40 protein-coding genes (1 of these 40 cut by a window edge) are annotated in these 50,221 nt (G+C 72.8%); 10 read left to right on the top strand and 30 right to left on the bottom strand.

Annotated features, from left to right (window positions below; translation table 11 throughout):
- From ACFW01_RS07870 to rimP, 8 genes are all read right to left on the bottom strand, one after another.
- Positions 1-1,806: trypsin-like peptidase domain-containing protein (locus tag ACFW01_RS07870; protein ID WP_384502629.1), on the bottom strand; the 1,806-nt coding region annotated here is incomplete at its 3' end.
- 254 nt (positions 1,807-2,060) lie between these two features.
- Positions 2,061-2,966 (bottom strand): tRNA pseudouridine(55) synthase TruB, encoded by a 906-nt coding sequence (truB, locus tag ACFW01_RS07865; protein ID WP_234961468.1) that lies wholly within the window; start codon positions 2,964-2,966, stop codon positions 2,061-2,063.
- Positions 2,963-3,448, bottom strand: a complete 486-nt coding sequence (gene rbfA, locus ACFW01_RS07860; RefSeq protein WP_234961469.1) for a 30S ribosome-binding factor RbfA — start codon at positions 3,446-3,448, stop codon at positions 2,963-2,965. The genes truB and rbfA overlap by 4 nt, the downstream gene beginning before the upstream one ends.
- Positions 3,449-3,521: 73 nt before the next feature.
- Positions 3,522-3,815, bottom strand: coding sequence for a DUF503 domain-containing protein (locus ACFW01_RS07855; RefSeq protein WP_064730112.1), 294 nt, complete (start codon positions 3,813-3,815; stop codon positions 3,522-3,524).
- Positions 3,816-3,969: 154 nt separating this feature from the next.
- Positions 3,970-6,978, bottom strand: a complete 3,009-nt coding sequence (infB, locus tag ACFW01_RS07850) for a translation initiation factor IF-2 (protein ID WP_384502628.1) — start codon at positions 6,976-6,978, stop codon at positions 3,970-3,972.
- A 176-nt stretch (positions 6,979-7,154) separates the two neighbouring features.
- Positions 7,155-7,436, bottom strand: a complete 282-nt coding sequence (locus tag ACFW01_RS07845; protein ID WP_125493785.1) for a YlxR family protein — start codon at positions 7,434-7,436, stop codon at positions 7,155-7,157.
- A gap of 102 nt (positions 7,437-7,538) precedes the next feature.
- Positions 7,539-8,561: a transcription termination factor NusA gene (gene nusA, locus ACFW01_RS07840; RefSeq protein WP_234961742.1), complete on the bottom strand. Its 1,023-nt coding sequence runs from the start codon at positions 8,559-8,561 to the stop codon at positions 7,539-7,541.
- Between the two features lie 2 nt (positions 8,562-8,563).
- Positions 8,564-9,094 carry a ribosome maturation factor RimP gene (gene rimP / locus ACFW01_RS07835; protein ID WP_234961743.1) on the bottom strand — a complete coding sequence of 177 codons (531 nt, stop codon included), beginning with the start codon at positions 9,092-9,094 and terminating at the stop codon, positions 8,564-8,566.
- A 253-nt stretch (positions 9,095-9,347) separates the two neighbouring features.
- Between rimP and ACFW01_RS07830 the strand changes: the two genes are divergently transcribed.
- The 3 genes from ACFW01_RS07830 to ACFW01_RS07820 are packed head-to-tail and all read left to right on the top strand — an operon-like array spanning position 9,348 to position 11,350.
- On the top strand, positions 9,348-9,905 hold the full coding sequence (locus ACFW01_RS07830; RefSeq protein WP_384502627.1) for a hypothetical protein: 558 nt from the start codon (positions 9,348-9,350) through the stop codon (positions 9,903-9,905).
- 2 nt (positions 9,906-9,907) lie between these two features.
- A complete protein-coding gene (locus ACFW01_RS07825) occupies positions 9,908-10,399 on the top strand; it encodes a ferritin-like domain-containing protein (RefSeq protein ID WP_384502626.1) in 492 nt (163 codons plus the stop codon).
- 39 nt (positions 10,400-10,438) lie between these two features.
- A complete protein-coding gene (locus ACFW01_RS07820; RefSeq protein WP_234961746.1) occupies positions 10,439-11,350 on the top strand; it encodes an aminoglycoside phosphotransferase family protein in 912 nt (303 codons plus the stop codon).
- Between the two features lie 377 nt (positions 11,351-11,727).
- Here the strand turns inward: ACFW01_RS07820 and ACFW01_RS07815 are convergent, their stop codons facing one another.
- The 7 genes from ACFW01_RS07815 to ACFW01_RS07785 form a co-directional block, all read right to left on the bottom strand.
- Positions 11,728-13,431, bottom strand: a complete 1,704-nt coding sequence (locus ACFW01_RS07815) for a proline--tRNA ligase (RefSeq protein WP_384502625.1) — start codon at positions 13,429-13,431, stop codon at positions 11,728-11,730.
- 105 nt (positions 13,432-13,536) lie between these two features.
- Entirely contained in the window at positions 13,537-14,073 is a 537-nt protein-coding gene (locus tag ACFW01_RS07810) for a GNAT family N-acetyltransferase (protein ID WP_234961748.1), read from the bottom strand.
- Positions 14,074-14,103: 30 nt separating this feature from the next.
- Positions 14,104-14,952 carry a GNAT family N-acetyltransferase gene (locus ACFW01_RS07805; protein WP_234961749.1) on the bottom strand — a complete coding sequence of 283 codons (849 nt, stop codon included), beginning with the start codon at positions 14,950-14,952 and terminating at the stop codon, positions 14,104-14,106.
- Positions 14,953-15,050: 98 nt separating this feature from the next.
- Positions 15,051-16,208 (bottom strand): flavodoxin-dependent (E)-4-hydroxy-3-methylbut-2-enyl-diphosphate synthase, encoded by a 1,158-nt coding sequence (ispG, locus tag ACFW01_RS07800; RefSeq protein ID WP_125495191.1) that lies wholly within the window; start codon positions 16,206-16,208, stop codon positions 15,051-15,053.
- A gap of 217 nt (positions 16,209-16,425) precedes the next feature.
- Positions 16,426-17,718 carry a site-2 protease family protein gene (locus ACFW01_RS07795; protein ID WP_234960239.1) on the bottom strand — a complete coding sequence of 431 codons (1,293 nt, stop codon included), beginning with the start codon at positions 17,716-17,718 and terminating at the stop codon, positions 16,426-16,428.
- An 8-nt stretch (positions 17,719-17,726) separates the two neighbouring features.
- Entirely contained in the window at positions 17,727-18,983 is a 1,257-nt protein-coding gene (gene dxr, locus ACFW01_RS07790) for a 1-deoxy-D-xylulose-5-phosphate reductoisomerase (protein WP_384502624.1), read from the bottom strand.
- Positions 18,984-19,102: 119 nt separating this feature from the next.
- Positions 19,103-21,049, bottom strand: coding sequence for an acyl-CoA dehydrogenase family protein (locus tag ACFW01_RS07785; RefSeq protein ID WP_384502623.1), 1,947 nt, complete (start codon positions 21,047-21,049; stop codon positions 19,103-19,105).
- Between the two features lie 289 nt (positions 21,050-21,338).
- Between ACFW01_RS07785 and ACFW01_RS07780 the strand changes: the two genes are divergently transcribed.
- Complete coding sequence (locus ACFW01_RS07780; protein WP_234960115.1) at positions 21,339-22,352, top strand: LacI family DNA-binding transcriptional regulator; 1,014 nt, start codon at positions 21,339-21,341, stop codon at positions 22,350-22,352.
- Positions 22,353-22,391: 39 nt separating this feature from the next.
- Here the strand turns inward: ACFW01_RS07780 and ACFW01_RS07775 are convergent, their stop codons facing one another.
- The 5 genes from ACFW01_RS07775 to ACFW01_RS07755 are packed head-to-tail and all read right to left on the bottom strand — an operon-like array spanning position 22,392 to position 28,815.
- On the bottom strand, positions 22,392-23,105 hold the full coding sequence (locus tag ACFW01_RS07775; RefSeq protein ID WP_234960116.1) for a hypothetical protein: 714 nt from the start codon (positions 23,103-23,105) through the stop codon (positions 22,392-22,394).
- Between the two features lie 43 nt (positions 23,106-23,148).
- The gene (locus ACFW01_RS07770) at positions 23,149-25,125 is read right to left on the bottom strand and encodes a beta-galactosidase (protein WP_384502622.1); all 1,977 of its coding nucleotides are present in this window, start codon (positions 25,123-25,125) and stop codon (positions 23,149-23,151) included.
- On the bottom strand, positions 25,125-26,072 hold the full coding sequence (locus tag ACFW01_RS07765) for a carbohydrate ABC transporter permease (RefSeq protein ID WP_234960118.1): 948 nt from the start codon (positions 26,070-26,072) through the stop codon (positions 25,125-25,127). The genes ACFW01_RS07770 and ACFW01_RS07765 overlap by 1 nt, the downstream gene beginning before the upstream one ends.
- Positions 26,069-27,103 (bottom strand): ABC transporter permease subunit, encoded by a 1,035-nt coding sequence (locus tag ACFW01_RS07760; RefSeq protein WP_234960119.1) that lies wholly within the window; start codon positions 27,101-27,103, stop codon positions 26,069-26,071. The genes ACFW01_RS07765 and ACFW01_RS07760 overlap by 4 nt, the downstream gene beginning before the upstream one ends.
- A gap of 26 nt (positions 27,104-27,129) precedes the next feature.
- Complete coding sequence (locus ACFW01_RS07755) at positions 27,130-28,815, bottom strand: extracellular solute-binding protein (protein ID WP_234960120.1); 1,686 nt, start codon at positions 28,813-28,815, stop codon at positions 27,130-27,132.
- 311 nt (positions 28,816-29,126) lie between these two features.
- Between ACFW01_RS07755 and ACFW01_RS07750 the strand changes: the two genes are divergently transcribed.
- Entirely contained in the window at positions 29,127-31,985 is a 2,859-nt protein-coding gene (locus ACFW01_RS07750) for a glycoside hydrolase family 3 C-terminal domain-containing protein (protein WP_384502621.1), read from the top strand.
- On the opposite strand, the gene ACFW01_RS07745 is transcribed toward ACFW01_RS07750, so the two are convergent.
- Both ACFW01_RS07745 and ACFW01_RS07740 read right to left on the bottom strand, forming a co-directional pair.
- A complete protein-coding gene (locus ACFW01_RS07745) occupies positions 31,950-32,645 on the bottom strand; it encodes a response regulator (protein ID WP_384502620.1) in 696 nt (231 codons plus the stop codon). The two genes, ACFW01_RS07750 and ACFW01_RS07745, sit on opposite strands and share 36 nt — an antisense overlap.
- A 44-nt stretch (positions 32,646-32,689) precedes the next feature.
- Positions 32,690-33,907, bottom strand: a complete 1,218-nt coding sequence (locus ACFW01_RS07740; RefSeq protein ID WP_384502619.1) for a sensor histidine kinase — start codon at positions 33,905-33,907, stop codon at positions 32,690-32,692.
- Positions 33,908-34,050: 143 nt separating this feature from the next.
- Between ACFW01_RS07740 and ACFW01_RS07735 the strand changes: the two genes are divergently transcribed.
- The 3 genes from ACFW01_RS07735 (at position 34,051) to ACFW01_RS07725 (ending at position 36,897) form a co-directional block, all read left to right on the top strand.
- On the top strand, positions 34,051-35,193 hold the full coding sequence (locus ACFW01_RS07735; RefSeq protein WP_234960124.1) for a hypothetical protein: 1,143 nt from the start codon (positions 34,051-34,053) through the stop codon (positions 35,191-35,193).
- Positions 35,190-36,377, top strand: coding sequence for a glycosyltransferase family 4 protein (locus ACFW01_RS07730; protein ID WP_384502618.1), 1,188 nt, complete (start codon positions 35,190-35,192; stop codon positions 36,375-36,377). The genes ACFW01_RS07735 and ACFW01_RS07730 overlap by 4 nt, the downstream gene beginning before the upstream one ends.
- A 106-nt stretch (positions 36,378-36,483) precedes the next feature.
- A complete protein-coding gene (locus ACFW01_RS07725; protein WP_234960126.1) occupies positions 36,484-36,897 on the top strand; it encodes a cytidine deaminase in 414 nt (137 codons plus the stop codon).
- Between the two features lie 73 nt (positions 36,898-36,970).
- On the opposite strand, the gene ACFW01_RS07720 is transcribed toward ACFW01_RS07725, so the two are convergent.
- From ACFW01_RS07720 to ACFW01_RS07710, 3 genes are all read right to left on the bottom strand, one after another.
- Entirely contained in the window at positions 36,971-38,416 is a 1,446-nt protein-coding gene (locus ACFW01_RS07720) for an aldehyde dehydrogenase family protein (RefSeq protein WP_384502617.1), read from the bottom strand.
- A 258-nt stretch (positions 38,417-38,674) separates the two neighbouring features.
- The gene (locus ACFW01_RS07715) at positions 38,675-40,309 is read right to left on the bottom strand and encodes a PucR family transcriptional regulator (protein ID WP_384502616.1); all 1,635 of its coding nucleotides are present in this window, start codon (positions 40,307-40,309) and stop codon (positions 38,675-38,677) included.
- Positions 40,310-40,433: 124 nt separating this feature from the next.
- Positions 40,434-42,572 (bottom strand): ATP-binding protein, encoded by a 2,139-nt coding sequence (locus tag ACFW01_RS07710; protein WP_384502615.1) that lies wholly within the window; start codon positions 42,570-42,572, stop codon positions 40,434-40,436.
- Positions 42,573-42,840: 268 nt separating this feature from the next.
- On the opposite strand from ACFW01_RS07710, the gene gabT reads away from it, so the two are divergent.
- Both gabT and ACFW01_RS07700 read left to right on the top strand, forming a co-directional pair.
- Positions 42,841-44,175: a 4-aminobutyrate--2-oxoglutarate transaminase gene (gabT, locus tag ACFW01_RS07705; RefSeq protein ID WP_234960130.1), complete on the top strand. Its 1,335-nt coding sequence runs from the start codon at positions 42,841-42,843 to the stop codon at positions 44,173-44,175.
- A 428-nt stretch (positions 44,176-44,603) separates the two neighbouring features.
- Complete coding sequence (locus ACFW01_RS07700) at positions 44,604-45,236, top strand: phosphatase PAP2 family protein (RefSeq protein WP_384502614.1); 633 nt, start codon at positions 44,604-44,606, stop codon at positions 45,234-45,236.
- Here the strand turns inward: ACFW01_RS07700 and ACFW01_RS07695 are convergent.
- From ACFW01_RS07695 to ACFW01_RS07675, 5 genes are all read right to left on the bottom strand, one after another.
- The gene (locus ACFW01_RS07695) at positions 45,224-47,074 is read right to left on the bottom strand and encodes a chitinase (protein WP_384502613.1); all 1,851 of its coding nucleotides are present in this window, start codon (positions 47,072-47,074) and stop codon (positions 45,224-45,226) included. The two genes, ACFW01_RS07700 and ACFW01_RS07695, sit on opposite strands and share 13 nt — an antisense overlap.
- Before the next feature lie 87 nt (positions 47,075-47,161).
- On the bottom strand, positions 47,162-47,617 hold the full coding sequence (locus tag ACFW01_RS07690; RefSeq protein WP_384502612.1) for a hypothetical protein: 456 nt from the start codon (positions 47,615-47,617) through the stop codon (positions 47,162-47,164).
- Between the two features lie 124 nt (positions 47,618-47,741).
- Positions 47,742-49,169 carry an NAD(P)/FAD-dependent oxidoreductase gene (locus ACFW01_RS07685; protein ID WP_384502611.1) on the bottom strand — a complete coding sequence of 476 codons (1,428 nt, stop codon included), beginning with the start codon at positions 49,167-49,169 and terminating at the stop codon, positions 47,742-47,744.
- A gap of 35 nt (positions 49,170-49,204) precedes the next feature.
- Positions 49,205-50,005 (bottom strand): ABC transporter permease, encoded by an 801-nt coding sequence (locus ACFW01_RS07680; RefSeq protein ID WP_234960135.1) that lies wholly within the window; start codon positions 50,003-50,005, stop codon positions 49,205-49,207.
- A protein-coding gene (locus ACFW01_RS07675; protein ID WP_384502610.1) for an ABC transporter permease crosses the window boundary here: on the bottom strand, positions 50,006-50,221 show its end. Its footprint extends 717 nt past the window's final position; only the last 216 of its 933 coding nucleotides appear in the window; its start codon lies off the right edge, out of view; it ends in the stop codon at positions 50,006-50,008. It abuts the gene before it with no gap.

The raw sequence follows: 50,221 nt of genomic DNA, 5'->3' as shown, positions 1-50,221 counted from the left end.
CGGCGACCAGGGTGCCGCGGCCGTCGGGACCGGCGGGCACGGCCCGGGTCCGGCACCCAGCGCCCCGGCCGACGACACGGCACCGGCCGCCCCTCGTGCCCCGGCGACCGCCCAGGACGGCACAGGTGCGGCGGCCCCGCCCCGGGCGACCGCCGTCCCGGCTCCGGGATGCCCCACGGGCGGCGCCGGCGACCAGGGTGCCGCGGCCGTCGGGACCGGCGGGCACGGCCCGGGTCCGGCACCCAGCGCCCCGGCCGACGACACGGCACCGGCCGCCCCTCGCTCCCCGGCAACCACCCAGGACGGCACAGGTGCGGCGGCCCCGCCCCGGCGTGCCGTCCCCGGCGCCGCCCACGGCGTCCTCCCGGCGCCGTCCGCCGCGGCCGGCGTGGCGGCACGCTCCTCGGGCACCGGGCCGTACAGCAGGTCCCGGGGGAACTCCGCCCCCGCGTGTTCCCAGTACTCCGCCCGGCAGGCGACGACCAGCCGGATGCCCGTCTCCCCCAGCCAGGCCGCGGTGCCCTCGGTCCACTCCGGGAGGCGGTGGGCGAGGACGGGCGGCATCTCCTCGGGGCCGTCCAGCACCAGGAGGAGGGGCCTTCCGGCGGCGCGGGCCAGGCGGGCGAGGCGTTCGGGCGCGATGTCTCCGAGGTCGTCGGGGCGGGCGCGGTCCGAGGCGGCGAGGATGCGGGCGGCGCGGTCCAGCGTCCGGCGCACGGCGTCCGCCAGCGACATGTCCTCGTCGCACAGGTCGGCGCCGCGCAGCCACAGCGTGGGTGCCGGTGCGGGGCCCCGGGAGCGGCGGGCGGCGAGGGCCGTCAGCTCGGTCGTACGGCCGCTGCCCGGCGCGCCGACCAGGCCCAGTACGCCGGCGCGGCCGGCGGCGAAGGCGGTGAACGCGCGGGTCACCGCGGGCCGTTCGACCGGCTTCACCACCGCCTTCACCGAGGGTGCGGCGCCGGACGGCCCGGAGCCCTCGACCGCACGGGCGTCCCCGCACTCCCCCGACGCGCCCCGCGGACCGTCCTGCCCGACCGAGGTCGCCGTGAGGGCGAGGACACCCGCGAGGTTGAGATCGGCTCCGTAGGCCGGGACCGTCGCGGCGTTCTCGGCGAGGAGGGCGGCGAGCGGGCCCGTGTCCGTGCGACGCAGCGGTACGGCGAAGCCGACGTCGCTGTGCCCGGAGCTGAGCGCGGTGCCGAGGACCCCGAGGACGGCACCGGTCTCGATGTCGAGGACGGGACCGCCGGCCGCCCCGCCGCCGAGCCGCAGCGCGTCCCGCCCGGAGGTGCCGCAGGCCAGTTCCAGCGCGTCGCCGAGGAGGTGGAAGCGGTCGGTGGCCGTGTAGGTCACGCCGGTGGTGCCCAGGACGCGGGCCTCGCGCCAGCCGCCGGCGGCGATGCGCACGTAGGTGCCGGCCTCGACTCGGTCGCGCGTGGTGACGGGCAGCGGGCGGACGCCCAGGCCCTCGGTGCGGACCAGCGCCAGGCCGAGGGCGGGCAGCGGGGTCACGTCGGCGGCGGCGACCACGCGGCGCCGGTCCCCGGCGGTGCGCAGGACCAGCCGGGAGAGGCCGTCGACCGCTTCGTGGCTGGTGAGCAGGGTGCCGTGGTGGTCGGCGACGAATCCCGTGCCGCGGGGGCGTCCGGCGAGGTCGTGCACCTGGACCAGGGCGCCGTCGGGCGCGTGCCGGGCCGGATCGGCCACCCGGGCCGGGGGCCCGCCGCGCGCGTCCCGGGCTCCGTCCCGCGGCCCCGGTCCCGCCCTGCCGCCCGCCGCCTCCCGGGACCGGTTCCTCGACGCCATCGCCGAACCTCCCCGCCGTACACCCGTGCTGTGTGTCCGACGGTAGGCGCGTGATGATCAGCGGGACAGATCCCCCGGCAAAAGCGCCCCCTTCCACTCCCCCGGTTCACTCCGAGCGCCTGCCCGGACGGGTGAACAGGAGGGGTCGGTTGGATACACCCTAGGAGGCGGGGGAACCGAGGGGGACCGTGGAGCGGCGACAGTGAAGTCCCCGTGATCGCCGCTCCACGGACGGACGCCGACGGCGCGTCGGCTCAGCCGAAGACGGCCAGGCTCTTCGCCTTGCCCTTGTGCTCCTCGACGAGCGCGAGCAGTCCGCCCTCGGGCCCGTAGACCGCGACGGCGCCGGCGCCCGCGTAGACCTCGGGCATGTCCAGGCGGACCCCGTTGAGGAGCAGCTTGGCCCGCCTGGTGTCGACGTCCCAGCGCGGGAAGGCGGCGCCGGCCGCGTCCGCGACGGGCATGACGGTCAGCTCCTGCTGGAGCTGGTCCAGGGTCTTCGCGGTGTCCAGCTTGTAGGGCCCGACCCGGGTGCGGCGCAGCGCCGTGAGGTGGCCGCCGACACCGAGACCGGCGCCCAGGTCGCGCGCCAGGGCCCGGATGTAGGTACCGGAGGAGCAGACCACGGAGACGACCAGGTCAAGCACCGGGGTGCCGTCCTCGGCGACGGCGTCGCGGACGTCGTACACGGAGAACGAGGAGACGGTGACGGGCCGCGCGGGGATCTCGAACTCCTCGCCCTCGCGCGCCCGCTTGTAGGAGCGCACGCCCTTGATCTTGATGGCGCTGACCTTGGACGGCACCTGCATGATCTCGCCGGTCAGTTCGGCGATCCCGGCGTCGATCGCCTCCCGGGTGACCTTCGAGGCGTCGGCGCACCCCGTGATCTCGCCCTCGGCGTCGTCGGTCAGGGTGGTCTGCCCGAGCCGGATGGTGCCCAGGTACTCCTTCTCGGTGAGGGCGAGGTGCCCGAGGAGCTTGGTCGCCCGCTCCACGCCGAGGACCAGGACGCCCGTCGCCATCGGGTCGAGCGTGCCGGCGTGCCCGACCCGCCGCGTCCGGGCGATGCCCCGCATCTTGGCGACGACGTCGTGCGAAGTGAAGCCCGACGGCTTGTCGACGATGACAAGGCCGTCGGGCGTGGTGTGCTTCTCGGTCATTTAGCGGTGTCGTCCGTCTCGTCGCCCTCGGCGGCCTCGGCGGCCTCGGCGGCTTCGTCCTCTTCCGGCTTGCGGTAGGGGTCTGCCTCACCGGCGTACGCGGCGCCCGCGGAGGCCTCGCGCACCTTGGCGTCGGACTGGCGCGCCTTGTCGAGGAGGTCCTCGATGTTGCGGGCGGTGTCCGGGAGGGCGTCCATGACGAAGGCCAGGGTCGGTGTGAACTTCACGCCCGCCGCCTTGCCGACCTCGGAGCGCAGGATGCCCTTGGCGCTCTCCAGGCCGGCCGCGGCGGCGTTGCGCTCCTCGTCGTCCCCGTACACCGTGTAGAAGACGGTCGCCTCCCGCAGGTCACCCGTGACCCGGGTGTCCGTGATGGTGACGTGCGAGCCGAGCCGCGGGTCCTTGATCCCGCGCTGCAGCTTCTGGGCCACCACCTCTCGGATGAGGTCCGCCAGCCTTTTCGCCCGCGCGTTGTCGGCCACTGGTCCGTCTCCCGTTCTTTCTTCTCTTCGTGATCTTGCGTGGTCTGGCGTGATCTGGTCCGGCGTGATCCGGTCAGTCGTCGTCGCCGTGGAGGCGCCGTCGTACCGACAGCAGTTCCACCTCGGGCCGGCCGGCCACCAGCCGTTCGCACCGGTCGAGCACGTCGCTGAGGTGGCCGGCGTCGCCGGACACCACGGCCAGGCCGACGACCGCCCGGCGGTGGAGGTTCATGTGCTCCACCTCGGCCGCGCTCACCGCGTACTTCCGCTGGAGTTCGGCGACGATCGGGCGGACCACGGAGCGCTTCTCCTTCAGCGAATGCACGTCGCCGAGGAGGAGGTCGAAGGACAGCGTCCCCACATACATGTGTGCAACCGGTTCACCCGCCGGTTCGGGATCGATGGCCCCGCCGTTCACCGGCGGGGACATCAGAACCGTACAACGAACGGCCGGGGCCGATCGACGGATATTGTGCTCCGCCGACCGGCCCCGGGCCGCACCGTCTCGGAAGTCGCGGTGGTTACACCCGCGGCTTCTCGCGCATCTCGTACGTCGCGATGACGTCGTCGACCTTGATGTCGTTGAAGTTTCCGAGGTTGATACCGCCCTCGAAGCCTTCGCGGATCTCGGTGACGTCGTCCTTGAAGCGACGCAGGCCCACGATGTTGAGGCTCTCCGCGATGACCTTGCCATCGCGCAGCAGGCGCGCCTTGGTGTTGCGCTTGACCTCGCCGGAGCGGATGAGAACACCCGCGATGTTGCCCAGCTTGGACGAGCGGAAGACCTCGCGGATCTCCGCCGTGCCCAGCTCGACCTCTTCGTACTCCGGCTTGAGCATGCCCTTGAGGGCCGCCTCGATCTCCTCGATCGCCTGGTAGATGACCGAGTAGTACCGGACGTCCACACCCTCGCGCTCGGCCATCTGCGCGGCACGCCCGGCGGCGCGCACGTTGAAGCCGATCACGATGGCGTCGGAGCCCATCGCCAGGTCGATGTCGGACTCCGTGACCGCACCGACGCCGCGGTGCAGGACGCGGATGTCGACCTCTTCGCCGACGTCCAGCTGGAGCAGGGAGGACTCCAGGGCCTCGACGGATCCGGAAGCGTCGCCCTTGATGATCAGGTTCAGCTGCTGGACCTCGCCGGCCTTGAGCACCTTGTCCAGGTCCTCCAGCGACACGCGGCGCGTGCGCTTGGCGAACGCGGCGTTCCGCTCGCGGGCGGCACGCTTCTCCGCGATCTGGCGGGCCGTACGGTCCTCCTCGACCACGATGAAGTTGTCGCCGGCGCCCGGGACGTTGGTCAGACCCAGCACCTGGACCGGGGTCGACGGACCCGCCTCGGTGACGTTGTTGCCGTTGTCGTCGAGCATGGCGCGGACGCGGCCGTAGGCGTCGCCCACCACCATCGTCTCGCCGACCCGCAGGGTGCCTCGCTGCACGAGGACCGTCGCCACGGCACCGCGGCCGCGGTCGAGACGGGACTCGATCGAGATGCCCTGCGCGTCCTGCGTGGGGTTGGCCCGCAGGTCGAGCGAGGCGTCCGCGGTGAGGACCACGGCCTCCAGCAGGGAGTCGATGTGCAGACCCTGCTTGGCGGAGATGTCGACGAACATGGTGTCGCCGCCGTACTCCTCGGCCACCAGGCCGTACTCGGTCAGCTGACCGCGCACCTTGCTCGGGTCGGCGCCCTCGACGTCGATCTTGTTGACCGCGACGACGATCGGGACCTCGGCCGCCTTGGCGTGGTTGAGCGCCTCGACCGTCTGCGGCATGACGCCGTCGTTGGCCGCGACGACCAGGATCGCGATGTCGGTCGACCGGGCACCACGGGCACGCATGGCGGTGAACGCCTCGTGACCCGGGGTGTCGATGAAGGTGATCTTGCGCTCTTCTTCGTTGACCTCGGTCGCGACCTGGTAGGCACCGATGTGCTGGGTGATGCCGCCGGCCTCGCCCGCGATGACGTTCGTCTTGCGGATGGCGTCGAGGAGCCGGGTCTTACCGTGGTCGACGTGACCCATGACGGTCACGACCGGCGGACGGACGACCAGGTCCTCCTCGGAGCCCTCGTCCTCGCCGAACTCCAGGTCGAAGGACTCGAGCAGCTCGCGGTCTTCCTCCTCCGGGCTGACGATCTGAACCGTGTAGTTCATCTCGCCGGCGAGGAGCTGGAGCGTCTCGTCGGAGACGGACTGGGTCGCGGTGACCATCTCGCCGAGGTTCATCATGACCGCGACGAGCGACGCCGGGTTGGCGTTGATCTTCTCCGCGAAGTCGGTGAGCGACGCACCACGCGACAGGCGAATGGCTTCGCCGTTGCCGCGAGGCAGCATCACGCCGCCGACCGACGGGGCCTGCATGGCCTCGTACTCCTGGCGCCTCTGCCGCTTCGACTTGCGACCGCGACGCGCGGGACCGCCGGGACGGCCGAAGGCGCCCTGCGTGCCACCGCGGCCACCGGGACCGCCGGGACGACCGCCGAAGCCGGGACGGCCACCGCCGCCACCGAAGCCACCGCCGCCGGGACGACCGGCGAAACCGCCGCCGCCACCGGGACGACCGCCGCCGCCGGGACGACCGGCACCGCCGGGACCGCGACCGCCGCCGCCGGGGCCCGGACGCGGGCCGGCAGCGGGACGCTGCGGCATCATGCCGGGGTTCGGACGCGGACCGCCGCCGGGACGGGGACCGCCCTGGCCGCCGCCCTGCGGACGCGGCATCGAGCCGGGGCTCGGACGGTTGCCGCCCGGAGCCTGGGGACGGGGACCGCCGCCCTGGCCGCCGGGGGCCTGCGGACGCGGTCCTGCGCCGGGGGCACCGGGGCCGCCGGGGCGCGGACCGCCCTGCGGACGGGGCGCCTGCGGGCGCGCCATGCCGGCGTTGCCGCCGGAGGTGAAGGGGTTGTTGCCCGGACGCGGACCGCCGGGGCGGCCGCCGGGACGCTGCGCGGGGGAGCCGGGACGCTGGCCACCGGGACGGCCCTGGCCGCCCTGCTGACCACGGTCCTGACCCGGGCCGGACGGACGGCCGCCGGGCTTGGGGGCACCGGGACGCGCACCGCCGGGCTTCGGGCCGGCCGGAGCGGGCGTCGAAGCGGCGGGGGCGGCCGGAGCGGCCGGCGGAGCGGTGAACTCCGGCGCGGCCGGAGCCGGACGCGGCGCGGGCTTCGGGCCCGGCGTCGGACGCGGACCCTGGGACGGCGCCGGAGCGGGGGCCGCCGGGGCCTCGGGCTGCTGGGCAGCCGCGGGCTTCGGGGCCGCCGGACGCGGCGCGGCCGGACGTGCCGCCTGCGCCGGAGACGGCGCGGCGGGCCTGGGGGCGGCCTTCTTCGGGGCGGCGGGGCGACCGGCCGCGCGGCCGTTGCCACCACCCTGCTGGAAGGCGTCTGTCAGCTTGCGTACTACGGGCGCTTCGATGGTCGAAGACGCCGAACGGACGAATTCACCGAGCTCCTGGAGCTTGGCCATGACGACCTTGCTCTCAACGCCGAACTCCTTGGCGAGTTCGTATACCCGGACCTTAGCCACTTCGCTCCTCTGAGGTCCGGGTTGCGTCCGGACCGTCGCTAGTTCATGGGCGTACTCATCGCGTACTCATCGAGTGCTCATCGCAATCTCGACCTGCTTTCGACTCGCGAGGTACCGGGCCGCGCGGCGGGTTCCGCACGGCTCGTCTTCCTTACCACGTTGCTTACATGCTGCTTTCAGCAACCTTGTGCCTGCTCGACGTAGTGGCGCAACGCCTTTACGTCGAGCGGACCCGGGACGCGGAGCGCCCGCGGGAACGCCTTGCGGCGCACCGCCTGGTCGACACAGACCGGTACGGGGTGTACGTACGCACCCCGGCCGGGCAGCGTACCGCGTGGATCAGGGGTGCAATGACCCTCGTCCGCCACGATGCGCAGCAGCTCGCTCTTGACCGCTCGCTCCCGGCACCCCACGCAGGTGCGCTCAGGGCATGCTCGGGTACGTGTCCGGCCAGACACTCCTAAGTCTACCTCCCCGGGCCGACCTCACCCCTTCGGGGCAAGAATCGAACACGCGCCGCACGCAAAGCTGACGTGATCTCAGCGCCGTGCGGCTTGGATCTATTCCCCGTGCTCGCCCGAGGGCTGCGCGGAGGGCTCTCCGGACGGCTGCTCGGTGTCCGGGCGGATGTCGATGCGCCAGCCGGTCAGCCGGGCCGCGAGGCGGGCGTTCTGGCCCTCCTTGCCGATGGCCAGCGACAGCTGGTAGTCCGGCACGATCACCCGCGCGGAGCGCGCGGCGAGGTCCACGACCTCCACCTTGGAGACGCGGGCCGGGGAGAGCGCGTTCGCCACCATCTCGGCCGGGTCGTCCGACCAGTCCACGATGTCGATCTTCTCGCCGTTCAGCTCCCCCATGACATTGCGCACCCGGCCGCCCATGGGGCCGATGCAGGCGCCCTTGGCGTTCAGGCCCGAGCGGGTGGAGCGGACGGCGATCTTGGTGCGGTGACCGGCCTCGCGGGCGATCGCGGAGATCTCCACGGACCCGTCGGCGATCTCCGGCACCTCCAGGGCGAAGAGCTTCTTCACCAGGTTGGGGTGGGTACGGGACAGCGTCACGGAGGGACCGCGCACGCCCTTGGCCACCCGGACCACGTAGGACCGCAGCCGCATGCCGTGCGGGTAGGTCTCGCCGGGCACCTGCTCCTGCACCGGCAGGATGGCTTCCAGCTTGCCGATGTCGACCAGCACGTTCTTCGGGTCGCGGCCCTGCTGGACCACGCCGGTGACGATGTCGCCCTCGCGGCCGGCGTACTCGCCGAGCGTCGCGTCGTCCTCGGCGTCGCGCAGCCGCTGCAGGATGACCTGCTTGGCGGTGGTGGCGGCGATGCGGCCGAAGTCGGACGGGGTGTCGTCGAACTCGCGGGCCGCCTGGCCCTCTTCGAGGTCGTCGGGGTCCTCCTTCGCCCACACGGTCACGTGTCCGGTGTCCCGCTTGAGTTCCACGCGCGCGTGCCGGCGGCTTCCCTCGGTGCGGTGATAGGCGATGAGGAGGGCCGACTCGATCGCTTCGACCAGCAGGTCGAAGGAGATCTCCTTCTCCCGTACCAAGCCCCGCAGGGCGCTCATGTCGATGTCCACGGCTACGCCTCCTCTTCCGTCGTGTCGCTGTTCTGGGTGTGCTCGGTGCTCTTGGTGTCCTTGCGGTTGAACTCGACCTGGACGCGTGCCTTGTCGATGTCACCGAAGGCGAGTCTGCGGGTGGTGGCCTTGCGGCCCTTGACGCCGGGCACCTCGAGGTCGATTCCGTCCTCGTCCACGGCCACGATGCGGGCGACCAGCTCGCCGCCCTCGTGCAGCTGGAAGCGGACCAGCCGGTCCGTGGCGCGCACGTAGTGGCGGTGCTCGGTCAGGGAGCGCTCGGCACCCGGGGTGCCCACTTCGAGGGTGTACTCCGCGTCGCCCATCGCGTCGCTCTCGTCCAGCTTCGCCGAGAGCGCGCGGCTCACATCGGCGATCCGGTCCAGGTCGGCGCCGGTGTCGGAGTCGACGACCACTCTCAGCACACGCTTGCGGCCGACCGAGTCCACCGCGATCTCCTCGAGGTCCAGTCCCTGGGAGGCGACGAGCGGCTCAAGCAGCTCTCGCAGCCTCTCGCTCTGGGTGGTGCTCATCCGGGTGACTCCTCGGCCGCGTGTGCTGTTGTGGGATGGGGCGCGTGTCTGGTCAAAGGGTATCGGGTCCCGGGGGGTGTTGCCGTCCACCCCGGCTCGGCGGTGCCGATGACCGGTGCCCGGCCGGGGCCCGGGTACCGTGATCACGGGCCGGCCGCACCGTGGGCCGCCACCGCGCCGCCGGTCGCTCTGCCCGTCACCGTGTCCGTCGCTTTGCCGCCGCTTCCGTACGAGCTTGTCGAGGACGTCTGCCGTGTCGCTTTCCGCATCGCCGCGCCCGCCGGGGCCGCGCAGAAGGAGTCTGCTCGTGTCGGCCACCGGGGCCGCCGGGGCCGTCCTGCTCGTCGGGTGCTCCGGCGGCTCTGAGTCCGGGGAACCGGCCGCCGAACGGTCCGCGGCCGACGCGGCACGCGCGCGTGCGGGCCGGGACAGCGAGGCGCTGGCCGCGCGGTACGCGGCGGTGATCGCCGCTCATCCGGGGCTGGCGGAGCGGTTGCGTCCGCTGCGGGCGGAGGTCCTGCGGCACGCGGAGGCGTTCGGCGCGAAGGGCACGGGGGGTACGGCCTCGCCGGGGGCGCCGTCGGAGGCCTCGCCTTCGGGGTCCGCGCGGGCCGCCGGGCCGGGGGACGATGTCGGGCGGGTGCCCGTGGACGAGAAGGACGCGGTGGCCCTGCTGGCCGGCGCCGAGCGGAAACTGGCCGACCGGCGGGCCCAGGCGCTGCTGGAAGTGCCGGGTGAGCTGGCGCGGCTGCTGGCGTCGGTGGCGGCGGCCGGGGCGGCGCACGTGTATCTGCTGACGGACGGAGGGTGACGGTGAGCGAGGCGGAGGACCGGGAGCTGGACGCCCTCCAGGCGGCTCTTTCGGCCGAACACGCGGCCGTGTACGGCTACGGGGTCGTCGGCGGGCGGATCGGTGAGGAACGGCGCGGCGCGGCGCGGGCCGCGTATGACGCGCACCGGGCACGGCGGGACGCGCTGGTGCGCGACGTGCGGGGTCTGGGCGGGCGGCCGGTGGCCGCGTCCGCCGGGTACGCGCTGCCCTTCACGGTCCCGGACGCGGCCGCCGCGGTGCGGCTGGCGGGCGAGCTGGAGGAGCGGCTCGCCGGGGTCTACTCCGACCTGGTGCGGGCGGCCGAGGGCGACCGGCGGGCCGCTGCCGCCGGGGCGCTGCGGGAGGCGGCGGTCCGTGCGGCGCGGTGGCGGGGCGGGAGCGTAGCCTTCCCTGGGCTCGCGGAGTGGACCGGCACGACGTCGGCGCACACCTCGGCTCCGGATGCCTCGGCTTCGGCCACACCGACTGGGTAACGCGTACGGCTGCACGTACGGGAAGGGAACGGCTCGCGCATGGCTTTCGAAGCGCCGCGGCGGCTGGTCAGGGCGCTCGGCGAGACGGCACCTGGTGGCGACGACTGGCTGGCGCGGCTGCCGGAGGCGGCGGAGCGGGCGGTGGCGCTGCGCGGGCTGAGCGCCGAGCGGGTGCAGGTGCCCGGTGGGCGGAGCAGCCTCGTGGTCCTCGTGCGGGATGCCGAGGGGACACCGGCGGTGCTGAAGCTGGCCCCGCGGCGGGCGCGTCCGGAGAGTGAGCGGGCCGCGCTGGCGCACTGGGGTGGGCTGGGGGCGGTTCAGCTGCGCGAGGAGGCCGCTGTCGGGGAGGGCGGCGAGGGGGTACTGCTGCTGGAACGGCTGCATCCGGATGTGTCGGTGCGGTCGTTGCCGGAGGCGAAGGCGTTGCTGGAGGCGGCGGGGGCGCTGCGGCGGCTGTGGGTCGAGCCGCCGGACGGCCACCCCTTCGAGACGGTGGCCGAGCGGACCGGGCGGCAGGCGGAGGCCATGCGGACGGGGGCGGCGGCGGACCCCGAGGTGGCGCCGCTGGTCGACGCGGCGCTCGGGGCCCGGGAGGAGCTGCTGGCGGGGCCGCCTCCGGCGCGGCTGCTGCACGGGACGTTCCGGCAGAGCAAGGTGCTGGCCGGGGATCGGATGCCCTGGCTGGCGGTGGGGCCGGATCCGGTGGTGGGCGAGAGTGCGTTCGACCTGGCGCGGCTGGTGCGGGATCGGGTGGAGGATCTCATCGCCCAGCCGTCGGGGGCCTCTACGACCCGGCGGCGGGTCAAGCGGCTCGCGGAGTCGCTGGAGGTCGATCAGGAGCGGCTGCGGGGGTGGACGCTGTTCCGCGCGGTCGAGTCGGGGGTGCGGGCTCGGCGGGTGGGGCGGGAGAAGGACGCGGAGCTGTTGCTGGAGTTCGCGGGCTGGCTGTGAGGGGCGGGATGCCTGCGGCGCCTGTGCGGGTTCGGTGGGGGTGCGCGTAGCGCTTTGGGTTCGGGGGTGGGTCGGGGCCGCGCCGGGGGGTGTCCGTCCTCGGAACGGCGCGGAATCGGTCGGCCACGGAAGTGACCGCGTTGACGCGCCAACCGCTGCGGGCGGACACCCCCCGACACGACCCCTTCTCGCCGTACGCGGCCAACCGGTTCGGGGGCGGGGGCTGTATGCCCCCTCGTGACCGCGGGCCCATGTGCCGCCTGGGGCGGTACGTGAGGGGCGCGGGCGGCACCCGGCAAGCGCCGGACCGCGACACCCACCCCCGCGCCCGCACCCACTCCGGGGGCCACCTCGTGTAGCGGCGCCCCCGGCCGGGGTCAGCTGGTGAGGCGGGTGATGGCCTCGTCGACCGTCAGTTCCTCGCGGGCGCCCGTGCGGCGGTCCTTGAGTTCCAGGACGCCCTCGGCCGAGCGGCGGCCCGCGACCAGGATCTGGGGGACGCCGATGAGTTCCGAGTCCGTGAACTTGACGCCCGGGGAGACGCCCGCGCGGTCGTCGACCAGGACGCGTACGCCGGCCGCGGCCAGCTTGTCGGAGACTTCGAGGGCCAGTTCGGTCTGGAGGGCCTTGCCGGCCGCGACGACGTGGACGTCGGCCGGGGCGACCTCCTTGGACCAGACGAGGCCCTTGTCGTCGGCGTGCTGCTCGGCGAGGGCCGCGACGGCGCGGGAGACGCCGATGCCGTAGGAGCCCATCGTGACGCGGGCCGGCTTGCCGTTCTGGCCGAGGACGTCGAGCTTGAGGGCGTCGGCGTACTTGCGGCCCAGCTGGAAGATGTGGCCGATCTCGATGGCGCGGTCCAGCTTGAGGCCGGTGCCGCATTTCGGGCAGGGGTCGCCCTCGCGGACGACCACGACGTCGACGTAGGTGTCGACCTCGAAGTCGCGGCCCGCCACGACGTTCTTGGCGTGGGTGTCGGCCTTGTTGGCGCCCGTGATCCACGCGGTGCCGGGCGCGACGCGGGGGTCGGCGACGTACGTGACCTTGTCGCCCAGGCCCTGCGGGCCCACGTAGCCGCGGACCAGGTCGGGGCGGCCGACGAAGTCCTCCGCGGTGACCAGTTCGACGGCGGCGGGGGCGAAGTGTGCCTCCACCTTGTTCATGTCGACCTCGCGGTCGCCGGGGACGCCCACGGCCACGATCTCGCCGTCCACCTTGACCAGGAGGTTCTTCAGGGTGGCGGAGGCCTCGACGCCGAGGGAGGCGGCCAGGGTCTCGATGGTGGGGGTGTCGGGGGTGGGGATGTCCTCCGCGGCGGGTACGGAGGCCGCGTCCACCGGCTTGAGGGTGTACGTGATCGCTTCCGTGTTGGCGGCGAAGTCGCAGTTCGGGCAGTCGGCGAAGGTGTCCTCGCCGGCCTGCGCGGGAGCCAGGAACTCCTCGGACTTCGAGCCGCCCATCGCGCCCGCGGTGGCCGCGCAGATGCGGTAGTCCAGGCCGAGGCGCTCGAAGATGCGCTGGTAGGCGGCGCGGTGCAGGGCGTAGGACTCGGCCAGGCCCTCGTCGGCGACGTCGAAGGAGTAGGAGTCCTTCATCAGGAACTCGCGGCCGCGCAGGATGCCGGCCCGGGGGCGGGCCTCGTCGCGGTACTTGTTCTGGATCTGGTAGAGGATGACCGGCAGGTCCTTGTAGGAGGACGCCTGGTCCTTCACCAGGAGGGTGAAGATCTCCTCGTGGGTCGGGCCGAGGAGGTAGTCGCCGCCCTTGCGGTCCTGGAGACGGAACAGCTCGGGGCCGTACTCCGCCCAGCGGCCGGTGGCCTCGTACGGCTCGCGCGGCAGCAGGGCGGGGAGCTGGACCTCCTGGGCGCCGATGGCGTCCATCTCCTCGCGGACGATGCGCTCGATGTTGCCGAGGACCTTCTTGCCGAGCGGCAGCCAGCTCCAGAGGCCGGCGGCGGTGCGGCGCACGTAGCCGGCGCGGACCAGCAGCTTGTGGCTGAGGACCTCGGCGTCCGCCGGGTCGTCGCGCAGCGTCTTCGCCATCAACTTCGACATGCGCTGGACCGGTGCGTTGGCCATGGTTCTCGTGTCTCCTGCTGCGTAAGGGTGGTGCTAGGAGGTTAGCCGGGGGGCCGCGCACGGTGGAAATCGGTTAGCCGGGGGGCCGCGCACGGTGGAAATCGGTTATCCGGACGGCCTGCGCAGCGGAAGTGCGGCGCCCATCACCGCGTACGGCTTGGGGGCGCTCGGGAAGAGGACCTGGCGGGCCAGGTCCTGGTAGCCGAGGGAGCGGTAGAGGCCGCGGGCGGGGCTCTCGGTGTCGATGGCCGAGAGGATCGAGCGGGGTTCCGTGGCGCTGTCGGTGATCGTGGTGATCAGGGCGCGGCCCGCGCCGCGGTTCTGGTGGGCCGGGTGGACGTGAAGCTCGGTGATGACGAAGGAGTCGTCGAGCCAGGCGTCCGTGCCCTGGGCGCGGAGGTAGGGCTCGACCACGGTGGACCACCAGTGGGTGCGGTCGTTGGGCATGCCGTAGACGAAGCCGACGAGGTCGCCGACGACGGTGGCCCCGAGGGCCCGGGCGCCCGGGTGGGTCATGTGGCGCAGGACGATCTGGCGGCGGACGGCGACCTCGTCGGGGCCGAGTCCGAACGCCGCGGCTTGGACGGCCAGGGCCTCGTCCACGTGCGCGGAGAGGTCCAGTGGGCCGATCACGAGGTCCATGGCGGGGAGCCTACAGCCCTGCCGCGGGGCTCAGAACAGCACGCTCATGAAGGCGCCGACCTCTTGGAAGCCCACCCGGAGGTACGTCCGTCGGGCCGCCGTGTTGAAGTCGTTGACGTACAGGCTCGCCACCGGGGCCACGTCCGCGAGGGCGTAGCGGAGGACCGCCGCCATGCCCGGGGCCGCCAGGCCCTTGCCCCGGTACTCGGGGGCCACCCACACGCCCTGGATCTGGCAGGCGCGGTCGGTGGCGGCGCCGATCTCGGCCTTGAAGACGACCTTGCCGTCGGCGTCGAACCGGGCGAACGAGCGGCCGGAGCCGACGAGTTCGGCGACCCTGGCCTGGTAGAGGAGGCCGCCGTCGCCGGCCAGCGGGGAGATGCCGACCTCCTCGGTGAACATCGCCACGCAGGCCGGCATGACCCGGTCCAGCTCGTCCTTGCGTACGCGGCGGACGTAGGGGTCGGGGACGATGTCCCCGGGCATGCGGTCGGTGACCATGAGGGGCTGGCGGGTGCGGACCTCGCGGGCGGGGCCCCAGCCGGGTTCGAGCAGCCGCCACAGCTGGGCGGTCTGGTCGGCGGGGCCGACGATCGAGGAGCAGCGGCGGCCGGCCCGGCGGGCGCGGTCGGCGAAGGCGCGGACGGCGCGTTCGTTGGCGCAGATGGGGACGAGGTTGGCTCCCGCGTAGCACAGCGACGTCAGCATGCCGTGCTCGTACCAGCCCCACATCTCCCCGCCGAGGCGCCACGGGTCGAGTCCGGCGATGTTCACCCGGGCGGCCACGAAGGCGTTCGCGACCGGCTCGCTGTCGAGGATGGCGAGCGCGGCGTCCAGGTCGCTCGGTTCGAGCACGCGGGAGGTGGTCTGCGTCAACACGTGCGGGGGCCTCACCCTGAGATCTGCTGGTCCCCGCACTGTACCCGCCACTCATTTGCCGCGCCGCCCTCCGGGCGACGCGGCCGGAGCGGGGAGGGTCAGCCCGCGATGGAGACGGAGGGCTCGCCGGAGGTCACGCCGTCCTTCTCCATCTGCTCGGCGATCTTCATGGCCTCCTCGATGAGGGTCTCCACGATCTTCGACTCGGGGACGGTCTTGATGACCTCGCCCTTGACGAAGATCTGGCCCTTGCCGTTGCCCGAGGCGACGCCGAGGTCGGCCTCGCGGGCCTCGCCGGGGCCGTTGACGACGCAGCCCATGACGGCGACGCGGAGGGGGACCTCCATGCCGTCAAGACCGGCGGTGACCTCTTCGGCGAGCTTGTAGACGTCGACCTGGGCGCGGCCGCAGGACGGGCAGGAGACGATCTCGAGGCCGCGCTGGCGCAGGTTGAGCGACTCCAGGATCTGGATGCCGACCTTGATCTCCTCGACCGGCGGGGCGGAGAGGGAGACGCGGATGGTGTCGCCGATGCCCTGCGAGAGCAGCGCGCCGAAGGCGACCGCCGACTTGATGGTGCCCTGGAAGGCGGGGCCGGCCTCGGTCACGCCGAGGTGGAGCGGGTAGTCGCACTGGGCGGCGAGCTGGCGGTAGGCCTCGACCATCACGACCGGGTCGTTGTGCTTCACCGAGATCTTGATGTCCCGGAAGTCGTGCTCCTCGAAGAGGGACGCCTCCCACAGCGCGGACTCGGCGAGTGCCTCGGGGGTCGCCTTGCCGTACTTCTGGAGCAGGCGGCGGTCCAGGGAGCCCGCGTTCACGCCGATGCGGATCGGGGTGCCGTGGTCCTTCGCCGCCTTGGCGATCTCCTTGACCTTGTCGTCGAACTGCTTGATGTTGCCCGGGTTGACACGGACCGCCGCGCAGCCCGCCTCGATCGCGGCGAACACGTACTTGGGCTGGAAGTGGATGTCGGCGATCACCGGGATCTGCGACTTCCGCGCGATCACCGGGAGCGCGTCCGCGTCGTCCTGGGTCGGGCAGGCCACCCGGACGATCTGGCAGCCGGAGGCGGTCAGCTCGGCGATCTGCTGGAGCGTCGCGCCGATGTCCGAGGTACGGGTCGTGGTCATGGACTGCACCGACACGGGGGCGTCGCCGCCCACCGCCACGGCGCCGACCTGGATCTGCCGGCTCTTGCGGCGCTCCGCGAGCCTGGTCGGAACGTCCGGCATGCCGAGAGAAATGGCAGTCATCTGCTGTGCAACCCCAAGTCGTGGATCAAGGTCCGGCCCCGTTCTGCGGCGGGCTCCGGCATTCGAGATTACGGCACGCACATGAACGCCGGGGACACGGTGCGCGCGAGATGCACCCTTTGGCGTCCATCTGCCGGACGAACGGAGTGAAGCCCGGTCCGGAGGGACAGGCTCTCCGGATCGGGCTTCTCATCGGATCGGTCGGATTGTGCCGATATCAGGAGATTCGTACGGGATTGACGACGTCCGCCACCAGTACCAGCAGCGTGAAGCAGACGAAGATGCCCGCCACCACGTAGGCCACCGGCATCAGCTTGGCGACGTCGAAGGGGCCCGGGTCGGGCCTGCGCAGCACCTTGGCCGCGGCCCGGCGCAGCGACTCCCACAGCGCGCCCGCGATGTGGCCGCCGTCGAGCGGCAGCAGCGGGAGCATGTTGAAGAGGAACAGGGAGAGGTTGAAGCCGGCCACCAGCATGACGAACATGGCGAGCTGCTGGGTGGGCGGGATGTCCAGGGTGGCGATCTCACCGCCGACCCGGGCGGCGCCCACCACGCCCATCGGGGAGTCGGCCTCGCGGGGTCCGTCCCCGAAGGCGGCGTCCCACAGGGCGGGGATCTTGGCGGGCAGGGCGGCGAGGGAGTCGACGGCGTCGCCGATCCGGTCGCCCATCCAGGTCACGGACTGGCCGAAGTCCTGCTTCACCACCCCGGTGGCGGCGCTGAAACCGAGGAAGCCGGCGGTGACGTACTCGCCCTCGACGATCTGGCCGTTCGCGTCCTTCTTGGCGACCTGGTTGGTGGCGATGGTCGCGTTCAGGGTGATCTCCTCACCCTTGCGCTCGACGACGACCGGCACCTGCTCGCCGGGGTTGGCGCGGATCAGGTTGGACAGCTTGTCCCAGTCGTCGGTGCGTACGCCGTCGAAGGCGAGGATCTTGTCCCCGGCGCGCAGACCGGCCGCCGCGGCCGGGGAGGCCGGGTCGGACTTGGTGCAGTCGTCGCGGTTCTCCGTCTGTGAGATGACGCACTGGGAGACGGAGCTGACGGTGGTGGTCTGCTGCGAGATGCCGAAGCCCATGAGGACGGTGAGGAACAGCACCACCGCCAGGATGAGGTTCATGAACGGGCCCGCGAACATCACGATGACCCGTTTCCACGGCTTGCGCGTGTAGAACAGGCGCTTGTCGTCGCCGGGCTGGAGCTCCTCGAAGGCGGCCGAGCGCGCGTCCTCGATCATCCCGCGCCACGGTGAGGTGGAACGGGCCTCCATGCGGCCGTCGGGGCCGGGCGGGAACATGCCGATCATGCGGATGTAGCCGCCGAACGGGATGGCCTTGACGCCGTACTCGGTCTCGCCCTTCCTCCGCGAGAAGAGCGTCGGCCCGAAGCCGACCATGTACTGCGGCACCCGGATGCCGAAGAGCTTGGCCGTGGAGAGGTGGCCCAGTTCGTGCCAGGCGATGGAGAACAGCAGGCCGACGGCGAAGAGGACTATGCCGAGGATGAACATCAGGGTCGTCATGCACGGGCCTCCGCCGTCTGTGCCGCCAGTTGCCGGGCCCGGGCGCGTGCCCAGGTCTCCGCTTCGAGGACGTCCGCGACGGTGAGCGAGGTTCCCGTACGGGGGGTGCCGTGCTCCTCGACCACCCGCGTGACGGTCTCCATGATCCCGAGGAACGGCAGCGCGCCGGAGCGGAACGCCTCGACGCACTCCTCGTTGGCGGCATTGAACACCGCCGGGGCCGTGCCCGCGAGCTGTCCGACGTGCCGGGCCAGGTTCACCGAGGGGAAGGCCTCGTTGTCCAGCGGGAAGAACTCCCAGGTGGAGGCCTTGCTCCAGTCGAAGCTGGGGGCGGCGTCGGGGACGCGTTCGGGCCAGCCGAGGCCGATGGCGATGGGCCCGCCCATGTCGGGGGGCGTCGCCTGGGCCAGGGTCGATCCGTCCGTGAACTCAACCATCGAGTGGACATACGACTGCGGGTGCACGACCACCTCAATGCGGTCGAAGGGAATGTCGTAGAGGAGGTGCGCCTCGATCACCTCCAGGCCCTTGTTGACCAGGGTGGCGGAGTTGATCGTGATCACCGGGCCCATCGCCCAGGTGGGGTGGGCGAGGGCGTCGTCGACGGTGACGCGGGCCAGCTGGTCCCTGGTCCGGCCGCGGAAGGGGCCGCCGGAGGCGGTGACGACGAGCTTGCGCACGTCGGCGCGGGTGCCGGCGGCCAGGGCCTGGAAGAGGGCGGCGTGCTCGGAGTCGACCGGGATGATCTGCCCGGGCTTGGCGAGGGCCTTGACCAGCGGGCCGCCGACGATGAGCGATTCCTTGTTGGCCAGCGCGAGGGTGTGGCCGGCCTCCAGGGCGGCGAGGGTCGGAGCGAGTCCGATGGAGCCGGTGATGCCGTTGAGGACGGTGTGGCAGTCGGAGGCGGCCAGCCGGGTCGCCGCGTCCGGTCCCGCGAGGATCTCGGGAAGCGGCTCCCGGCCGTCGTACCGGGCGCCCAGTGCCTCGCGCAGCGCGGGGACGACGTCCTCGCGGGCGACGGCGACGGTCCGCGGCCTCAGCCGGTGCGCCTGCTCGGCGAGGAGGCCGACCCGGCCGCCGTTGGCGGACAGGCCGGTGACCCGGAAGCGGTCCGGGTTGCGCAGCACGAGGTCGATGGCCTGGGTCCCGATCGACCCGGTGGACCCGAGGATCACCACGTCCTTCGGGCCGTCGCCCGCCACCGGGTCGTAGACGAGGTGGGGGTCGGCGAGTGGGGCTGGACTGTCGCTCATCCCTCCATTGTGGCCGCAACGGCTGTCCGGGAGGACAGCGCGTCCCTCGCACGGGTGTAGCGGGGAGGGCGTGCCGGGCAGCGGTCCCGGCCACAGGGCCGGGACCGCGGCTGCCGCGCTCAGCGGACGGGGCGGTGGACGTTCTCCCGCCGGGAGGCTCCCGGGGTCGCGTCCGCGATCCAGGGGCCGTCGCCCGACGGGTCGACGATGCCCTCTTCGAGCCACTCGTACGCGCCGCCCAGCACGCCCTTGACCACCTTGCGGTCCAGGTCGTCGGTGTTGGTCCAGAGGCGGCCGAAGAGTTCCTCGACGCGGATCCGGGACTGGCGGCAGAAGGCGTCGGCCAGTTGGTAGGCCTCGCGGCCGTGGTCGTCGGTGGCGCGCAGGTGTTCGGCGCGGACGCAGGCGGCGCTCATCGCGAACAGCTCCGCGCCGATGTCGACGATCCGGCCCAGGAAGCCCTGCTTGGTCTCCATCCGGCCCTGCCAGCGGGACATGGCGTAGAAGGTGGAGCGGGCCAGTTTGCGGGCGGTGCGTTCGACGTAGCGCAGGTGGGCGGCGAGGTCGGGGTGGCCGGAGGGGTGGAAGCCGGCGTAGGAGCGCGGGAGTTGGCCCGGTCCCGCGACGAGCTTGGGCAGCCACTTGGCGTAGAAGGCGCCGGCCTGCGCGCCCGCCTTCGCCTTGTCGGCCAGGGTCTTGTCGGGGTCGATCAGGTCGCCGGCGACCGAGAGATGGGCGTCGACGGCCTCCCGTGCGATCAGCAGGTGCATGATCTCGGTGGAGCCCTCGAAGATGCGGTTGATGCGCAGGTCGCGCAGGATCTGCTCGGCGGGTACGGCCCGCTCGCCCCGCGCCTCCAGGGAGGCCGCGGTCTCGAAGCCGCGGCCGCCGCGGATCTGGACCAGCTCGTCCGCCATCAGGCAGGCCATCTCGGAGCCGTAGAGCTTGGCGAGGGCGGCCTCGATGCGGATGTCGTTGCGGTCCTCGTCGGCCATCTGGGAGGAGAGGTCGAGGACGGCCTCCAGGGCGAAGGTGGTCGCCGCGATGAAGGAGATCTTCGAGCCGACCGCCTCGTGCAGCGCGACCGGCTTGCCCCACTGCTCCCGCACCGCCGACCACTCGCGGGCGATCTTCAGGCACCACTTGCCGGCCCCGACGCACATGGCGGGCAGCGAGAGGCGGCCGGTGTTGAGGGTGGTGAGGGCGATCTTGAGGCCGGCGCCCTCGGGGCCGATGCGGTGGGCGGCGGGGACGCGCACCCGGTGGAAGCGGGTGACGCCGTTCTCCAGGCCGCGCAGGCCCATGAAGGCGTTGCGGTTCTCGACCGTGACGCCCTCGGAGGCGGCCTCCACGACGAAGGCGGTGATGCCGCCCTTGTGGCCCTCGGACTTCGGGACGCGGGCCATCACGACGAGCAGGTCGGCGACGACGCCGTTGGTCGTCCACAGCTTCACACCGTCGAGGACGTAGTCGTCGCCGTCGGGCACCGCCGTGGTGGCGAGCCGGGCCGGGTCGGAGCCGACGTCCGGCTCGGTCAGCAGGAAGGCCGAGATGTCGGTGCGGGCGCAGCGCGGCAGGAACGTGTCCTTCTGCTCCTGGGTGCCGAACATCTTCAGCGGCTGGGGCACGCCGATCGACTGGTGGGCGGAGAGCAGCGCGCCGATCGCCGGGTTCGCGGATCCGACCAGGGCGAGGGCCTTGTTGTAGTAGACCTGGGTCAGGCCGAGACCGCCGTACTTGGTGTCGATCTTCATGCCGAAGGCGCCCAGCTCCTTCAGCCCCGTGATCACCTGGTCCGGGATGCGCGCGTCGCGCTCGATCACGGATCCGTCGATCTTCGTCTCGCAGAAGTCGCGCAGCTTGGCGAGGAACTCCTCGCCGCGCTGGACGTCGTCGTCGGCCGGCAACGGGTGGGGGTGGATGAGGTCGAGGCGGAAGCGGCCGAGGAACAGTTCCTTGGCGAAGCTGGGCTTGCGCCAGTCCTGTTCGCGGGCCGCCTCGGCGACCTGGCGGGCCTCACGCTCGGTGACCGTGGGCCGGGAGGAGGGGGTGGTTGCTGCGGACATGAGGCTCACCTCAACGATTCGTCCTGCGCGAACTTGCGGACGTACGTTACTAGTCGGTGCTACCCGATCGTATGTACCCGATACCGGGCGGCCCCACCACCCTTCGTGCGGCCGTTCGGCCGATGCCGCGGCGGGATGTCCGGGGCGGAGAAGCGGAGGAGTACGCTGTCGAAGCGCTTCGACAGACTATGGACACCCGTCCGCCCCGAAGCTACTGTCGAACCACCCTCGTCCGCCCCACATCAACCCCGCGCGCTGTCGAAGCGCTTCACAACGCTTGGAGAGCTGGATGGTCACCCTCGCCGAGGTCGCCCAGCACGCCGGAGTCTCCGCGAGCACGGTGAGCTATGTCCTCAGCGGCAAGCGGTCCATCTCCACCACCACCCGGCAGCGGGTCGAGGAGAGCATCCGCACGCTCGGCTACCACCCGAACGCCGGCGCCCGCGCCCTGGCCAGCAGCAGGTCGAACATCATCGCGCTCATGATCCCACTGCGCAGGGACATGTACGTGCCGGTGATGATGGAGATCGCCCTCGCCGTCGCGACGACCGCACGCACCCACGGGTACGACGTGCTGCTGCTCACCGGCGAGGAGGGCCCCGACGCGGTACGCCGAGTCACCGGCAGCGGGCTGGCCGACGCGATGATCGTGATGGACGTCGAGCTGGACGACGAACGGCTGCCCCTGCTGCGGGGCACCGACCGGCCGTCGGTGCTGATCGGTCTGCCGGCCGACACCGACGGGCTGACCTGCGTCGACCTCGACTTCAGGGCGACCGGCGCGCTGTGCGCGGAGCATCTGGCGGGGCTGGGACACCGCGACATCGCCGTCATCGGCGAGGCCCCCGCGGTCTACGAACGGCACACCGGCTTCGCCGAACGCACCCTCGACGGGCTGCGCGGCGGGGCCCGGGAGCTGGGCCTGCGGCTGCTGCACCGGCCCTGCGAGGGCGGGTACGACGCGATGGCCGCGACCCTCGCCCGGGTCTTCGACGAGCGTCCGGACACCACGGGCTTCGTCGTCCAGAACGAGTCGGCCGTCGAGCCGCTGCTCTCCCTGCTGCGCCGGCAGGGCCGGGCCGTCCCCGAGGACGTGTCGGTGGTCGCGGTCTGCCCGGAGCAGGTCGCCACCCATGCCTCGGTACGGCTCACCTCGGTCGCCCTGCCCGTACAGGAGATGGGCCGGCAGGCCGTGGAGCAGCTGATCGCCAAGCTCGACGGACGCGGGAGCGACGAGGTCGTGCTGCTCGCGCCGGAGCTGACCGTCCGGGCCAGCTCGGGACCGGCGCCCGCGCGGTCGTGAGCGCGGGGCCGGCCCCCGGGCCGGGGCGCGCGCGGTGGGTCAGCCGCCGCTGACCGTCAGGTTGTTGGTGGTGAAGTCGAGGCCGCCGGCCGACGAGGTGATCTCGTAGCCGAACTGCACGTCACCGATGGTCTCGTCGCCCATCCAGCCCTTGGTGTCCTTGATCCACTTCAGGATCGGCAGGATGTCGACCGTGCCGGAGCTGGAGTCCGAGGTGCGCAGGAACGAGAAGACCTCGTTGGCGCCGTTGCTGCCCTTGTAGACGTTCCAGGAGTGGCCGCCGAGGGTGACGGAACCCTGCGGGCTGCCGAGCGGGCCGACGGCTCCGTGGTGGTTGACCCAGAGCATGATCTCGTAGTCGTAGTCCGTGTCCCAGATGTCGTACGACGTGTTGTAGGCGCCGGCCGCCGGGACCGTGACGTCGTAGCTGCTGCGGAGCGAGCCGAGGGAGGTGATCGGCTTGTTGATCACCTTCTTGGCGTTCGGGTAGGACTTGATGCCGCCCGTGTTCGGGTGGTCGGCCCAGGCGCCCCAGTTCGTGCCGGAGTTGGCCCAGACGCACTGGGCGCCGGCGCCGGAGCCCCAGATGTTGTTGTAGAGGATGTAGCCGTCCAGGGTGGTGTTGCCCCACTGGTCGCACGAGTTCCAGACGGCGGCCTGGGCGGGGGCGGAGGCCAGACCGAGGGTGGCGCCCAGGGCGAGGGCCGGGGCGAGGAGGGCGGTCAGGGTGCGGGGGCGGGTGCGTGGTGCCATGGGGTTCCTTCCATGGGTGGGGGGCCGTGCCCGGGCGTCGTGCTCATGAGGCGGGCTCGGTGAGGACGGCCGCGCCGTGGCGGCCGAGGGTGACGCGGTCGGTGACGGTGGCGTCGGTCAGCAGGTCGCGGTGGGTGCCGGGGACGGCGACGGTGACGGGGTCGCGGCCGTGGTGGAGGAGGAAGAGCAGGCCGCCGCGGCGCACCGCCTCGACGTCGGCCGGGAGCCCGTCGAGCACGGGGCGGACGCCGGCGTCGGCGGCGATCCGGGCGAGCAGGTCGCGCAGGGCGTCCGGTTCGGGGAGGGTCGAGAGGTACCAGGCGCCGCCCTTGCGCAGGACGGCCGGATGTCCGTCCAGCTCGCCGCCCTGATACGGGATCACCTCGTCGGCGGTGGCGTCCGGTTCGATCTCCTCCGACCACAGGACGCCCCGGAAGCCGTCGCAGCCGGCGCGCTCGTCCTCCTCCAGGGGCCACCACTCGTGCAGGGTGCGGATGCCGAACAGCTCGCGCAGCCGGGCGTCCATGCCGCCGGGCCTGATCCGGTCGTCCTGGTCGGCGACGCCGGTGAGGAAACCGCAGACGAGGGTGGAGCCGCGGCGGACGTGGGCGAGGAGGTTGTCGACCGCGGTGTCGGTGAGCGCGTACAGCTGGGGGACGAGGACCACCTTGTACGGGGTCAGGTCGTGGTCGGGGTGGGCGAAGTCGGCGGTGAGGTGGGCCCGCCACAGCGCGCGGTGCCAGGCGCGCAGGACGTCGGCGTGGTCGACGCGGGCGGAGGGGCGGGCCTCCTGGTCGGCGGCCCACCAGGAGTGCCAGTCGTGCAGGACGGCGATGTCGGCGGTGACGCGGGTGCCGGCGGCGTGCGGGCCGAGCTTCGCGAGGTCGGCGCCGAGCCGCACGACCTCCTCGTACGTGCGGCCACCCGGGCCCGCGTGGGAGACCATCCCGGAGTGGAACTTCTCGGCGCCCTGCCTCGACTGGCGCCACTGGAAGTAGCAGACGGCGTCCGCGCCCCGGGCGACGGCCTGCAAGGACCACAGGCGGTTCAGGCCGCGGGGCTTGGGGTGGTTCACACCGCGCCAGTTGACCGCTCCGGCCGCCTGTTCCATGAGCATCCACGGGCCACGTGCCTGGGAACGGGTCAGGTCCTGGACGAGGGCGCCCTCCTGCGCGCCGTACGGGTCGCGCGGGTCGGGGTAGAGGTCGACGGAGACGACGTCCTCCTCCTCGGCCCAGCGCCAGGCGTCCTGGCCGGACCAGAGCGGCATGAAGTTGGTGGTGACCGGGAGGTGCGGGGTGTGGCGGCGGACGATGTCGCGCTCGGCGGCGAAGCACTCCAGGAGCATGTCGGAGGTGAACCGCCGGAAGTCCAGGACCTGCGCGGGGTTCCTCAGGTAGTGGGTGCGGCGGGGCGGCATGACCTCGGCCCAGTCGCCGTAGCCCTGGCTCCAGAAGGCGGTGCCCCAGGCGGTGTTGAGGGCGTCGAGAGTGGTGTACCGGTCCTGGAGCCAGCGGCGGAACCGGGTGGCGGCCTCGTCGCCGTGGTCATGGGTGCAGTACTCGTTGTTGATGTGCCACATGGCGAGCGCGGGATGGCTCGCGTACCGCGCGGCCAGGGCCTCGGTGATGGCGGCGGCGTGCCGTCGGTAGGTGGCGCTGGAGTGCGAGAAGTGCTGCCGGCCGCCCCACCACTCGGTGCGGCCGTCCGCGTCACGGGGCAGGGTGTCGGGGTGCAGGTGGCCCAGCCAGGGCGGGGGTGAGGCGGTGGGGGTGGCGAGGACGACGCCGACGCCGCCCTCGTGCAGCAGGTCCATGACCCGGTCCAGCCAGGCGAAGTCGTGCACGCCGGGCCGGGGTTCGAGCCGCGCCCAGGAGAAGACGCCGACGGTGACGGTGTTGACGCCGGCGGCCCTCATCAGGCGGACGTCCTCGGGCCAGGTCTCCTCCGGCCACTGCTCGGGGTTGTAGTCGCCGCCGAAGAGGATGCGGTGCCGGGTCACGTCCGCGAGGTCCGGCATCAGCCCTTCACCGCCCCTGTGAGCATGCCCTTCCTGAAGTGGCGCTGGACGAACGGGGACAGGACGGCGACCGGCAGCAGGGCCATGACCATCACGGCCATCTGCACGGCGAGGCCGGAGAGTTCACCGGTCTTGATGGCCTGGCCGAGACCGACCGGCGCCTCCTGCTTCTGGACCAGCTGGATCATGACGTTCTGGAGGGGCAGCATGTCCTGGTCGTTCAGGTACAGGGAGGCGTTGAACCAGGCGCTCCAGTAGCCGACCGCGTAGAACAGCGTGATCACCGCGACGACCGCGCGGGACAGCGGCAGCACGATCCGCCACAGGATGCGCAGGTCGCCCGCGCCGTCGATGCGGGCGCTGTCGATCAGCTCCGGGGAGATGCCCATGAAGAAGCCGCGCAGCACCAGGATGTTGAAGACGCTGATGGCGCTGGGCAGGATCAGGGCGAGGTAGCTGTCCATCAGGCCGAGGGACTGCACCAGCAGGTAGGTGGGGATGAGGCCGGCGCTGAAGAACATCGTGGCCAGCAGCAGCATGAGGATCCAGCGGTGGCCGAGGGAGCCGCTGCGGGAGAGTCCGTAGGCGCACAGCACGGACACCGCCATGGAGAACAGGGTGCCGGCGAGCGTGACGCCGACGCTGACCATCGCCGCGCGGGTGACCTGGCCGCCGCTGAGCAGTTCCTGGTACGCGACGAAGGTGACGTCCTTGGGGATCATCACCAGGCCGCCGGCCTCGTCGATGGCCGCGCGCGAGGAGAGGCTGGTGACCACGACGATCCACAGCGGGAACAGGATGCCGAGGCAGGCCAGGGCGAGGACCAGGCCCTTGCCGGCCACCCCGGCCGGACTGGGCTTCTCCTCCCACGCGGGCCGGGGCGGGGCGGCCCACCGACCGGGTCCTCGTACGGGACGCCCGGCGGGCTTGTCGATGACGGCGGTCACTTTTTGTACACCCCCTGCTCGCCCATGAGATGGGCCACCTTGTTCGCGGCCAGGACCAGGCCGAGGCTGATGACGCCCTTGATCAGGCCGGCTGCGGCGGCGTAGCCGAAGTCCTGGTTGCGCACGCCGTTCCACCACACGAAGGTGTCCAGGACCTCGGCGGCGCCGGGTCCGACGGCGTCGCGTTGCAGCAGGATCTGCTCGAATCCGACGGTGAGGGCGTCACCGACCCGCAGCACCAGCAGCAGCGCGATGACCGGGCGCAGCGCGGGCAGCGTGACGTGCCACATGCGGCGCCACCGGCTCGCGCCGTCCATCGCCGCGGCCTCGTAGAGGTCGGGGCTGACGGATGCCAGCGCGGCGAGGAAGACGATGATCCCCCAGCCGGCGTCCTTCCACACGCTCTCCGCGGTGAGCAGGAAGGGGAAGGTGCCCGGGTCCGTCATGACCGACAGGCCGTCGTGCCCGTGCTCCCGCAGGAGCTGCGAGAAGATCCCGGCCCCGCCGAAGAGTTGCTGGAAGACGGCGACGACCAGCACCCAGGAGAAGAAGTGCGGCAGGTACAGAATGGCCTGCGCGACGGCCCGCACCCGCGGTCTGACCACGCTGTTGATGAGCAGCGCGAGCGCGATGGGGATGGGGAAGAACAGCACCAGCTGGAGGATGAAGAGCACCAGCGTGTTCTGTACGGCGTTCCAGAAGGCCGAGTCCGCGAAGATGCGCTGGAAGTTGTCCAGCCCCACCCAGGGGCTGTTCATGATGGAGACGATGCCGTTGTCGCTGATGTACGGGTCGTACTCCTGGAAGGCGACGACGTTGCCGAGGATCGGCACGTAGTTGAAGAGCAGCACCAGCAGGATGGCCGGCAGTGTCATCAGCAGCAGGACGCGGTCGCGTCTGAACCGCAGCCGCGGGCTCAGCTTGCCCGCAGGCGGTTTCCTCCTGCCCCGCCCGGTGGCGTCGCCGGACGCCACCGGGGTCTTCGTCTCTTCGGCCTCGGCCCTGCTCCGAGGCACCGTGCTGTGCGACACGGCCTGACTCCTTGCCTCGGTGCCGGTCAGCTCGCGGCCGAACCGTTCTCGTCGAGCAGCTTCTTGTACCAGTCGCGCAGCTCGTCGCCGCCCTTGCCGCGCCAGTCGGAGACGGCCCGCTGCACGTCGCTGATCTTCTTGCGGCCGCGGACGACGTCGTCCTCCAGCTGCTCGAAGTCGTTGGCGAGGTTGGTGTAGCGGGCGGGCTCGACGACCTGCATGCCGTAGAAGGCGGACTTCTTGGTGAAGGCGCCCATCCGCTGCTGCCACTCGACCTGCCCCTTGCCGACCTCGGGGAAGTCGGGGCGGGCGATGGTGGGGGCGGGGCTCGCCACCATCACGTAGGCGTTCATGACCTCGACGTTGCCCTGTTCGGTCTTGGTGGGGACGCCGTCCTCGACGGTGTAGTGGGTGCCCTCGACGCCGTAGTTGGTGGTCATGTACTCCCTGGTGCCGTACGGCGCGGCGGTGACGTTGGCCATGGCCAGCACGTCGCGGACCACCGACTCGGACGCCTTCTTGTTGACGAAGGCGAAGATGGTGGCCGGGTTCATGGCCCACAGCACGGGGTCGCCGCCGTCGTGGCCGAAGATGTCCATGCCCCAGATCTCGAAGTCGGGGTTCTGGGTGGCCTGCTCGGCGGTGCGGCTCCACCACTGCGACATGTCCTGGTTGTAGATCAGGAACTCGCCGGCCGCGAACTTCGGCCCGGGGTCGGCCGCGCTGCTCTTGCCGAGGTCGGCGTCGGGGTGGGTGACACCGGCGGCGAAGAGCTTGCGGGTCCACTCCAGCGCCTCGAGGTACTCGTCGGTCTCCACGCGGTTGACGAGCTTGCCGTCGATCTCGTGCCAGCCGAGCGCCTTCTCGTTGCCGGAGAGCACCCCGAAGGCGTTGAAGGCGGTCCACTTCATGTCCAGGCAGGCCCAGCGCTTGGCCTTCGCGCTGGTGGCGTCCTTGGCCAGCGCCATGAACTCGTCGCAGGAGCGCGGGACCTCGTAGCCCTCCTTCTCGAAGACGTCCCGCCGGTACAGGGGCACGATGCCGGTCACGTAGGAGGAGGGCATCGGCAGGCCGCGGAGCCTGCCGCCGAAGATGGAGCGCCGCCAGGCGTCGGTCGGGATCGCGGCGAGGTTCGGGTACTCCTTGACCGCGTCGCCGGAGAGGTGGGGGCCGAGGTCGGCGAACTTGCCGATGATGGCGCTGGGGATCCTGCCGGTCATGTTCCAGCCGGGCACGACCACCACGTCGGGCACCTCGCTGGAGGCGAGGACCGCGCCGAGCTTCTGGTCGTAGGTGTTGCCGTCCTGGTTCTGCCAGGCCACGTCGACACCGATGAGGTCGTTCATCGCCCGGTAGTAGGCGTTGCCCCCCTTGGGCGGTGACCCCCAGAACGGGGACATGACGGTGACCCGGCCGCCCTTGCCGAGCTTCTCGGGCACCGAGGTCTTCAGGTCCGCGAGGTCGAGTTTCCCGGTGAAGCCGACCGCGGAGCCGTTCTTGCTGGGGATGTCGGGGGTGACCACGCCGGCCGCCACGTACGCCGGCAGCAGCTTGTCGGCGGCCTTGCCCGACGTGGTGCCCTCGCGCGAGCCTCCGTCGGATCCCCCGCAGGCGGTAAGCAGCGGCACCCCTCCGGCCACCGCTGCGGTGGCGACCGCCGTGGAGGCGAGGAAACTTCTCCGGCTGGGACCGGAGGCGGCGTTCGGCGTCATTTGCGTCAACCCTTCGTGGCGCACCGGGACACGCGGCGGTGGCCGTCGGCTGCGATGTGGGGAGGCTTAGTCGAAGCGCTTCGATGTTGCTGCGAGGTTAAGTGAACCCCTGGGGGCACACAAGAGCCGTTCCCAGAATTCCTCCGGGGTGGGCGCAGGGACGGATCGACCGAACCTGCTTATGTGAAACACGGGTTGTGACGAGAAGTCGAAGGTGGGACGCTCAAGCGCCTTGACACCCACCCTTGCCGCAAATCAGCATCGAAGCGCTTCGAATGCGCCTGGCCGATCCATCGCAAGGGGAACCCCACGTGACCGCATCCATGCCGCCCGCGCCACCCTTCCGTGATCCGCGTCTGCCGTTCGCGAAGCGCGTCGACGACCTGATGTCGCGGCTCACGCCGGACGAGAAGACCCGGTTCCTGCACCAGTTCGCCCCCGCCGTCGAACGGCTCGGCATCGCCGCCTTCCGCACCGGGCAGGAGGCGCTGCACGGCGTGGCCTGGATGGGCCCGGCGACCGTGTTCCCCCAGGCCGTGGGGCTGGGCGCGACCTGGAACGAGGACCTTCTGCGCCGGGTCGGCGAGGCGGTGTCCAAGGAGGCCCGGGCGATGCGCGCCCGCGACGACCGGGTCGGCCTCAACGTCTGGTCGCCGACCGTGAACCTGCTCCGCCACCCCCTGTGGGGCCGCAACGAGGAGGGCTACTCCGAGGACCCGCGGCTCACCTCCGCCCTCGCCACCGCCTACACCCGGGGCCTGCGCGGCGGACATCCGGTGTACTGGCGTACGGCGCCGGTCCTCAAGCACTGGCTCGCGCACAACAACGAGCGGGACCGGGACACCACCTCGTCGTCCGTGCGCCCGCGCGTCCTGCACGAGTACGACCTGCGGGCCTTCCGCGCGACCGTCGAGGCGGGCGCGGTCGCCGGGGTGATGCCGGCCTACAACCTCGTCAACGGCCGCCCCAACCACGTCTCCCCCCACCTCACCGGGCACCTGCGCACCTGGACGGAGGACGACCTGCTGGTCTGCTCGGACGCGGGCGCGCCCTCCAACCTGGTCGACTCCGAGCACTACTTCGCCACCCACGAGGAGGCGACGGCCGCAGCGCTCCGGGCCGGCGTGGACAGCTTCACCGACCACGGCACGGACCCCTCGACGACCCTCGCGCGCGTCCGGGGCGCCCTCGACCGGGGCCTGCTGACCGAGGCCGACGTGGACGCGGCCGTGCGCCGCCAGCTGTCGGTCCGCTTCCGGCTCGGCGAGTTCGACCCGGAGCACGACCCGCACGCCGTCACGGCGGACACCGCCGCGGAGTTCGACACGCCGGAGCACCGGGCGCTGGCGCTGGAGGCGGCCGAGCAGGCGGTGGTCCTGCTGCGGAACGACGGCGTCCTGCCGCTGGCCCCCGACACCCGCGTCGCCGTCGTCGGGCTGCTCGCCGACGAGTGCAAGCTCGACTGGTACAGCGGCACGCTCATCCACCGCTCCACTCCGCTGGAGGGCCTGTACGAGCGGTTCGGCGCCGACCGGGTGAGCTTCGCGGAGGGCGTGGACCGGGTCCGGCTGCGCACCGCGGACGGGGCCCACCTGCACGTGCTCCCGGCCGACGGCTCCGACGGCGGGGCGCACGGCGTCGAGGGCGCCCTCGACCCGGCCCTGCTGGCCGGCCGCACCGACATGCCGCCGCTCACCACGGACGCCGTCGGCACCGAGTTCGCGCTGACCGACTGGGGCGAGGGGGTCCTCACCCTGCGCGCCCCCGACGGCCGCTACCTGTCGGTCGCCGGGGACGGCCGCCTGCGCGCCTCCGCCGACCAGCCCGGCGGCTGGGTCGTGCAGGAGACGTTCCGTCTCGAACCGCATGGGAACGGTCACCTCCTGAGGCACCTGGGAACGGGTCGTCACGTCCGGGTCGCCGCCGACGGCGTGAAGGTTGCCGCCCCGGACGAGGACGCCGCCGAGGTCTTCGGCCTGGTCGTGACCGAACGCGGCGAGGACGCGGTGGCGCGGGCGGCGGCCGAGGCGGACGTGGTCGTGGTGGTCGCGGGCAACGACCCGCACATCAACGGCCGGGAGACCGAGGACCGTACGACGCTGCGGCTGCCCGCCCACCAGGAGCGGCTGCTGCGCGCGGCCCGCGCCGCCGGTGCGGCCACCGTGCTGGCGCTGGTGTCCGCCTACCCGTACGCGGTGGACACGGAGGGGCTCGGGGCGGTGCTGTGGACCGCCCACGGCGGACAGGCGGCCGGCACCGCGCTGGCGCGGGTCCTCGCCGGGGACGTCTCACCGGGCGGGCGGCTCCCGCAGACCTGGTACGCGGACGACGCCGACCTGCCCGATCCGCTCGACTACGACGTGATCGGCGGCCGTCAGACCTACCTCTACTTCGAGGGCACGCCGCTGTTCCCGTTCGGGCACGGCCTGTCCTACGCGTCCTTCGGCTACGGCGACCTGGCCGCGCGGGTGGCGGACGGGCACGTGTCGGTGTCCTTCAACGTCACCAACACCGGGGACGTCACCGCCGACGAGGTGGCCCAGCTCTACGTCCGGGCCGGGTGCGGGTCGGTCCCGCGTCCGCGCCGGGAACTGCTGGCGCACCGCCGGTCGGGCCTCGCTCCGGGTGAGACGGCCCGGGTCTCCTTCGACGTGCCGCTGTCCGCCTTCGCGTTCTGGGACGTCGCGCACGGCCGGTGGCGGCTGGAGCCGGGGCCGTACGCGCTGCTGGTGGGGTCCTCCAGCGAGGACGTGCGCCTGGAGACGACCGTCGTCCTGGACGGAGAGCCGGCCGCTCCCCGCCCGGTACGCGAACGCGGCCTGGCGGCCGCCGACTTCGACGAGCAGAGCGGCACGGAGATCGTGGACCGGACGAAGGCGGCGGGCGACGCGGTGGCGCCGGTGGCGAACCGGCCGGGCGAACTGCTGTACCGGGACTGCGACTTCGGGTCCGGTGTCACCGGGGTGACGGTGTCGGTGGCGGGCGGGGGCACGGTCGAGATCGCCCTCGACGGGGGGCCGCCGTTGGCGGTGCTGTCGCCGGACGCGCCGACACCGGGGCCGTACGACTACGTGGACCTCGACGGCGCGTTCACCGCCGGGGGCGTCCACGACGTCCGCGTCAGGCTGCGCGGCTCACTGCGGCTCGCACACGTCGGCTTCTCCGGCTGAGGGCGCCCCGCCCGCCCGGACCAGGCCCAGTTCGTAGGCCACGATCACGGCCTGGGCCCGGTCCCGCAGTTCCAGCTTCGCGAACACCCGGTTGATGTGGGTCTTCACGGTGTGGTCGGTGATGGTGAGGCGGCCGGCGATCTCCGCGTTGGACAGGCCCCTGGCGATCAGGGTCAGCACCTCCGTCTCCCGGACGGTGAGGTCGCCGGCCGCGTGGACGGGCAGCCTGGACCCGCGCGCGTGGACGAACTCGGCGATCAGCCGCTTGGTGATGCCGGGCGAGAGCAGGGCCTCACCGGCCGCCACCACCCGGACGGCGTGCAGCAGTTCGGGGAAGGTCGCGTCCTTGAGGAGGAAGCCGCCCGCCCCGGCGGCCAGGGCGTCGTACACGTACTCGTCGAGACCGAAGGTCGTCAGCATCAGGACCTTCGTCGCGCCGCCCGAGGCGGCCAGGATCTCGCGGGCCGCCTCGATGCCGTCGCGGTGCGGCATGCGGATGTCGAGGAGGGCGAGATCGGGCCGGGTCTCGGCGGCCACCCGGACCGCCTGCACACCGTCCGCCGCCTCGCCGACGACCTCGATGTCGTCCTGGGTGCCCAGGAGGTTCACGAAGCCGGTGCGGACGACCGCCTGGTCGTCGGCGACCAGTGCCCTGATCACACCCGTACCCCTCTCTCCCTCCGGCGGCTCTCCTGTCAGTGGGTTCACCCGCTCCCCCACGGCAGCTCCGCCTCCACCAGGAACCCGCCGTCCGGGCCCGCTCCGGCGCTGAGCCGCCCGCCGACCAGCGCCGCCCGCTCCCGCATCCCGGTCAGGCCGTGCCCCGCGCCGGGAACGGAGCCGGCGCCGCGGCCGGGGCCGTCGTCGCGGACGCGGAGGGTGAGGAGCCGGCCGGCGCCGTAGTCGACCTCCACCACGGTACGGGCACCGGGCGCGTGCTTGCGCGCGTTGGTCAGCGCCTCCTGGGTGATCCGGTAGGCGGACAGCTCCCACGCGGCGGGCAGCGGCACCCGCTCCCCCGTGATCCGCAGCTCGGCCACACCGCCCACCGCCCGGTGCTGCTCGACCAGTTCGGCGAGGTGGTCGAGGGTCGGCTGCGGTGCGGTGCGGGCGGGCTGCGGAGCGGTGCGGGCGACGTCGCCCTGAGGGGTGCGCAACACGCCGAGCAGGCGGCGCAGTTCGGCCATCGAGGAGCGGGCGGTGGCGGCGATCTGCTGGAAGCCGTCGCGGGCCTCGGGGGTGAGTCCGGGGGTGGTGTAGGTGGCGCTCTCGGCCTGGACGGCGATCATCGACACCGAGTGCGAGACGATGTCGTGCAGTTCACGGGCGATGGCGGCCCGTTCGGCCTCGGCGGCCTGCTGCCGCTCCATCGCGATCACGCGGGCCTGGGCCAGGTGCCGTTCGGTGCGGGTCTCCTCGCGGGAGCGCACCGCGTCACCCATCATGACGGCGCCGAAGACCACCACGGTCAGCAGGAACGACTCGGCGAACAGGCTCAGCGAGCCCTTCTCCCACAGCGCCGGGACCGGCAGCTCCATCCGCGACCAGGTGTTGATGTGCACCAGGTTCACGCAGAGGGCGCCGAGCGCGCCGCCCGCGACGGTCAGCGCCGGGTGCAGCACCCGGCGCCGGCCGAGGCAGTAGCAGCCGGTCAGTCCGCTCACCATGATCGAGACGTACAGGTTGATGTCGCCGGCGAAGCCGAGGAGCCCCGCGGCGAGGGTGAGCACGGCGATCGGCGGGAAGGAGCGCCGCCACATCAGCGAGGCGGCCGAGACGAGCACTCCGATGGTGGTCGTCACGCCCGCGGGGATGACGATCAGCTCGGCGACCGCTCCTGCGGTCACGATGCCACCGGTGACCCAGGGGTAGGCGGGTGCGGCGATCCAGTCGCGGACCCGCCGCTGCAGCGGCGAACTCATACGGCCCATGATCCCGGCCGGGGCGGGACCGCGCGTCACCGCTCGGGTGGAGTCCGGCGGCGGATGTCGTACCACGGGTTGAGTCCCGGGTGCGGAGCCTCGGTTGACGCCGTACGAGCTGCGCGTTCGTAGCGTCGACGGACATGGGGAAGAGTCTTGGACAGCGGGCGGCGGCGTACTCGCCGGCGCGACTGGAGCGCGGGGTCTGGGCCGGGTGCGCGGTGGTCGCGCCGGGCTTCGCGCTCGCCTCGGACGTGGCAACGCACCGGATGTGGGGGTGGACGGCGGGGGCCGGGTACGCGCTCGCGGCGCTGCTGTCGTCCGGTTCCCGGCAGCGCCGCACCGCCCGGGCCGTGGCCGTGCTGGGGGCCGTACTGGTGCCCCTCGCCGGTCTGGTGGCGGCGGGGCTCGCGCAGTCGGAGGTCACCGTCGTCGAACGGTCGGGGCGGCTGCTGCTGACGGCCGGCAGCCCGTACGTCTCCGCCCCCGTGACCGTCGGCGACTTCAACCCCTATCTGCCGGGGATGGCGCTCTTCGGGGTGCTGCCCGGGGACGCCCGCTGGTGGCTGGGCGGCGCGTTCGTCGCCTGCCTGGCCGCCGTCGGCCTGGGCCGCGCCCGGCTGCTGGCCTGCCCGTTGGTGGCGCTGCCCTGCGCGGTGGGCGGGGTCGATCTGCCGGTGGTGGGGCTGATGTGCCTCGGCGTCGCGCTGGCCGGGCGGGGGCGGGCGGGCCGGGCCGGTCTGGCGCTCGGGGCCGCCGCCGCGCTCAAGTGGACGGCCTGGCCCGCCCTGCCGGTGGCGCTCGCGCTCGTCGCCGTGGGCCGGGGCGGGCGGTCCGCGCTGCGGTGCGCCGCCGTGGGGCTGGGCACCGCGACGGCGGCGGTACTGCCCTTCGCGCTCGCCGATCCCGCCGGCTTCCACCGCAACGTCGTCGCCTTCCCGCTCGGCCTCACCGCCGTCGCCTCCCCCGCCGGGAGCCCGCTGCCCGGACACCTGCTCGCGGTGTACGTCCCCGGCGGCACGGTGATCGCCCTGGCGCTCCTCGCGGCGGGGGCGCTGCTGATCGGCGTCTCGCTCGGGCTGCGGCCGCCGGGGACGGTGCGGGCGGCGGCCGCGCGGCTCGCGCTCGGGCTGGGCCTGGCGACGGCCCTGATGCCGGCGACGCGCTTCGGCTACCTGGTGTATCCGCTGGTCCTCGGCGCGCTGGCGCTGCGCACACCGCCGCGCGTGATCCCCGTCGTCGCCGTCCGGAAGCCCGCCCCCACCGGAGAGAAGGCCCCCGCATGACACGCGACGCCCGTGGCGGAACCCGCCCCCGCACGCTGATCGTCACCAACGACTTCCCGCCCCGGCAGGGCGGCATCGAGACCTTCGTCCGGCAACTGGCCGACCGCTTCCCGCCCGACGAGGTGGTCGTCCTCACCTCGGCGGCGGACCCGGCGCGGGACGGCGGTCCCTTCCCGTACCCGGTGATCCGCCACCCGGCCCGCACCCTGCTGCCCACGCCCCGCGTCACCGCGCACGCCGTGTCCGTGGCCCGGCGCCACGGCTGCGACCGGGTGTGGTTCGGCGCGGCGGCGCCCCTCGGCCTGATGGCGGACCGGCTCAGGCGTACGGCGGGGATCCGCACCGCCGTCGCCACCACCCACGGCCACGAGGTGTGGTGGGCCCGCACCCCCGGCACCCGGGGCCTGCTGCGCCGCATCGGCAGGCGGGTGGACACGGTGACCTGGCTGGGCGAGAGCACCCGCGGGCCCGTCGAGGCGGCCCTCGCGCCCGGGACCCGCACCGCCCGCCTGGCCCCCGGCGTGGACACCGACGCCTTCCACCCCGCGGTGGACGGCGGGCCGGTCAGGACCCGGTACGGCCTGGGGCACCGTCCAGTGATCCTGTGCACGGCCAGGATGGTCCCGCGCAAGGGACAGGACACGCTGATCAGGGCACTGCCCTGGGTCCGCGGGGCGATCCCGGACGCCGTACTGCTCCTGGTGGGCGACGGCCCGTACGCGCCGGAACTGCGCCGACTGGCCCTGCGCGAGGGCGTGCTGGACGCCGTCGTGCTGGCCGGCGGGCACCCCCACCACGCGCTCCCGCCGTTCTACGCCGCCGCCGACGTGTTCGCGATGCCGTGCCGTACCCGCCGGGGCGGCCTGGAGGTGGAGGGTCTGGGCATCGTGTACCTGGAGGCCGCCGCGTCCGGACTCCCGGTCGTGGCGGGCGACTCGGGCGGCGCGCCGGACGCCGTGCGCGACGGCCGGACGGGGCATGTCGTCGACGGGCGCTCGGTGGCCGCGACGGCGGACCGGCTGATCAGGCTGTTGCGCAACCCCGCCGAGGCCCGCGCGATGGGCGGCAGGGGCCGCGCGTGGGTGCGGGCCGAATGGACCTGGGAGCACGCCCACGCGACGCTGCTCGACCTGCTCGGCGTCGAAGCCGCCGCGCGGCCGGGGCCGTTGCCGCGCCGACGTTGACCCGGTGGCCGCGCACCGCCGTACCGGTGGCCGCGCATCGCCGTATCCGCTTGCGCGGGCGCGGGGTCCGGGGCACCGTCGGCGGACACCGAAGAAGGCGAGAAGGATGACCACGCAGACCCACCCCGTCGACCACGAACTCGTCGAGGCCGCGGCCGACGTCGCCCGCACCCGCTGCCACGGCGACAACCACACCGTGGCGGCCGCCGCCCGCGCCCGGGACGGCAGGATCGTCACGGCGGTCAACGCCTACCACTTCACCGGCGGCCCCTGCGCCGAGCTGGTCGTCATCGGCGCGGCCGCCGCCCAGGGCGCCTACGAGCTGGAGACGATCGTCGCCGTCGGCGACCGGGAGCGGGGCGTCGTCCCGCCGTGCGGGCGGTGCCGCCAAGCGCTGCTCGACTACTTCCCCGCGCTCCGGGTGATCGTCGGCGGCGGCGACCGTCTGCGGGCCGTCCCCGTCGCCGAGTTGCTGCCCGAGACGTACGTGTGGGCCGACCACCAGCTCGACGCCGGATAGGACGGGGCCCACACGCACCGGCGGCCCGAACCCCCGCACAGTGGGTTCGGGCCGCCGGTCTTCCCGGGGTGCCTCAGAGAGCGAGGTCCGTCAGGACCAGCACGCGCTCGTAGGTGTAGTCGTCCATCGCGAACCGGACGCCCTCGCGGCCCACGCCGGACTGCTTGGCGCCGCCGTACGGCATCTGGTCGGCCCGGTAGGAGGGGACGTCGCCGATGACGACACCGCCGACCTCCAGGGCCCGGTGGGCGCGGAAGGCGGTCTGCAGGTCGTGGGTGAACACGCCCGCCTGGAGGCCGTACTTGGAGTCGTTGACCGCGGCGAACGCCTCGGCCTCGCCGTCGACCTTCTGCACGCTGAGCACGGGGCCGAAGACCTCCTCGCGGGCGAGGGTGACGTCGTCCGGCAGGCCGGTGAGCACGGTCGGCGCGTACGTGGCGCCGTCCCGCTTGCCGCCGGTGTGCAGCGTGGCGCCCGCGTCGACGGCCTCCCGCACCCACGCCTCGACGCGCTCGGCGGCGGCCTCGCTGACCAGCGGGCCGACGTCCGTGGCGTCGTCGTTCGGGTCGCCGGTCACCTGGGCCTCGACGGCGGCGACGATCCGCGGCAGCAGGCGGTCGTAGACGGCGGCGTCGGCGATCACGCGCTGCACCGAGATGCAGGACTGGCCGCCCTGGTAGTTGGAGAAGGTCGCGATGCGCTGCGCGGCCCGGTCCAGGTCGGCGTCGCTCGCCCAGTCGCCGAGGACCACGGCCGCGCCGTTGCCGCCCAGCTCCAGGGTGCAGTGCTTGCGCGGCACCGAGTCCATGATCGCGTAGCCGACGGTCTCGGAACCGGTGAAGGAGATGACCGGCAGCCGCTCGTCCTGGACGAGGGCCGGCATCTTGTCGTTGGGCACCGGGAGGATGCTCCAGGAACCGGCCGGCAGCTCCGTCTCGGCCAGCAGCTCACCGAGGATCAGGCCGGAGAGGGGGGTGGCCGGGGCCGGCTTCAGGATGATCGGCGCGCCGGCGGCGATCGCGGGGGCGATCTTGTGAGCGCACAGGTTCAGCGGGAAGTTGAACGGCGCGATGCCCAGGACGACGCCCTTCGGGAAGCGGCGGGTCAGCGCGAGCCGCCCCTGACCGCCCGCGTCGGTGTCCAGGCGCTGGGCCTCGCCGCCGTTGAAGCGGCGGGCCTCCTCGGCCGCGAAGCGGAAGACGGAGACCGCGCGGCCGACCTCGCCGCGGGCCCACTTGACCGGCTTGCCGTTCTCGGCGGAGATCAGGCGGGCGATCTCCTCGGTGCGCTCGGCCAGCCGTCGGCTGACGTGGTCCAGCGCGGCGGCGCGGACGTGGGCGGGGGTGGCGGCGAACTCGTCCCGTACGGCGTACGCGGCGGCCACGGCCTCCTCGACCTGGGCATCGGTCGGCACGCTCACCGCGCCGACCCGGCTGCCGTCCCAGGGGGACGTGACGTCGAAGGCGGCCTCGCCGGTGGCCTGGCGGCCGGCGAGCCAGAAGGCGTGGGTGGAAGTCATGTGGCGTCCGGGCCCTTCCGCGTTGGGGGTGTGTACGGGGTGTACGGGGGTTGCGGGTCCACGGTAGGGCGGGGGGCGGTGGGGGGCGTTTGTCCGGAGTGTAGTGGTGAGGGTGAGCGGTTCGACGTGGCGGCCAGGTGGGGTGCGGGAGGGAGAGATTTCGCCCCCGCCGCCCCTTCCCGTCCCGACCTCGGGGGCTGCCGCCCCCCAGACCCCCGCTTCGGCCTGGACGGCCTCGTCCTCAAACGCCGGACGGGCTTATTCGGCCGACGTCGCCTTCAAAGCCAGCCACAGCTCCATCCGTACGTCCGGGTCGTCCAGGGACCGGCCGAGGATCTCCTCCACGCGTCGCATCCGGTAGCGCAGCGTGTGGCGGTGGACGCCGAGGTCGGCGGCGGCCGCGTCCCACTGGCCGTGGCGGGAGAGCCACGCGCGCAGGGACGCCACCAGGTCGCCCCGGCCGGTCGCGTCGTGGTCGCGCAGCGCCCGGAGCAGGCCGTCGGCGAAGGCGCGCACCGCGTCGTCCGCGAGCAGCGGCAGCACCGACCCGGCCGCCAGGTGTTCGTGCTCCACGCAGACGCGTCCACGCCGGCGGGCCACCGACAGCGCCTGCTCGGCCTGCTTGTAGGCGGCGGACGCGGCGATGGGCCCGGACGGCGCCGACAGGCCGACGGTCAGGCCGTCCTCGTCGCCGCCTTTCGGATCGGGCGCCGGGCGGCCGGTCTCCAGCGCCGACGCGTACTCGACGCAGGCGGCGACGGCCGCGCCCCCGTCCGTGGCGAGCATCACCAGCCGCTCGCCCTCGGGGACGGCCAGCACCGCCTCCCCGGCACGCGCCGCCGCGGACTCCACGACCTCGGCGAGCGCGCCCAGCCGGTCGCCACCGGTGCCCGCGGCGGACCCGCGCCCGTGCGCCCGCGCGGCGGACGCCGGCACCGACTCGGCGACGATGATCCGGAAGGGCGCGTCCAGCAGACCGCCGTACAGGTCCCCGGCGACGGTCCGCGCGTGGTCCGGTTCGCCGGCCAGCAGCATGCGCAGCACGGCCTCGTCGATGCGCAGTCCGGCCTCGTACAGGGAGCGCGAGCGTTCCGTGGTGAGCGTCAGCAGGGCGACGGCCGAGTGCACGGCGTACCGCTCGGCGGTGCCGAGGGCGGCGGCGGTGCCGACGGCGAGGGCGGAGCGGGGCCTGCGCGAGGTGCCGAGGGAGTGCAGTTCGACCCGGTCGGCGTTCTCCGGGTGCTCGGGGTCCTCGGCCCCGCCGACCACGGCGGAGGCGGGCGCGGGCCGCTCCCGCAGCCGCCGTACGTCGGCGGTGAGCCGGCCGGCCCTGCGCCCGGCCCACTCCGGAGCGGTGGCGACGACGGCGCCCGAGGCGTCGTAGAGCGCCGCCCATCCGTCGACCTGGGAGGCGAGCGCGGCCAGCAGCCCCTCCGGGCCGTCGGTCAGCGCCCGCCTGGTCAGCTCCCGCTGGGCGGCGAAGCCCGCGGTGACCGCCCGGTACTGGTCGGCGGCGATCGCGGCGGACACGGCCTTGCTGATGGCGAGGAAGGGCGTGCGGCGGGGCACCTCCAGGAGCGGCAGGCCCTCCTGCCGGGCCGCGTCGACCAGTGCCCCGGGGATCTCGTCGTAGTTGACGCCGACGGCGAACCCGAGGCCGACCACTCCGGCGTCCGCCAGCCGCTTCACGTACCGGTGCATCGCCGCGGGGTCCTCGGCGTCCAGCTTGAGGGCGGTGATCAGCAGCAGCTCCCCGCCCTCCATGTAGGGCACGGGGTCGGCGAGTTCGCTGACGTGGGCCCAGCGCACCGGGGTGTCCAGACGGTCCTCGCCCGCGCGCACGGTCAGTTTGAGCGCCGAGTGGTGGACGAGCGAGGCGAGCGTGGGGCGCATGGGGTCCTGGGCCTTCGGATCCGTGTCAGTGGTGTGAGATGGCTGTGATCTTTTGGCCGCCACGTATGAACGACCTGTGTCGATTCTGCCTCACTGTACGGTCCCGGGCGCCCGGCCCGGACGGTCACCCCCGCAGATCCACCAGCAGCGGCGGCGCGTGCTCGCCCTTGACGGTGGTCAGCGACAGCACCGCGTGCCCGGCCGGCACGGCGTGCGCCAGCTCGGACGCCGACCAGCGCTCACGCTCGACCTGCCGGACGGTGACCGCACGCGCGGTGGGCGCCTTCCCGGTGATCACCCGGCGCAGCATGTGCGCGGCCTTGCCCGCCGGGGTCTCGGCGATGATCTGCCGGTCGGTGACGTCGCGGGCCTCGGTCCACTCCTTGCCCCAGACCTCGGCGAAGTCCTGCCCGTCCCAGGGGGTGAGCCCGGACAGGGCCATGCGGCAGCCGATGGCCCCGAGCAGCGGTCCGCGCAGGGGTCGCGGTACGTCGTCCAGGGTGCGCAGGGTCAGCACGGCCCCGGCGCCCGCCGAGCGCAGCCGCTGCACGCCCCGTACCGCCTCCGGCGTCACCACGCCGCTCGCGTCGTCCAGCACCAGGCAGGCGAAGAGCGACCGGTCCTCCCGTACCGAGACACTCGCCGTGAACTGGGCGAGGACCAGCCGGGCCAGCATCCGGGAGGCGTCGGCGTGACCGCGTTCCGGCAGGTCGATGCGGACCCGGACCGGGTGGTCGAGGGACTTGAGGGAGAAGGGCCGGGACTGCCCCGAGGTGTCGAAGAAGGGCGCGAAGGCCGGCCGGTCGAGGAGCGCCACGCGGTCGGCCAGCACACCGCCGACGTCCCCGGGGTGGCCCATCTGCCGCTCGCGCGCGTCCAGCTCGCGCAACAGGGACTCCTGCCCGGCCGCCCGCAGGCCCTGCCGCAGTTCGGCCAGCGGTCCGGGCGCCCCGTCGAGCAGCTGCCGCAGCTCCGGTACGCCGGGGAAGCGGCCGTGCACCGCGCGGAAGGGGCCGAGCAGCTGGGCGAGGACGGTGGTGGAGCGGCGGGTGTCGCTGCCCGGATGCGGGTCGGCGAGGTCGCCGACCAGGGCTTCGGCGAGCACGACCGCGGCCTCGTCCGGGTCGGTGGTGCCGCCGTACAGGTCGAGGTCGTACACCGAGTCCGGGTGGCCGATCCGTACGACGACGTCGTAGGCGTCGGCGGGACCGAGGTCCGCGCCCGCGGCGCCGACCACGACGACCGCGGCCCGCCCGGCGAGCGCGTGCAGGCACAGCGACTCGGTGAGCGGCCGGACCACGCTGCCGGTCTTGCCGGAGCCCGCCGGGCCGACGGCCAGCAGGGAGGTGCCGAGCAGGTCGGGGCCGAGGGCGAGACCGGCGCCGCGGTAGGCGTAGGGGTTGCGGGCGTCGTCGGCGGCGGTGCCGATCCGCACCTGTCCGGTGACCAGGTCGTGCCGGGCCCGCCGGGCGGGCAGGTCGCGGTCGCCCGAGGGGTGCGGGCAGGCGCCGGCGCCCGCGCCGAGCACGGCGCCGGTGAAGGTGGCCAGGCTGTGCCGGCCGCGCTGCACGCCCTGCCAGGCCCGTGCGATGCGGGCGTGGTCGACGTCCCGCATCAGCCCCTGGCGCGCTTCGGTGGCGAGGCGCTCGGCGGCCTCGACGGCACCGGCGGCGCGGAGCGCGGGCCAGGCGGCGGGGTCCTCCTCGGGCGGTGACGCCTCCTCGGCCTGCGGCGCGGCCACTCGGCGGGCAGCCGGAACGACGTAGCGACTCCAGATCTCCGACCAGCGACCCAGCCGCCCGACCCCAATCATGATCATGACGGCGATCAGGCCGTAGTAGAGGTTCGAGGTAATGGCACCCATGACCTCCTCGCTCCCAGCCTCGGGTTGGGTCCACGATTCGGGGGTGACGGCGTAGTAGGGCCACATCCAGAAGCCGCCCAGGTAGCCGTTCCACAGCAGGGACCAGATCAGCCAGCCCACCAGGAAGGCGATCACCGCCCCGCTCACCAGCTGCCGTCCCGGCACCCGCTCGGGCTCCTCCGCCGGTCGCGGCCGGTGTCCGAACCGCCACACGCCGGGCAGCGCCTCCGGCCGCGGGGTGCGCAGCCAGGACAGGAAGGCGGAGCCCTCGGGCAGCGGCGGCACCCCCGGCGCCCTTGAGGGCCGCGGCGGCACCCCGGGCACCTCGGGAGGCCCCGCCGGACGCGGCACAGGATTCGCATGCGTACCCCGCGCGTCCCGGTTCCCGTCGCTGTCCATCGCCCTTGCCCCCTGACCAGCCGCTCCGTCCACCATCAGCGAGCCAATCTAACGCCCTCCCAAGGGGAGTTCACCGCTTACGCGGCCGGGCCCGCCCCGACGTGTCCCGATGTCGCCGTACCCGCCCTGTGTCCGACACCTGTCCAGGACGGACAACCGACACCACGGACAACGCCCACATGGAGCATGCCCACCCCACCCCACCGGTCCTAGCCTGCGAGAAAAGAAGGCAAGAGTCCGCAAGATCCCGCAAGCCCCAGGAGCCCCCATGACCGCACTTCCGCAGGAGCGCCGCGTCGTCACCGCCATCCCCGGCCCGAAGTCGCAGGAGCTGCAGGCCCGGCGCACGGCCGTGGTCGCGCAGGGAGTGGGCTCCGTCCTGCCCGTCTTCACCGCGCGCGCCGGCGGCGGCATCATCGAGGACGTCGACGGCAACCGCCTGATCGACTTCGGTTCCGGCATCGCCGTGACCTCGGTCGGCGCCTCCGCCGAGGCCGTCGTACGCAAGGCGTCCGCGCAGCTCGCCGACTTCACCCACACCTGTTTCATGGTGACGCCGTACGAGGGCTACGTGGCCGTCGCCGAGGCGCTGGCCGAGCTGACCCCGGGCGACCACGCCAAGAAGTCGGCGCTGTTCAACAGCGGCGCCGAGGCCGTCGAGAACGCCGTCAAGATCGCCCGTGCGTACACCAAGCGGCAGGCGGTCGTCGTCTTCGACCACGGCTACCACGGCCGGACCAACCTGACGATGGCGCTGACCGCGAAGAACATGCCGTACAAGCACGGCTTCGGTCCCTTCGCGCCCGAGGTCTACCGCGTCCCGGTCGCCTACGGCTACCGCTGGCCGACCGGCCCGGAGAACGCCGGCCCGGAGGCCGCCGCCCAGGCGATCGACCAGATCAGCAAGCAGGTCGGGGCGGAGAACGTGGCCGCGATCATCATCGAGCCGGTGCTCGGCGAGGGCGGCTTCATCGAGCCGGCCAAGGGCTTCCTGCCCGCCGTCAGCCAGTTCGCCCAGGACAACGGCATCGTCTTCGTCGCCGACGAGATCCAGTCCGGCTTCTGCCGCACCGGCCAGTGGTTCGCCTGCGAGGACGAGGGCATCGTCCCCGACCTGATCACGACCGCGAAGGGCATCGCGGGCGGTCTGCCGCTGGCCGCGGTCACCGGCCGCGCCGAGATCATGGACGCCGCCCACTCCGGCGGCCTCGGCGGCACCTACGGCGGCAACCCGGTGGCCTGCGCCGGCGCGCTCGGGGCCATCGAGACGATGAAGGAGCTGGACCTCAACGCCAGGGCGAAGCACATCGAGGCGGTCATGAAGGCCCGCCTGACCGCCATGGCGGAGAAGTTCGACATCATCGGCGACGTCCGGGGCCGCGGCGCGATGATCGCCGTCGAGCTGGTCAAGGACCGGGCCACCAAGGAGCCGAACCCGGAGGCGACCGCGGCGCTCGCCAAGGCCTGCCACGCCGAGGGCCTGCTGGTCCTGACCTGTGGCACCTACGGCAACGTGCTGCGTTTCCTGCCGCCGCTGGTGATCGGCGAGGACCTGCTGAACGAGGGCCTCGACATCATCGAGCAGGGCTTCGCGGGCCTGTAGGACGGGCAGGTGCGCGAGTGCCCGAACGCGCATCTGAGCTGCGTTTCGCACGCCTGGCGTGGGGAGCGGCAGAGCGTGTGAAGAAGGTGTGCGGGGTGGATGGCAGGACGCCGATGCCCCTGTCCTGAGCGCACCCCCTGCCGTAGGTTCTACGCAGATGAGAGATACACCCCGCCCACAGGGGACTGTGGGCGGATCTCAGGACGCGGCTTCCCCAGCTTCGACCTGGTCGTGCCTCGCGCACACAGCCGGGACCCGTGGGTTCCGGTTCTCCTCACCGATCGGACGGTCGCCCGCCCCAAACCCCCCGGGGCGCGCGGCGTTCCGGTCAGGACGGCCGCCTCGGCACCCGGGACGGCGGTTCACCGAAGGGCCGGCACACTCCCCCCTTGTGCCGGCCCTTCGGTGTGTTTGCCAAGCTGTGCGCCATGCTGCTGCTCGGGCTCCCGGTCCTCCTCTTCGCGCTGATCACCTGGCAGGTCGTCGCCGACGGCCCGCTGGTCGGCGTGGACGAGCGGCTGAGCCGGGCGCTGGTCCGTCCGGACCGCCTCTCCGAGCTGCTGGCCGACCTCGGCAACGTGCAGGTCGCCGTGCCGGTTCTCGCCGTCGCGCTGGCGTACGTCGCGTGGCACGGGCGGGCGCGGGGTGTGGAGCGCTGGTGGCTGCCGCCGCTGGCGGGTGCCCTGGCGATGGCGCTGGTGCCGGCGCTGGTGGCCCCGCTGAAGGCGTGGACCGACCGCCCCGGCACCCCGGCGGTGCCCCCGGCCGTCGGCTACTACCCCTCCGGCCACACCGCCACGGCGCTCGTCGCGTACGGCGCGGCGACGCTGCTGCTGTGCGGCGCGGCGCGTTCGCCGGCCGTACGCCGGGTGCTGGTCGTGTTCTGCGCGCTCCTCGTCCTGGGCGCCTCCTACGGGCTGGTGCGCCGGGGCTACCACTGGCCGTTGGACGTGGTGGCCAGCTGGTGCCTGGGGGCGGTGCTGCTGGCCGGGGTGTGGCGGGTGGCCGGGGTGGGACGGGCGGCGGCCCGGCGGCACCCCGGGGGCGGTCAGCCGAAGTAGGCGTCGAAGTTCTTCATGAACTCCCAGTTCCCGAACCGGTCCCAGTTGATCGACCACGTCATCAGGCCGCGCAGGTCCGGCCAGGTGCCGTGGGTCACGTAGGAGCCGCAGTCGGTCTTCTTGGTCAGGCAGTTCAGGGCCTTGTTCACCTCGGCCGGGGAGACGTGGCCGTTGCCCGCGTTGACGGAGGCCGGCATGCCGATCGCGACCTGGTCGGGACGGAGCGGCGGGAAGACGTTGGCCGCGTCGCCGGCGACCGGGAAGCCGGTGAGGAGCATGTCGGTCATCGCGATGTGGAAGTCGGCGCCGCCCATGGAGTGGTACTGGTTGTCGAGGCCCATGATCGGGCCCGAGTTGTAGTCCTGGACGTGCAGCAGGCTCAGGTCGTCGCGCAGGGCGTGGATGACCGGGAGGTAGGCGCCGGCCCGCGGGTCCTGCCCGCCCCACTTGCCCGTGCCGTAGTACTGGTAGCCGAGCTGGACGAAGAAGGTCTCGGGGGCCATGGTCAGCACGAAGTCGTCGCCGTACTTGGCCTTGAGGGTCTTCAGGGCCGAGATCAGGTTGACGATGACGGGGGTCTTCGGGTTCTTGAAGTCCGTGTCGTCGGCGTTCAGCGACAGCGAGTGGCCCTCGAAGTCGATGTCGAGGCCGTCGAGGCCGTACGTGTCGATGATCGCGGAGACGGACGAGACGAACGTGTCGCGGGCGGCGGTGGTGGTGAGCCGCACCTGGCCGTTCTGGCCGCCGATGGAGATCAGGACCTTCTTGCCCGCCGCCTGCTTGGCCTTGATCGCGGCCTTGAACTCGGCGTCGCTCTCCACGTTCGGGCACTCTCCCCCACTCTCGGCTTCGCTCGAGCGGGAGGGGCCCCCATCCGGGCAGCGGTCGAAGCGGATGTCGCCGGAGGTGACCGAGGTGGGTTCGCCGAAGGCCAGGTCGATGACGTCCCAGCTGTCGGGCACGTCGGCCATCCGCGTGTAGCCGGACCCGTTGGCGAAGCTGGCGTGGAGGTAGCCGACCAGGGCGTGGGCCGGGAGGTCGCCGGACCCGCCGCCGTCCGGGCGCTCGGCGGTGGTGGCGGTGACCGTCGCCGAACGCGCCGACTCCCCGGCGTCGTTGACGGCGGCGACCTGGAAGGCGTACGCCGTCGAGGGGGTCAGGCCGGTGACGGTGGTGGAGGTGCCGGTGACCGTGCGGATGCGGGTGCCGTCGCGGTAGACGGCGTAGCCCGTCGCGCCGGGGACGGGCGACCAGCTCAGCGCGACGCCGGTCGACGTGACGGAACCGGCCGTCAGGCCGCCGGGGACCGCCGGGGGCTGGCCCGCCTCGCCGCCCGGGCCGGTGAGCGAGATGTCGTCGGCGTGGTAGGCGCCGGTGCCGTACCAGCCGTGGGTGTAGACCGTGACGCGGGTGGTGGACGGGCCGGTGCGGAAGGTGGTCGTCAGGCGCTGCCAGTCGGGGGCCGACTGGGCCCAGGTGGAGACGTCGGTGGTGCCGGTACCGCTGGCGCCGAGGTAGACGTAGGTGCCGCGGACGTATCCGGAGAGCGTGTACTGGGAGTCGGGTCGTACGGTCACCGTCTGCGCGCAGCGGGCGTTGTCGGCGCCGGCCGGGGTGGCCTTCAGCGCCGCCGTGCCGCTGCGCACGGGCGTGCCGACGACCGCGCCCGCCGTGCAGGTCCAGCCGTCCAGGGCGGACTCGAAGCCGCCGTTGCGCGCGAGGTCCGCGTCGGCCGCACGGGCGGCCGACGTGAGCGCGGTCAGACCGGACGCGGCGAGTGCCGCGGCGGTGAGCAGGGTGACGAGGGGGCGACGGGCGAGCGGTCTGGAGCGTTCCACAAGTGCCTCCGGACATGGGGGAGATGGGGAGGGTGGAGCGCGCCCAACTTGGTCCAGACCAATTCGCTTGTCAACCCCTTGCGCTGCTCACATCCCTCCCTCCTCCCCCGCGAGTGCCGCCGCCGCCTCGTGCATCGCCAGTTCCAGCAGCGCGGGGTCGGTGAGGGTGCCGGAGCCGTCCGGCGGGATCAGCCAGCGGACCCCGCCGGACGCTCCGCCCGGGTGCGGCACCACGATCCAGGTGCCGAGCCCGGCCGTCCGGACCCCGGTGCCCACCCAGCGGGTCGCCGTGCCGGCCGGCACGAAGAAGCCCGTCCGCGCGTCGCCGAAGTCGACGAGCACCGGGCCCGGCCGGTGCAGGACGCGGGAGAGCACGTCGAGGGTCGGATAGCCGAGCCTGCTCGGCAGGATGAGCACGTCCCAGGCCCGGCCCGCGGGCAGCAGCGCGACACCCAGGGGGTCGCGCTCCCACTCCCGCCGGCAGGACTCGGGATCCGGTGCGACGGATGCCAGCCACGCGACCGCCGTCTTCGCACCAGGCATGTGAAGACCTCCCTCTCGCTCGTTCGACGCGGGGTGCGTCACGAGGGAGAGGGAGGTCACCGGCGGGCATTACGCGAGTCGCCGCACCTCGTTCGGGTGAAGCGGGTCACACGGACCCGGCCGGCTAGCTGTCGAAGCCCAGCCCCAGCTTGTCCATCGTCCGCAGCCAGAGGTTGCGCCGGCCGCCCTGGGCGTCCGCGCGGGCCAGCGACCACTTGGTGAGCGCGATGCCCGTCCAGGCGAAGGGTTCAGGCGGGAAGGGCAGCGGCTTGCGGCGGACCATCTCCAGTTCGGTGCGCTCGGTGCGCTCCCCCGACAGCAGGTCGAGCATCACCTCGGCGCCGAACCGGGTGGCGCCGACGCCGAGGCCCGTGTAGCCGGCCGCGTAGGCGACCTTGCCCTGGTGGGCGGTGCCGAAGAACGCCGAGAAGCGGGAGCAGGTGTCGATGGCGCCGCCCCAGGCGTGGGTGAAACGGACGTCCTCCAGCTGCGGGAAGCAGGTGAAGAAGTGCCCCGCGAGCTTGGCGTAGGTCTCCGGGCGGTCGTCGTACTCGGCGCGCACCCGGCCGCCGTACGGGTAGATCGCGTCGTAGCCGCCCCACAGGATCCGGTTGTCGGCGGAGAGCCGGAAGTAGTGGAACTGGTTGGCGCTGTCCCCGAGCCCCTGCCGGTTCTGCCAGCCGATCGAGGCCAGCTGCCCGTCGCTGAGCGGCTCGGTCATCAGGGCGTAGTCGTAGACCGGGACGGTGTACGGGCGCACCCGCTTGACCAGGCTCGGGAAGATGTTGGTGCCGAGCGCGACGGTGCGGGCGCGGACACCGCCGTACGGGGTGCGGACGGCCATGCCGGCACCGTACGGCTTCAGGGTGAGCGCCGGGGTGTTCTCGTAGACGCGCACGCCGAGGCCGAGGCAGGCCCGCTTGAGGTTCCAGGCGAGCTTGGCGGGGTTGAGCATGGCCACGCCCCTGCGGTCCCACAGGCCCGCCCGGAAGGTCGGGGAGTCGACCTGTTCCCGTACGGCGTCGCCGTCCAGGTACTCGACGCCGTCCGCGAGCCCCTTCGCGCGGATCTCCTCGTACCAGTCCTTCAGTTCGGCGGCCTGGTAGGGCTCGGTCGCCACGTCGATCTCGCCGGTGCGCTCGAACTCGCAGTCCAGGGTGTGGCGGGCGACCGCCGTCTCGATCGCGTCGAGGTTGCGGGCGCCCAGCTCCTCCAGCTTGTGGATCTCGCCCGGCCAGCGGCTCAGCCCGTTGGACAGGCCGTGGGTGAGGGAGGCGGCGCAGAACCCGCCGTTGCGGCCGGAGGCGGCCCAGCCCACCTCGCGGCCCTCCAGCAGCACCACGTCCCGGCCCGGGTCGCGCTCCTTGGCGATCAGCGCGGTCCACAGCCCGCTGTAGCCGCCGCCGACGACCAGCAGGTCGCAGGTCTCGGCACCGGTGAGGGCGGGCTGCGGCCGGGGACGGCCGGGGTCGTCCAGCCAGTACGGGACCGGCTGGGCGTCGGAAAGGGATTTCGTCCAGTCGTTGCTGCGGCTCATGGCGCTTGGGGCCATGATTTCAACTCCCTACGAATGCATTACTCAGTACGCTACGCCTTGCGGCGATTTCGGCGGTTGCCGACGGCCATCGAGGCCAGAACGAACAGTACGGCGATGACGAACATGGCCGTACCGACGACATTGATCTGAACGGGCGTTCCGCGCTGCGCCGAGCCCCAGACGAACATGGGGAAGGTGACGGTGGAGCCCGCGTTGAAATTGGTGATGATGAAATCGTCGAAGGACAGCGCGAAGGCGAGCAGCGCGCCGGCCGCGATGCCGGGGGCCGCGATGGGCAGCGTGACCCGGACGAAGGTCTGGAAGGGACCGGCGTACAGATCCTGCGCCGCCTGCTCCAGCTTCGGGTCCATCGACATCACGCGCGCCTTGACGGCCGTCACCACGAAGCTGAGGCAGAACATGATGTGGGCGATCAGGATCGTCCAGAAGCCCAGCTGGGCGCCCATGTTGAGGAACAGGGTGAGCAGCGAGGCGGCCATCACGACCTCGGGCATCGCCATCGGCAGGAAGATCAGCGAGTTGATCGCACCCCGTGCGCGGAAGCGGTAGCGGACCAGCGCGAAGGCGATCGCGGTGCCCAGCGCCGTGGCGCCGAGCGTCGCCCAGAGGGCGATCTGGAGGCTGAGCGACAGGGATCCGCACAGCCCGGCGACACCGCACGGGTCCTTCCAGGCGTCCGTGGAGAACTGCTGCCATTCGTAGTTGAAGCGCCCGTTCGGTTTGTTGAACGAGAACACCGTGACAATGACATTGGGCAGCAGGAGATATGCGAGCGTCAGCAGTCCGGCGATGACGACCAGATTGCGCTTGAACCAGTTGACGAAGGCCATCTAAACCAGATCCTCCGTCCCGGACTTCCGAATGTAGAGGGTGACCATGGCGAGAATCGCGGCCATCAGGATGAAGGAGAGGGCCGCCGCCGTCGGATAATCCAGCACCCTGAGGAACTGGGACTGGATGACGTTGCCGATCATTCCGGTGTCGGCCGAGCCCAGCAGGGAGGCGTTGACGTAGTCGCCGGTCGCCGGGATGAAGGTCAGCAGCGT

The organism is Streptomyces sp. NPDC058985 (genome assembly GCF_042740985.1).
Classification (GTDB): Bacteria; Actinomycetota; Actinomycetes; order Streptomycetales; family Streptomycetaceae; genus Streptomyces.
The sequence above is the reverse complement of the archived record's forward strand: the minus strand, read 5'-3'. Positions and strand labels throughout refer to the sequence as shown.

Coding starts and splice junctions, on each gene's coding strand:
- truB (WP_234961468.1), bottom strand. CDS start 2,966: ATGACCGAGAAGCACACCACGCCCGACGGCCTTGTCATCGTCGACAAG.
- ACFW01_RS07855 (WP_064730112.1), bottom strand. CDS start 3,815: ATGTATGTGGGGACGCTGTCCTTCGACCTCCTCCTCGGCGACGTGCAT.
- rimP (WP_234961743.1), bottom strand. CDS start 9,094: ATGAGCACCACCCAGAGCGAGAGGCTGCGAGAGCTGCTTGAGCCGCTC.
- ACFW01_RS07820 (WP_234961746.1), top strand. CDS start 10,439: ATGGCTTTCGAAGCGCCGCGGCGGCTGGTCAGGGCGCTCGGCGAGACG.
- ACFW01_RS07815 (WP_384502625.1), bottom strand. CDS start 13,431: ATGGCCAACGCACCGGTCCAGCGCATGTCGAAGTTGATGGCGAAGACG.
- ACFW01_RS07810 (WP_234961748.1), bottom strand. CDS start 14,073: ATGGACCTCGTGATCGGCCCACTGGACCTCTCCGCGCACGTGGACGAG.
- ispG (WP_125495191.1), bottom strand. CDS start 16,208: ATGACTGCCATTTCTCTCGGCATGCCGGACGTTCCGACCAGGCTCGCG.
- ACFW01_RS07795 (WP_234960239.1), bottom strand. CDS start 17,718: ATGTTCATCCTCGGCATAGTCCTCTTCGCCGTCGGCCTGCTGTTCTCC.
- dxr (WP_384502624.1), bottom strand. CDS start 18,983: ATGAGCGACAGTCCAGCCCCACTCGCCGACCCCCACCTCGTCTACGAC.
- ACFW01_RS07785 (WP_384502623.1), bottom strand. CDS start 21,049: ATGTCCGCAGCAACCACCCCCTCCTCCCGGCCCACGGTCACCGAGCGT.
- ACFW01_RS07780 (WP_234960115.1), top strand. CDS start 21,339: ATGGTCACCCTCGCCGAGGTCGCCCAGCACGCCGGAGTCTCCGCGAGC.
- ACFW01_RS07775 (WP_234960116.1), bottom strand. CDS start 23,105: ATGGCACCACGCACCCGCCCCCGCACCCTGACCGCCCTCCTCGCCCCG.
- ACFW01_RS07770 (WP_384502622.1), bottom strand. CDS start 25,125: ATGCCGGACCTCGCGGACGTGACCCGGCACCGCATCCTCTTCGGCGGC.
- ACFW01_RS07755 (WP_234960120.1), bottom strand. CDS start 28,815: ATGACGCCGAACGCCGCCTCCGGTCCCAGCCGGAGAAGTTTCCTCGCC.
- ACFW01_RS07740 (WP_384502619.1), bottom strand. CDS start 33,907: ATGAGTTCGCCGCTGCAGCGGCGGGTCCGCGACTGGATCGCCGCACCC.
- ACFW01_RS07735 (WP_234960124.1), top strand. CDS start 34,051: ATGGGGAAGAGTCTTGGACAGCGGGCGGCGGCGTACTCGCCGGCGCGA.
- ACFW01_RS07730 (WP_384502618.1), top strand. CDS start 35,190: ATGACACGCGACGCCCGTGGCGGAACCCGCCCCCGCACGCTGATCGTC.
- ACFW01_RS07725 (WP_234960126.1), top strand. CDS start 36,484: ATGACCACGCAGACCCACCCCGTCGACCACGAACTCGTCGAGGCCGCG.
- ACFW01_RS07720 (WP_384502617.1), bottom strand. CDS start 38,416: ATGACTTCCACCCACGCCTTCTGGCTCGCCGGCCGCCAGGCCACCGGC.
- ACFW01_RS07715 (WP_384502616.1), bottom strand. CDS start 40,309: ATGCGCCCCACGCTCGCCTCGCTCGTCCACCACTCGGCGCTCAAACTG.
- ACFW01_RS07710 (WP_384502615.1), bottom strand. CDS start 42,572: ATGGACAGCGACGGGAACCGGGACGCGCGGGGTACGCATGCGAATCCT.
- gabT (WP_234960130.1), top strand. CDS start 42,841: ATGACCGCACTTCCGCAGGAGCGCCGCGTCGTCACCGCCATCCCCGGC.
- ACFW01_RS07700 (WP_384502614.1), top strand. CDS start 44,604: ATGCTGCTGCTCGGGCTCCCGGTCCTCCTCTTCGCGCTGATCACCTGG.
- ACFW01_RS07690 (WP_384502612.1), bottom strand. CDS start 47,617: ATGCCTGGTGCGAAGACGGCGGTCGCGTGGCTGGCATCCGTCGCACCG.
- ACFW01_RS07685 (WP_384502611.1), bottom strand. CDS start 49,169: ATGGCCCCAAGCGCCATGAGCCGCAGCAACGACTGGACGAAATCCCTT.
- ACFW01_RS07680 (WP_234960135.1), bottom strand. CDS start 50,005: ATGGCCTTCGTCAACTGGTTCAAGCGCAATCTGGTCGTCATCGCCGGA.